This is a genomic window from Clostridium sp. UBA7503, assembly GCF_002477055.1.
GTDB lineage: Bacteria > Bacillota > Clostridia > Clostridiales > Clostridiaceae > Clostridium_J > Clostridium_J sulfidigenes.
In genome coordinates, this window is record NZ_DLNT01000041.1 from 133 (window position 1) to 57,803 (window position 57,671).

At 30.7% G+C, this 57,671-nt stretch carries 47 protein-coding genes and 1 other RNA gene (1 of these 48 running past the window's edge); 9 read left to right on the forward strand and 39 right to left on the reverse strand.

Features of this window, described 5'->3' with window-relative positions; genetic code table 11:
- Positions 1 to 575: 575 nt before the first annotated feature.
- Both B3630_RS10705 and B3630_RS10710 read right to left on the reverse strand, forming a co-directional pair.
- A complete protein-coding gene (locus B3630_RS10705; protein ID WP_346897998.1) occupies positions 576 to 1,208 on the reverse strand; it encodes a hypothetical protein in 633 nt (210 codons plus the stop codon).
- Positions 1,209 to 1,722: 514 nt separating this feature from the next.
- The gene (locus B3630_RS10710) at positions 1,723 to 9,534 is read right to left on the reverse strand and encodes an RHS repeat-associated core domain-containing protein (protein WP_346898000.1); all 7,812 of its coding nucleotides are present in this window, start codon (positions 9,532 to 9,534) and stop codon (positions 1,723 to 1,725) included.
- Positions 9,535 to 9,843: 309 nt separating this feature from the next.
- Here B3630_RS10710 and B3630_RS10715 point away from each other — a divergent pair, with 309 nt between their 5' ends.
- Positions 9,844 to 10,110, forward strand: coding sequence for a DUF1294 domain-containing protein (locus B3630_RS10715; RefSeq protein ID WP_346870997.1), 267 nt, complete (start codon positions 9,844 to 9,846; stop codon positions 10,108 to 10,110).
- A gap of 212 nt (positions 10,111 to 10,322) precedes the next feature.
- Here B3630_RS10715 and B3630_RS10720 read toward each other — a convergent pair whose 3' ends face one another.
- The 9 genes from B3630_RS10720 to B3630_RS10760 all read right to left on the reverse strand — a co-directional run bounded on the left by B3630_RS10720 (position 10,323) and on the right by B3630_RS10760 (position 20,812).
- Complete coding sequence (locus B3630_RS10720) at positions 10,323 to 10,832, reverse strand: flavin reductase family protein (RefSeq protein WP_346898002.1); 510 nt, start codon at positions 10,830 to 10,832, stop codon at positions 10,323 to 10,325.
- 169 nt (positions 10,833 to 11,001) lie between these two features.
- Positions 11,002 to 12,156 carry an ornithine racemase Orr gene (gene orr / locus B3630_RS10725; RefSeq protein ID WP_346898004.1) on the reverse strand — a complete coding sequence of 385 codons (1,155 nt, stop codon included), beginning with the start codon at positions 12,154 to 12,156 and terminating at the stop codon, positions 11,002 to 11,004.
- 45 nt (positions 12,157 to 12,201) lie between these two features.
- Positions 12,202 to 13,530, reverse strand: coding sequence for a GlmL-related ornithine degradation protein (locus B3630_RS10730; protein ID WP_346898006.1), 1,329 nt, complete (start codon positions 13,528 to 13,530; stop codon positions 12,202 to 12,204).
- A gap of 167 nt (positions 13,531 to 13,697) precedes the next feature.
- A complete protein-coding gene (oraE, locus tag B3630_RS10735) occupies positions 13,698 to 15,878 on the reverse strand; it encodes a D-ornithine 4,5-aminomutase subunit OraE (protein ID WP_346898008.1) in 2,181 nt (726 codons plus the stop codon).
- Complete coding sequence (locus B3630_RS10740; protein ID WP_343824376.1) at positions 15,878 to 16,240, reverse strand: ornithine aminomutase subunit alpha; 363 nt, start codon at positions 16,238 to 16,240, stop codon at positions 15,878 to 15,880. Before B3630_RS10740 ends, oraE begins: the two co-directional genes overlap by 1 nt.
- A gap of 71 nt (positions 16,241 to 16,311) precedes the next feature.
- On the reverse strand, positions 16,312 to 17,724 hold the full coding sequence (gene ortB, locus B3630_RS10745) for a 2-amino-4-oxopentanoate thiolase subunit OrtB (RefSeq protein WP_346898010.1): 1,413 nt from the start codon (positions 17,722 to 17,724) through the stop codon (positions 16,312 to 16,314).
- Between the two features lie 24 nt (positions 17,725 to 17,748).
- Positions 17,749 to 18,045 carry a 2-amino-4-oxopentanoate thiolase subunit OrtA gene (ortA, locus tag B3630_RS10750; RefSeq protein ID WP_414633010.1) on the reverse strand — a complete coding sequence of 99 codons (297 nt, stop codon included), beginning with the start codon at positions 18,043 to 18,045 and terminating at the stop codon, positions 17,749 to 17,751.
- 38 nt (positions 18,046 to 18,083) lie between these two features.
- A complete protein-coding gene (gene ord, locus B3630_RS10755; RefSeq protein WP_346898014.1) occupies positions 18,084 to 19,130 on the reverse strand; it encodes a 2,4-diaminopentanoate dehydrogenase in 1,047 nt (348 codons plus the stop codon).
- Positions 19,131 to 19,453: 323 nt separating this feature from the next.
- A complete protein-coding gene (locus tag B3630_RS10760; RefSeq protein WP_346898016.1) occupies positions 19,454 to 20,812 on the reverse strand; it encodes a sigma-54 interaction domain-containing protein in 1,359 nt (452 codons plus the stop codon).
- Positions 20,813 to 21,223: 411 nt separating this feature from the next.
- Between B3630_RS10760 and B3630_RS10765 the strand changes: the two genes are divergently transcribed.
- Together B3630_RS10765 and B3630_RS10770 are read left to right on the forward strand one after the other, a co-directional pair.
- Positions 21,224 to 21,991, forward strand: a complete 768-nt coding sequence (locus B3630_RS10765) for a threonine/serine exporter family protein (RefSeq protein WP_346898018.1) — start codon at positions 21,224 to 21,226, stop codon at positions 21,989 to 21,991.
- A 1-nt stretch (position 21,992) separates the two neighbouring features.
- Positions 21,993 to 22,454, forward strand: a complete 462-nt coding sequence (locus tag B3630_RS10770; protein ID WP_346898020.1) for a threonine/serine exporter family protein — start codon at positions 21,993 to 21,995, stop codon at positions 22,452 to 22,454.
- Between the two features lie 152 nt (positions 22,455 to 22,606).
- Here B3630_RS10770 and ssrS read toward each other — a convergent pair.
- The 19 genes from ssrS to B3630_RS10865 all read right to left on the reverse strand — a co-directional run bounded on the left by ssrS (position 22,607) and on the right by B3630_RS10865 (position 41,548).
- Positions 22,607 to 22,786: non-coding RNA, 6S RNA (gene ssrS / locus B3630_RS10775), on the reverse strand.
- Between the two features lie 140 nt (positions 22,787 to 22,926).
- Positions 22,927 to 24,711: an aspartate--tRNA ligase gene (gene aspS / locus B3630_RS10780; protein WP_346898022.1), complete on the reverse strand. Its 1,785-nt coding sequence runs from the start codon at positions 24,709 to 24,711 to the stop codon at positions 22,927 to 22,929.
- 93 nt (positions 24,712 to 24,804) lie between these two features.
- Positions 24,805 to 26,253 (reverse strand): coproporphyrinogen III oxidase, encoded by a 1,449-nt coding sequence (locus B3630_RS10785; RefSeq protein ID WP_346898024.1) that lies wholly within the window; start codon positions 26,251 to 26,253, stop codon positions 24,805 to 24,807.
- A 62-nt stretch (positions 26,254 to 26,315) separates the two neighbouring features.
- Entirely contained in the window at positions 26,316 to 26,918 is a 603-nt protein-coding gene (locus B3630_RS10790) for an MBL fold metallo-hydrolase (RefSeq protein WP_346898026.1), read from the reverse strand.
- A gap of 36 nt (positions 26,919 to 26,954) precedes the next feature.
- Positions 26,955 to 27,404: a D-aminoacyl-tRNA deacylase gene (dtd, locus tag B3630_RS10795; protein WP_346898028.1), complete on the reverse strand. Its 450-nt coding sequence runs from the start codon at positions 27,402 to 27,404 to the stop codon at positions 26,955 to 26,957.
- Between the two features lie 15 nt (positions 27,405 to 27,419).
- A complete protein-coding gene (locus B3630_RS10800; RefSeq protein ID WP_346898030.1) occupies positions 27,420 to 29,591 on the reverse strand; it encodes a bifunctional (p)ppGpp synthetase/guanosine-3',5'-bis(diphosphate) 3'-pyrophosphohydrolase in 2,172 nt (723 codons plus the stop codon).
- 106 nt (positions 29,592 to 29,697) lie between these two features.
- Positions 29,698 to 30,216, reverse strand: a complete 519-nt coding sequence (locus tag B3630_RS10805; RefSeq protein ID WP_346898032.1) for an adenine phosphoribosyltransferase — start codon at positions 30,214 to 30,216, stop codon at positions 29,698 to 29,700.
- Between the two features lie 125 nt (positions 30,217 to 30,341).
- Entirely contained in the window at positions 30,342 to 31,187 is an 846-nt protein-coding gene (locus B3630_RS10810) for a DHH family phosphoesterase (RefSeq protein ID WP_346898034.1), read from the reverse strand.
- A 251-nt stretch (positions 31,188 to 31,438) separates the two neighbouring features.
- On the reverse strand, positions 31,439 to 33,583 hold the full coding sequence (gene secD, locus B3630_RS10815; RefSeq protein ID WP_346898036.1) for a protein translocase subunit SecD: 2,145 nt from the start codon (positions 33,581 to 33,583) through the stop codon (positions 31,439 to 31,441).
- A 169-nt stretch (positions 33,584 to 33,752) separates the two neighbouring features.
- On the reverse strand, positions 33,753 to 35,117 hold the full coding sequence (gene scfB, locus B3630_RS10820; RefSeq protein WP_346898038.1) for a thioether cross-link-forming SCIFF peptide maturase: 1,365 nt from the start codon (positions 35,115 to 35,117) through the stop codon (positions 33,753 to 33,755).
- 58 nt (positions 35,118 to 35,175) lie between these two features.
- The gene (scfA, locus tag B3630_RS10825) at positions 35,176 to 35,313 is read right to left on the reverse strand and encodes a six-cysteine ranthipeptide SCIFF (RefSeq protein WP_035134469.1); all 138 of its coding nucleotides are present in this window, start codon (positions 35,311 to 35,313) and stop codon (positions 35,176 to 35,178) included.
- Positions 35,314 to 35,340: 27 nt separating this feature from the next.
- Positions 35,341 to 35,709, reverse strand: a complete 369-nt coding sequence (locus B3630_RS10830; RefSeq protein WP_346871017.1) for a TIGR04086 family membrane protein — start codon at positions 35,707 to 35,709, stop codon at positions 35,341 to 35,343.
- 54 nt (positions 35,710 to 35,763) lie between these two features.
- Entirely contained in the window at positions 35,764 to 36,054 is a 291-nt protein-coding gene (yajC, locus tag B3630_RS10835; protein WP_035134465.1) for a preprotein translocase subunit YajC, read from the reverse strand.
- 51 nt (positions 36,055 to 36,105) lie between these two features.
- Positions 36,106 to 37,233 (reverse strand): tRNA guanosine(34) transglycosylase Tgt, encoded by a 1,128-nt coding sequence (tgt, locus tag B3630_RS10840; RefSeq protein WP_346898040.1) that lies wholly within the window; start codon positions 37,231 to 37,233, stop codon positions 36,106 to 36,108.
- 16 nt (positions 37,234 to 37,249) lie between these two features.
- The gene (gene queA, locus B3630_RS10845; RefSeq protein ID WP_346898042.1) at positions 37,250 to 38,278 is read right to left on the reverse strand and encodes a tRNA preQ1(34) S-adenosylmethionine ribosyltransferase-isomerase QueA; all 1,029 of its coding nucleotides are present in this window, start codon (positions 38,276 to 38,278) and stop codon (positions 37,250 to 37,252) included.
- A 38-nt stretch (positions 38,279 to 38,316) separates the two neighbouring features.
- A complete protein-coding gene (gene ruvB, locus B3630_RS10850; RefSeq protein ID WP_346871019.1) occupies positions 38,317 to 39,324 on the reverse strand; it encodes a Holliday junction branch migration DNA helicase RuvB in 1,008 nt (335 codons plus the stop codon).
- 38 nt (positions 39,325 to 39,362) lie between these two features.
- On the reverse strand, positions 39,363 to 39,956 hold the full coding sequence (gene ruvA, locus B3630_RS10855) for a Holliday junction branch migration protein RuvA (protein WP_346898044.1): 594 nt from the start codon (positions 39,954 to 39,956) through the stop codon (positions 39,363 to 39,365).
- 292 nt (positions 39,957 to 40,248) lie between these two features.
- On the reverse strand, positions 40,249 to 40,908 hold the full coding sequence (locus tag B3630_RS10860; protein WP_346898046.1) for a hypothetical protein: 660 nt from the start codon (positions 40,906 to 40,908) through the stop codon (positions 40,249 to 40,251).
- A gap of 226 nt (positions 40,909 to 41,134) precedes the next feature.
- Positions 41,135 to 41,548: a DUF3785 family protein gene (locus B3630_RS10865; protein WP_346898048.1), complete on the reverse strand. Its 414-nt coding sequence runs from the start codon at positions 41,546 to 41,548 to the stop codon at positions 41,135 to 41,137.
- A gap of 232 nt (positions 41,549 to 41,780) precedes the next feature.
- Between B3630_RS10865 and B3630_RS10870 the strand changes: the two genes are divergently transcribed.
- The 4 genes from B3630_RS10870 (at position 41,781) to B3630_RS10885 (ending at position 46,888) form a co-directional block, all read left to right on the forward strand.
- Positions 41,781 to 43,172, forward strand: coding sequence for a hypothetical protein (locus B3630_RS10870; protein ID WP_346898050.1), 1,392 nt, complete (start codon positions 41,781 to 41,783; stop codon positions 43,170 to 43,172).
- A 195-nt stretch (positions 43,173 to 43,367) separates the two neighbouring features.
- Positions 43,368 to 43,661: a metalloregulator ArsR/SmtB family transcription factor gene (locus tag B3630_RS10875; protein WP_150843918.1), complete on the forward strand. Its 294-nt coding sequence runs from the start codon at positions 43,368 to 43,370 to the stop codon at positions 43,659 to 43,661.
- A gap of 158 nt (positions 43,662 to 43,819) precedes the next feature.
- Complete coding sequence (locus tag B3630_RS10880) at positions 43,820 to 46,312, forward strand: CoA-disulfide reductase (RefSeq protein ID WP_346898052.1); 2,493 nt, start codon at positions 43,820 to 43,822, stop codon at positions 46,310 to 46,312.
- A gap of 408 nt (positions 46,313 to 46,720) precedes the next feature.
- Positions 46,721 to 46,888: a hypothetical protein gene (locus B3630_RS10885; protein ID WP_167402853.1), complete on the forward strand. Its 168-nt coding sequence runs from the start codon at positions 46,721 to 46,723 to the stop codon at positions 46,886 to 46,888.
- A 237-nt stretch (positions 46,889 to 47,125) separates the two neighbouring features.
- Here B3630_RS10885 and B3630_RS10890 read toward each other — a convergent pair whose 3' ends face one another.
- The 7 genes from B3630_RS10890 to hflX form a co-directional block, all read right to left on the reverse strand.
- Positions 47,126 to 47,374 (reverse strand): BhlA/UviB family holin-like peptide, encoded by a 249-nt coding sequence (locus B3630_RS10890; RefSeq protein ID WP_346898223.1) that lies wholly within the window; start codon positions 47,372 to 47,374, stop codon positions 47,126 to 47,128.
- A 284-nt stretch (positions 47,375 to 47,658) separates the two neighbouring features.
- Positions 47,659 to 47,808, reverse strand: coding sequence for a hypothetical protein (locus B3630_RS10895; RefSeq protein ID WP_346898054.1), 150 nt, complete (start codon positions 47,806 to 47,808; stop codon positions 47,659 to 47,661).
- Positions 47,809 to 48,190: 382 nt separating this feature from the next.
- Positions 48,191 to 48,931 carry a YebC/PmpR family DNA-binding transcriptional regulator gene (locus tag B3630_RS10900; RefSeq protein ID WP_346898056.1) on the reverse strand — a complete coding sequence of 247 codons (741 nt, stop codon included), beginning with the start codon at positions 48,929 to 48,931 and terminating at the stop codon, positions 48,191 to 48,193.
- Positions 48,932 to 49,026: 95 nt separating this feature from the next.
- Positions 49,027 to 49,680, reverse strand: a complete 654-nt coding sequence (locus tag B3630_RS10905; protein WP_346898058.1) for a YigZ family protein — start codon at positions 49,678 to 49,680, stop codon at positions 49,027 to 49,029.
- Between the two features lie 73 nt (positions 49,681 to 49,753).
- Entirely contained in the window at positions 49,754 to 50,662 is a 909-nt protein-coding gene (locus tag B3630_RS10910) for an EamA family transporter (protein ID WP_346898060.1), read from the reverse strand.
- Entirely contained in the window at positions 50,655 to 51,359 is a 705-nt protein-coding gene (locus tag B3630_RS10915; RefSeq protein WP_346898062.1) for a HEAT repeat domain-containing protein, read from the reverse strand. Before B3630_RS10915 ends, B3630_RS10910 begins: the two co-directional genes overlap by 8 nt.
- Positions 51,360 to 51,430: 71 nt before the next feature.
- Positions 51,431 to 53,218, reverse strand: a complete 1,788-nt coding sequence (gene hflX / locus B3630_RS10920) for a GTPase HflX (protein ID WP_346898064.1) — start codon at positions 53,216 to 53,218, stop codon at positions 51,431 to 51,433.
- A gap of 151 nt (positions 53,219 to 53,369) precedes the next feature.
- On the opposite strand from hflX, the gene hpt reads away from it, so the two are divergent.
- Positions 53,370 to 53,897 (forward strand): hypoxanthine phosphoribosyltransferase, encoded by a 528-nt coding sequence (gene hpt, locus B3630_RS10925; protein ID WP_346898066.1) that lies wholly within the window; start codon positions 53,370 to 53,372, stop codon positions 53,895 to 53,897.
- Between the two features lie 141 nt (positions 53,898 to 54,038).
- Here the strand turns inward: hpt and B3630_RS10930 are convergent, their stop codons facing one another.
- Both B3630_RS10930 and yunB read right to left on the reverse strand, forming a co-directional pair.
- Entirely contained in the window at positions 54,039 to 54,770 is a 732-nt protein-coding gene (locus B3630_RS10930; protein WP_346898068.1) for a class I SAM-dependent methyltransferase, read from the reverse strand.
- Positions 54,771 to 54,914: 144 nt separating this feature from the next.
- Positions 54,915 to 55,547, reverse strand: a complete 633-nt coding sequence (gene yunB / locus B3630_RS10935; protein ID WP_346898070.1) for a sporulation protein YunB — start codon at positions 55,545 to 55,547, stop codon at positions 54,915 to 54,917.
- 184 nt (positions 55,548 to 55,731) lie between these two features.
- Here yunB and B3630_RS10940 point away from each other — a divergent pair, with 184 nt between their 5' ends.
- Positions 55,732 to 57,671 carry the 5' portion of a transglycosylase domain-containing protein gene (locus B3630_RS10940; RefSeq protein WP_346898072.1) on the forward strand. Its footprint extends 649 nt past the window's final position, so 1,940 of the gene's 2,589 nt are visible here — the first part of the coding sequence; the start codon lies at positions 55,732 to 55,734; the stop codon falls past the right edge of the window.

The following is a 57,671-nucleotide window of genomic DNA, read 5'->3' on the forward strand; positions in this document are numbered from 1 at the left end:
CCTTTATCTCCATAGTTATATAAAATCCTATCTACTTTACTTCCATTAGTTATTTCTTCATATACTACGTTACTTCCTTCTAGTGTGTACTTATAGTTTACTCCATTTACTGTTTTTTCTGTTCTTATTCCATCACTATTATACTTATCCGATGTCTAGCGACTCTAACACTCCACCCTTATACAATGTGGCGATAAGAGCCGACACGACCCTGGATAAGTTCTTCTAACATTCAGAGGTAGTAAGGATATTCTACTACCTCTGAAGCTAAGAATCACTTAATAACTAATGTTTTTACTATTTCCTGTTATAGATGATAATGTTCTTCCACCTTCCCATTTAAGGGTATAACCATCATAAGTTAATGGATTTCCTATGGCATCATAGGTATAGACTAAGATTTACAAAAACAATTTTCCATTATATTTACATATAAAAATATCCTACAGAGTAGTTTTGTAGTAAATTACTCTATAGGGTATTTAAAATCTTATATACATTTCCATATAATAAATAACACAGCAATTATTAATTCTTCTTAAAAAGCAATTTTACATAATTATATCACTAACTATCTATTCTTCTTTAGGTGTCCAGTTTTTATTCAAATTTTTCCCCTGTAAATTCCAACGTTTCTCATGATAGTTAGTCTTTATTCCATTATAAAAATTTATATCATTTCTTCTACATCCATAGTTCCATGTTAAATCTACTATAATTGAAAATATAGTAACTATTTCGCTTGGAATATTTTTATTAAGTAAGATTATATAATCATATGCATTGTTAATGGATGAATTTATTCTTTCTATTAAGCCTACTTGTTCATTTTCTTTAAATATATGAACATATTTTTCAGTTTGCTCAATAATTTCATAATCAATGCCATTTATATCTGCAATAATATTGCATCCACCATTAGATTTTTCATGTATACTTCCCACACGAATATCATCCTTGTATACCTCAAATGGACAGACGCTAAATTTAAAAAAACTCATAAAAGGTATTAATCTTAAAATAATCTTATTAAAATTTTTCTGAGCTACATTATATAATTCGATACCATACTTATCGTATACTATTATCTTGCATAAACTTGCAAAAGTTCCTTTAGTTGCTTCTACTCTATAAATTAGCTGTGTTTCTGTATATATACTATACTTGTAATTCGGTCTATCACATGTATTTTGTGTAATTAACTTCATAATATCCCCTTATTTGTCATACTTAATCTTTTCTATATAATCCTTTTGGCACTTTATAAGGTAAATACTAAAAATTGTACTCACAGTATAAATATAGAACAACCCGAATATGCTATCCAATATATAATCATATCCCAGTGAAGACATGATTATTGACCATAAGATAACAAATACTAATGTAAATATAAAAGTTGATATAATTGTTTTATTTACTTTTTTCATATCACCAATTAAATAATAATTAAGGGAAATTGCAAAAGAAACAAAAAAATATGTTAGTGGTAATAAAATATATATATATTTAAATTTTATAATTTTATTCATATTTCCTCTCCTCACTATATTTTATGTTCTGTTAAGTTATATGAACATTGAACTTCTCAACCCTTGGAAATATAATATGTTTACCTAGAACTAATTATCCCCCCAAAAAGGAGAGAAGAACAATGAACAAAACAAATATAAAATGTCCTCGCTATCATTTCGATGAATTAAATAAGTTTATACTATAGATTTATTTAATTCCTAAAAAAAGATCATATCCATACCCTAAATGTGCTCCAATTTTAAATTTATTATCATATATTCCAACTCCTCCCCCAATAGAGAACATATCGACAGCTCCTCCTATTTCAAGTTTTCTTTTAGTAAATGGAATGGGAATATAAACTGAAGCTCCACCTTCAATTAACGCTAATTTTCCATATGCAGAAACTATAAAATTATCCCAAGAAATATCTAATCCAATTGCACTATCAATATGTGGCGTGTCTAGATACCAACCAAAGTATTTATATTCCTTATACACTTTTGCTAATCCCGCTTCTCCTCCTATTAGAAGAACTTTAAGAAATGATTCAGGTTTATTTATAGAAAACTTTAATACCTCAATATCTGAATAAAATGTTTTATAATCTATATTCGGTGGTCTATACCAATTGTTTAACTTATAATTATGCTTATTTATATACATTTTCTTAACTGCTTGGTAAGACGCTTCTCTCATTTTCTCAGTTTCTTCACCTTGAGTATATATAGGTCTAAAGCCATTAGGATCAGCGGTATTTACAGGATTATTTAAACAATAAGCAAACATATTATACCCAATGAATCCTTGTCCTGTAGATACTACTCCATCTGCATTCAAAAATCTTCCCCACTCAGGATTATAATATCTTGATTGCAAGTAATAATATCCAGTCTCTGTATCGTATCTATAGCCTCTATATCTATAAGGATTCTTTTCTCCTAATGCCTTATCTCCTGTTATAGATATTAATTTGCCCCAGGTGTCATAAATATAAGAAACAACTTGAGTTCCATTAGAATCTAGTATTCCTATGATATCACTCTGGGCATTTCTAATGTAGAAATACTCTTTACCATTTAGAGTAAAGCCTACTAAACCATTATCACCATAATTATATACTATCTTATCTACAGCACTCCCATTAGTTATTTCTTCATAAACTACGTTACTTCCCTCTAATGTATACTTATAGTTCACTCCATTTACTGTTTTTTCTGTTCTTATTCCATCACTATTATACTTATAACTAATGTCTTTACTATTTCCTGTAATCGAGGATAATGTTCTTCCACCTTCCCATTTAAAGGTGTAGCCATCATAAGTTAATGGATTTCCTATGGCATCATAGGTTATGGCTTTTCCATTATAAGAGGTTAACTTATCCTTCCAATTATTATCACCATAGCTATAATCTACAGCTTTAGTTGCTGCTCCTAGTGTTGCGTTACTTATTAGTGCATATTCTAAAACCTTTAGAATGTTCCCACTTTGATCATAGGTATAGGCTAGAGTTTTATTAAGTTCTCCATTATCTTCTCTTACAACCTGTCCTAAACTATCATAATAATACTTTATTACTTTACCATTATTTACAGTTTCAATTCTTCCTAAAGCATCATAGGTATATTTTATTTCACTATTGCCATTTTTTATTGATGATACCATTGAAGTTGTTGAACCTGCATAACCAGCTTTGTATTCATACTCTGTATTAAATGTTTTGCTATTATCTAGGTTTAATATTTTAGATTTAGTTCGTCCTATAGTATCATAGCTATAAGCTAAACTTTTTCCTGATGGTAGTGCTACTTTAGTAGTTTTTCCGTCTTTATCAAAATTAAAGCTTGTGGAATATGATTTTCCTGCTATATAGTTTTCTTTTTTACTAGTTTTATCAGTCTTATCATAATCATATTTAAACCAGTTTCCATTTGAATCCTCTGTTTTTACTAGTCTGTCTGCTAAGTCATAGGTGTATTTATTAGTAATTCCGCTTTTTAAATCCTGGGATATAGCTAAATTTCCAGAATTATCATAGGTATATTTTGAAGCTGTCTTACCATCTAAGGTTTTACTAGTTACCCTATTTAAATTATCATAACCGTAGGCTACTGTATTGCCATTTCCATAGGTAGCATTTTTTAATACACCTGATACATTATCATAGTTATTGGTTATTAAAGTGCTACTCCCCACTGCTACAGATTTCTGATTTCCATTTCCATCATAGGTAAAGTTGTAGCTTGTACTATTGCTAGAAACCTTTGATAATCTATCATTATTATAAGTATAGTTGTTCTGTCCTACCCTAGCAGTTACTTTTCCTCTGCCTTTAGTATACATTGATTTTACAGTATTGTCATCATAGCATTTGCTTGAAAGTATGAGTTCATCTAGATTTCCTTCTATTGAACTACCAGATAATTTTTGACCTATACATATATTAGCTCCTGAAAAATCTTTATAGGTACCTGAAGCTGATTTCTCTTTATTTCCATTAATATACATATTGGTTGTAAGAGTTGTTCCGCTTTTATTCCAAGATATTGTTAACATATTCCATTGTCCTGTGGTTACAGCTGTATTTGATGTTATTATGTCTACAATATTTCCACTACTATTCTTAACAGATAACTTTACTTTATTATCCGAAGCTAAATATGCCTCTATCACACCAATATTTTCTCTAGTTGTTCCAGAAAATATATATCTTGTACTAGTACTTACACTAGGTTTAAGCCAAAGATTCATTGTTCCTGAGTTGTCCCTTATTCCACTACTATAGTTAGCATATCTGCCTCCTGTAGCTTGCATAGTTAACTCATTAGATGAATCATACTTGCTCTTATCTGTAAGTGCTCTAAGTCCATTAATACTTGAAGAATTTCCTCTTAAAGGAACATATTCATCCCAATTTTTGTAGTATCCATAGTTACCACTCTTCAATTTATTATAATGCTGCTTTAGTTCTGTTAAATTGTCCACACCTGTAGAACAGTATAATTCTTCCACCTCTCCATTTAATGCCGCTTCCCTTATATAGTTAGCACCAATCATTACTTTACCACCTGTAAAGTCTCTTAAGCTTGAAACTGTAGTGCTTTTTACTTCATCGTCTACTATTAAAGAAGCTTTTAACCCTGAAGATGTATTTTCCCATTGAACTATTGTAGAATACCAAGTATTAGCATTGACAGCTTTATCTGATATAATTGCTTCTTTCCAATTACCACTACTATCTTTAAAGGCTAAACATACTTTATTACTAGGTGTTATATATAATCCAAATAACCCGCTATTAGGAGATGTACTATGAAGTAAATATCTAAGATTACCGCTACTATAGGTCTTAAATTTCATGGCCATTGTACCTTTATTTTTACTTAATCCTAAATTATATAGTATTCCTCCACCATCTTGAATTTTAAAAGTATAGTGCCCTTTGCTATCTTTAACTGGAGCAGCGCCCATATGAAGTGCCCTACTGCCTAAATCTCCACTACTGTTACCATTGATAAGAAAAGTTTCAGCCTTCCTTATATCCCCATAATTTTTATATCCAGTTGTGTTTACTAACTTATCTGTCTCATCGTATCCATAATAAGTAGCAACTCCCTCTGAATTAATTGTTACATCTAACGTATCCTTAGATTCACTATATACATTAAGTATTTGATTTCCACTAGTATCTATAGTTCTCTTTGTATATCCCGCAGTATCACTTGAAATATTACTGCTTTCCATAAATAATCCACTGCCAGATATCTTTGATGATACAGAATTACCGTAATTATCATAGATAAAAGAACTTACAACATTTTCAGCTGTAGTAGTTTGAATTAAATTTCTATTACTATCGTATGAATACTTAGTAGTATTTCCTTTAGGATCTTTAACCGAAGTTAATTTATCTTCCCCATCATACTTATAATCAGTTTGCTGTTTCACTAAATCTTCTGTAGATATAATGTTACCTTTATCATCATATTGGAAACTTTCACCAAACTCTTCTTTGCATAGCTGAAAACCATCAAAGTAAGCATTATTATCATTTTTATAATAAAGACCATATATATTTATGCTTGTATAATCACTATCTGCTTTAACCCTTCCAGATACATATTGCCAAGTATATGAATCTTCATTAAATGGTATAACTGCCCACTGATATGATCCATCAGTTCTTCTTATTCCAACATCTAAAGCAAAATATCTCCCACTAACATCTACTGGAAGAGATCCTCCCTTTGCCCAACCAGATGCTACAAAAACATCATCTTTTTTACCTGATACATTTATAGTTTGATACACATTTTTATTTTTACTAGGATTACCTGATATCTTATAAACAGAGTTTATCTTATCTAAACTTGTTGGATAAGTTGAATCTTTAGTTGTAAATAGTCCATTACTACTTTCCCATTCACCAGCAGTCCAAAAAGTAGTACTACCAACTCCATTTTCTACAAAATTTGCATTTTCTACCATGTTGTATTTATTTGCAATCTTTCCATCCTCCACTTGTAGATTGTCAAAATATGCAGTTCCTGTTTCTTCAATTACTCCACATCTAATATATACAATGTTAGATTTTGAATCTGCTGGTAGTGTAAATGTAACTGACTCTCTATTCCATCCGGTAGTTCCACTTATATGTTTAGATTCTATTGTTGCATATGATCCGGTACTATTCTGATAATTTACAAATAAAGCTGCACCCTTTTTATTTGTACTACTTACTCCATTAGTAGATACATACCCTGAAAAAGTATAAGTCTTACCCTTTTCTAAGGTAACAGCTTGACTATAAAATTTTCTACTAGTTTTATTTGTCATATTTACCTTTAATGAATATCTTCCCATGTTAGCTTTTGTAGTAGTAAATTCATTAGTACCTGCAGAACCTGTCCAATAGTCACTTGCCCAATATTTATCCTTTAACTCGCAATTATGGTTCATTAAATAATTATTGCTTGTCTTTTGAACTTTAGATTCCAGCTCTAATCTATTTTTTGCTTTTTCATTAGTATTATACTTATAATATTGTGCACTTCCATTGGAATCTTTAATAGATATTGTATTTCCTCCATTGTTAAATTGATAAGTATTAGTTCTACCTTTAGCATCCTTTATTTCAGTTTCATTATACCTATATTTAAAGGCTAGACTTTGCCCCTGTGCCCCAGCTGTATCTATATAAGTAGCAGTTTTAACTCTTGAAGTAGAACCTTCATAATAGGTATAGAGCAATTTAGCACCATCTAAACTTTTAACAGAAGATAAATTGTTATTACCTTCATAAGTATAATAAGATGCCTTACCATCTGGATAAGTTATTCTGCTTAATTGTATACCATTATAAGCATAGCTAATTTTTCTTCCAGCTGGATCAGTGATACCAATTAACGTTCCACCTGATGTATATTGTAAAAGTGTAGTTCTACCTGTGCTATCCTGAACTCCACTTATTCTAGTTCCATCATAAAGTATAGTGTTAGTATTATTAGTAGTATCTGTAATAGTTTTAAGATACCCACCAGGAACAAAATATAATTTATTTCTATCTTTATCCGTAATCATATAGCTTCCATCACTATTTTTAGAGAATTTAATACCTTCAAGACTTTCACATTTATAAGTTTTAGATGCTGAATCATAATAAAAATAATGATTAGTTCCATCACTATCAAAGTATTTATAATAGGTTTTACCACTTATTACTTCTTCTGTTATCCTTTGTTGAATGTTGAGTTTCCACCCTTTTCCGTACCCTATATCAATGCTTTTATCATTACTATTATAAACATGTTCAATTTTCAATGCTAACCTACTATCTGAGGCTGTATAATCATTATGGGTAAAAACAACATTACCATTATAATCATTAATATATCCTATTCCACTTCTTCCCATATCCTGTGAATGATATGTCCAGTAGTTCTCCAATCCTGTATTATTAACATATCGAATTGATACTAATGGCCATCCAGAACTATAAGCACTATGACAATCTGAAGATAAAAAAGCAGTATTTCCGGATGTAGGTTTATCTCTTTTTAAAGCTATACCATAATTATTTCCTTTTGTGTACCAGTTTTTTACAGCTTTAGTTACATTCCAGGAGTACCAACCATTTTTAACAGTTTGTATATCTAGTATTCTACTTTCAACTCCAGGTTTAGTTTTCCATATTATGCCCTTACTTGATGTTGCCTCCCATGGGCTAGAAACTTCATATGCATTTATTTGTCCATCAGTTCCACTTTTTTCATTTATCTTAAATAATGCTAATTCTGCATCGACTACCATATCCCCAGCATTTAATTTAGGTAATTTAGTAAATTTAACATATGTCTCTGTAGTTCCTACGGTTTGAACATTTCCAACTCTAAGAAATAAGTTGTTCCATTTATTTTCAGTATCCGTTGATGCTACAAAAGTATCTTCTATATAATTAGTGTTAGTATCTGTTCTAACTATTGGGTCTACTGTAATTGGAAATTCTCTTTTGTCATCATTAATCCATTCATTATTTGGAACTATCTCTAATGTATATCCTCCTTCTTCTGCTTCTTTGAATATTAGCTCAATATCCTCAGATATTTCTCCCTTTGCATCATACATAAAAGGCTTATCTAGTTGGAATACTTCAGCTCCAGTCTCTAGGTCTTCAAATATAATTATATTTCCTTCAACTCTAGGTTTTAGATTTTCTATATTCAAATTAAACAAAATTGAGGGATTATCTATTTTTTCATTTAATATTATATTTTCCTTTACTGTTTTTCCTATTAATTTATACTCTAAGTCAATATTTTCGTAAATAGACTTAAATTCTACACTTGATTTAACATTAGGTAAAAACTTCTTATCAATTTCCTTTTTAATCTTATCTCTTAAACTCTTATTATTACTAATTGATCTTTTTGCCCTTCTATTACCTCCAAGTTGTTGTTTCACCATTTCATCAATAACTTTATTTATATCTGTATTTTCTACTGATGCTTTACTTAGTTTGCTTATATTTTTTATTATCCTATTTCTATTTAATTTATCATCATCTTTATTCTTATTTTTATCACTACTATTAGATCTTTTTACATCTCCATTAATATCATCTTTATTATTTTCTTTAGTTTCTTTACTTACTTTCTCATCTTTATTTGAATCTTTTTTTTCTTCTTTCTCTTTATTCTCTTTAACTTTTTCTTCTTCTTTATTTAAAGTTTTATCTATTGTAGTATTTTTTGATACTTTTCCTATTAAATTAGTTTTCTTTTTTAATTTAGTAGTTTCACTATCAATAGGTGAATCATCTATTCTATCCTTTATTTCTTCATTTGTAGTTGGTTTTTCTGTTTCTCCACCTTTTTTGTCTTCAGTAGATGGTGATTCTGTTTCACCCTCTGTTTTGCCATCTAAAGGTGGATTATCTATTTCCCCTTCTTGTTTATCATCATCTGATGGTTTTTCACTTTCCTCACTTGGTTTATCCTCTGTTGATGGCTTTTCTGTTTCTTCGTTTTTCTTATTATCTATAGTTGGTTTTTCTTCTTCAACACCTTTATCATCTGATGCTGGTACTTCTTCTAATTTTTCTCCGATACCAACACCTATGTTCCACCATATTTTATACTTATCCTTTGATACAGAAATAAGCTCTTTATCACTAGCATTTTTACCTATCCTAACAGTGAATTCATTTTCTTTATTTTCATAATAATTCCCTTTATCATGCAATGAATTATTGATATCTACCCATTTGCCATTTTTTAAATAGTGTATAGGTTCTTCATATAATATTGCTTCATAAGTTCCATCGTCTTTTAAAAAGTACTTTGTATTCTCCTCTCTCTTCTCTTCAAGTTCTCTAACTATTTCTGCCTCCTGATTTTGATTAGTAGTCATTTCTTCTGTGTCATCCGTAGCACTTACTATAATTGCATTTATCGGTGTCATTGTTACCAATAATGTAATTATAAGTAATTTACATACGTTTTTATAAAATTTCGTCAAAATTATCCCCCCAAATATTTATTACAAACTATAATTCTACAAATTTCATCTTTTTCCTTTTTATTTCCATGAACTTTCATGTGTGAAATTGATACTTTCATGCACATTTTGTATATTTGAATAACTATTTAACTATAAAATACATTTTATCCTAAATAATTAGTTGTATTTTATTACTAAATTGAACAATGGATGAGAGTTATTTACGTTGTAATTTTAACTAATACAACTCATTAAAATAAATATATCTTTATTGCTTTTTATTTTTATATAATATAAATTAAATATATAAATACTTTAGGAGGTCTTATGTTTAATAATTTTATTTTATATTTAATAGTAATAAACCTAATTGGATTTTTTATAATGTTAATAGATAAAAGAAAGGCAATAAAAAGGCAATGGAGAGTTAGCGAAAAAGCTCTTATCTGTATATCTATAATAGGAGGTTCCATTGGTATGTTAGCTGGTATGAGCACTTTTAGACATAAAACTAAGCATAAAAAATTCACTATTGGTATTCCTCTTATCCTTGTTATACAAATAGCTATATTAACTTATTTTAGCAGTTTATAATTATAGAAATGGCTTCATAATCCTTGAACTTTCATTGTGTTTTCACTGGTATTATATGATAAAACCCTGGAACCCGCATGAATAGAACAAATAGTTAACTAGTTATATAGTTTAATAGCTTCATAGTTAACTATTTTTATAGTTCCATATAAAAATAGCTTCCTATACAAATATTTATATAGGAAGCCATTAATTCGATTTAAAATGCAATTCTATAGTTTATAGCAAGCTTCTACTTCACCTACATATAACACATGATAGTCCTCTGCTGGATAACTTGAGCTCTTTATTGCATCAGATAAAAACTCTGGATTCATTTCTTGTTTATAAACTATTTTACATTCATAAGTCAATACATTAGATTTTTCTATTATTGGAGTATCTACAGTTTTAGCTGGAATTAGTTTTAAATTACATTCCTTAAATTTATCATAATCTCTTCCTGATTTAGTACCGCAGAATTTAATTTCCTCCTTTAAGCCATCATCAAGAGGAATTGTTACAGTAAAGTTATCAGTTTTTTCTATAATAGAAAAGGTATGTCTATGCTTTCTTACTAGCACTGTAAATATAGGTTTTCCCCATTGGAATCCAACATTTCCCCACCCTATTGTCATAGTATTAACTTCATCTCCAGCCTTTACAGTTAAAAAGGCACCTTTTTCATGTAGATTCCTTACTGCTACATTTAAGTCTTCAGTAAAAATTTTAAAATCAACCATTGGAATCCTCTCCTCATTTTTATATTTTTTTCACTATTACTATTCTTTCTTATATTATACACCTATTAAATTATAAATATAAGAATTTAGAGATATTTTTCATTTTCACAATGATAATATAATAAAAGAATATCTCAAAATCATTTATATTTGAGATATTCCATTATACTTACAGAATAAATTTATTTATATAGGATGAGGTCATTGAAGATAATAGTGCTCCATAATCTACATCAAAAGAAATTATATCACCAACTCTGTAGTCAGCTTCACTTTCCGTTACATCTAATAAAAGATGATCACTACTGCCACCTAATATTATTATTTTTTCATCTCTAGGAATTATTCCATCAATTTTTACATCTTGTCTTCCCATTGAAATTATAGCTCTTTTTATTGTTCCTCTATCCTTAAAGGTTGGAACCTCTCCAAAGGCATCCATACCAATATTTCCTATTGGTACCGATGGCTTATCCTTAATTTCTATAATTTCACCTCTTAAAGTAAACACATCTTTAAACATTCCTGGAATATCTCTTCCATAAGCGGTTTCTCTTCCTAAAGCCACTGATTCCCCAAGTCTTAAATTATTAATTCCTTCTGGAATAGTTTCATTCATTACCATATATAAACTACTAGAATTTCCTCCTGATACTATAGGCATCTTAATATTTAATTCTTCTTCTATGGTGTTTTTTATTTTAAGTAAACTTCCTAAATTTACTTCATCAGGTATTACTCCTCCATAGCAAGTTAAATTTGTTCCTATCCCCATAAGCTTTATATTGGGCAACTTAATAATTTCCCTGGACATTTCTAGTGCATCTTTCTCTAAAACACCTTCCCTTAAATCGCCTAAATCCACCATTAAAATTATTTTATGAGTTTTCTTAGCTCTTATAGCTTCCTTTGATAATGCCTTAATTGTATCTATCTCTGAATTAAGGGAAATATCACTATACATGATTACTTCTCTTACTTCACTAAGAGCTGGAATTCTAAGAAGTAGCTTTTCACAATTTAAATTTGCTATCTTTTTTAAATTAGCTACTCTTGAATCTCCTATGGTTTTTACCCCCGCATCTAAAACACCTTTAACTATATCAGGGTGTGAGCAAAATACCTTAGTTACTACAGCCATATCTATCATCTTTCCATTGCACATATTTAATAAAAATTTAGTATTGTAAGTTAATTTTTTTAAATCAATATCAATCCTAGGATATCTATCCTTTTCTTCTTCTTTCCATAACTCTTGTTCAAGGGCAGTATTATAAGTTAAATTTTCTTGATTTAATTCTACTTCTGAATAACATTTTTCCATTCTCTAACTCTCCTCCTTTACAGAAACTAAAAATTTAATTTGTTATTATAAATTTAAACTAGCTTTAAGCAATTCTATTGCAGCTTCTTTATTTTCTCTACTTAAAACTCCAGCACAGGCCATGATATACATATTATCTAGGAGTACCTTTGCCTCTTTTGTTGGACGCATGGTAATGTCTCCCTTAACATCCTTTATACTCTCTAGCATTTCCTTGCCTTTACCTAACCTAGTTAGAGCACCCCCTGTACCTATGATATATTTAACCATTGATAAATCCTTTCCATAGGCACTAAACTTTCTTCCTGAATTGTATACTCTTTTAATTTGCCCTACATGTCTATCTATGGCAGTGTTTACAGCTTTTTGAGTAAGTATCCTACTCCAATATTTCTCTTCTTCTGTAGTTGGAATAGGCTTAATGAAATTCCTTATACTATCTTTAATTCTTCCTTCTAATTCGTATGCTTGTAAAAGCTCTAATACATTTTCTCTATTTACATATACCCCTAAATCACCTTCTACGGTACGCTTTGCTTTTGGTTCTGGAGTCACTAATATATCTAAAATTTCCACACTACCTTCTGTTACCGAGTGAACATCTGTAGTAGCTCCTCCAACATCCACCACTATTACATCACCGATTATTTCATAGAGTAACTTTGTAGCTTCCATTACAGCTCCAGGGGTTGGCATTATAGCTCCATCCACCATTTCCTTAATTTTATCCATACCACCTGCTTTAACAATATTTACTTCAAAAGCATCTTGAATTATTCCTCTAGCAGGCTCCACATTTAATTCATCTACCCTAGGATATACATTATCTATTACATAAAGCTCTCTACCTTCAAATATCTCTTTTATTTCCTCTTGGTTAGCTATATTACCACAATAAACCACAGGGATATTCAGCTCAGCATCTCTTATAATCTCAGCATTGTCTAAGGCAGTTTCCCTCTCTCCATAGTCTGTACCACCTGCAATCATTATAAGATTAGGATTTATTTCTTTTATTTTTTTAATATCCGTTCTTCTAAGCCTACCTGCTGTTACCATTTTTATAATTCCGCCTGCGCCTAAGGCTGCTTCCTTTGCAGCTTTAACTGTCATATCTTGTACTAATCCATGAACAGTTATTTTTAAGCCTCCTGCAGCGCTACTAGTACCTATCATCCTGTCATATTCAATGGATTCTCCTAGCTGTTCCTCCATTTCATTAATTGCATTTCTAAGTCCAATGGTTACATCACCTTGTAAAACAGAAGTAAAGGCCTTACCTTGTCCTACAACCTCAACTCCTTTTTTAAAATTAAAGGCTGTTACTACAGTGGTTGTACTTCCGATTTCCGCTATTAAATATTCAACTCTCATAGCTTCCCTCCTAGTTTAAAGGGGATACCTCAAAATTTTACTAAGCATTAATCTATCCTTAAGGTAAACTTAGTTTAATTATTTGAGACACCCCCAGTACTTTATATAAATATCATATATTTTATTATTATTTAATATAGTTTATCTAATAATAAATCTTCAAATTATTATTGTTCTTTTTTTATTAAGGTTTCAATGATAAAGGAAGCAACATTATTTCCATGAGTTCCTCTACCAAAGCCTGCATCCATACCATGAGCTACAGCAATTTCATTAGTTACTTGAGTTCCTCCACAAGCTATTATGAATTTGTCTCTCACACCTTTTTCTATGCATAGATTATGAATCTTTTGCATGTTCTTTGTGTGTACATCATTGTGAGTGATAATAGTACTCATTATTATAGCTTGAGCCTTTGTCTCAATAGCTGCATCTATTAACTTTTCTACTGGACAAGAAGTTCCAAGATATACTACATCTATACCATATCTTTCAATACCACCATGCTTAATATCTATAATTTCTCTTAGACCAACAGAGTGTTCATCTTCTCCAACAGTAGCAGCTACCACTCTAATAGGATTATTCTTAACGTAATCTCTCATTACATCATCTGGTAAAAGCTCTTGCTTTTCTGGAATCTTAAGTTCATCTTTTTTAATTGCAAAGCTTACTCTACCTTTGATTTCTACTAAAGTACCTTCTGCATCTTGCATAACCTGTTTATGAATAACCTCTACATCAGTTAAATTCATTCTTCTTCCTATTTCAAGGGCTGCAGCCTCTGCTATATTTTCCTCTTCAGTAAGGAATAATGTTGTAGATACATAGCCATCATTCTTCCACTCTACTTCTGGAATTATAGTTCCTTCCTCTTTACTATTTTTAGCCATTCTTACATTAACATTGTCTTCTTCATCAAGTTCATCTATATAAACTATTTTGCTATGATTACATAATGTACATTCATCTATTGCATCACATGGTTTGTTATATTCTTCTGGAACATTATTATATCCAAAGTGAGCACATACTGGAGCAAAGTATTCTTTATCTCTTGGAACTACTGTATCAACAGCAATACCTCCATCTATCTTTCTTACAATACCATCACTATTTCTTTCTGGATATTCTCCTGAATCTACAAAGAATCCATCTTCTACTGCTTTGAAGTATCCACCATTTTCAATCATTTCCTCTAGGAATAATACTGCTCTTTCCTTAAGTTCTCTAACCTTCTCTGGAAGATATCCATCCTTTTTAAGCTCTATCATATCCATTAAGCCATCCATACCAATTAAAGCTTGCTTAGCTGTATTTACAGCATGGATATTATTATAATGCCAAGGTACATTTCTTCCTTCATCAGGAGTGATTGTACTTTGAATATCTGCTGAAGTAAGTTCAGATATTAACAAGTTTAATGAATGGGTTACTGTAGCTTCTCTAGTACAAGATGCCATATATTTTGTGTTCATCTGCGCTCTCATTTTATAGTTCTTAAATAAGTCTCTAAGTGCTACAGCATAAGGTAAATCATATCTTAAACATGGAGCTGGTGGTGCTGTTGGTGGTACTGTAGATAGTGATATATTGCTTTGTTTCATACCAACCTTCTCAGAGAATTTTGAATTTATAGCATGTTGAACCATAAGTTCAGGCATTACCTTATAACCCTTCATTGCAGTTGCGTTTGCATTATGTGCTCCATCTATTTGTAAAATATCAGCCCATGCCATTATATGTTTTGCTACTGCTGCATCAACGAAGGATCTAACCATATTTATGTTTCTGTAAAGTACATTATATTGAGGATCCTGGTGAGCTCCATTTATTCCTTCTTCTGCAAACATTACAGCAATATCTGGACCTGCAACCCCTGATACATAGGAGTGGAAATTTATTGGTCTTCCTACTTCTTCCTCTATCATATCAAGAGCTTTTCTTGTAGCTCTAACTTCTTTCCTAGTTATTGGAACTCCACCAGTTCCTTCTGGACTTCCTTCAATTAAACTATCATAGTGACTTTGTCCTGATGTTCTTATAACCATTATATGATCTGCACCGTGCCAAGCTGCCATTCTCATTCTTCTAATATCATCTTCAAATCTTCCTGAAGCTATTTCTGAAGTTATTACAGCTTTTGGTTGAGGGTCTATATTAGCAAAGCTGGTTGCTGATGGAAGTGCTTTACTATTTTTTAGGGGTTTTGATATTTCCTTATATTTAAACTCTCCCATTGGCTCTTTATATTCTTCTCTCCAATGCCAACCTCTTCTTTTAGGTTCATACCTATCTAAGTCCTTAAGTATTTCTGCTACATCTATTTTCTTATTTATATCTAGCATTATTTATCCCCCCCAAACAAATTAGTTACTTCATTCCAGCCTTTTCCTTCTCCAAGTTCTCTACCAGCTTCTAAATATGGCACACTCTTTAATTTTGCATATTTTAAAACTACGTTTCCCATACCTTTTCCAAGAAGTCCTGATTTTAAGCCTTCTTGAACTATAGCTTGAGATTCTATGCTTGAAAAACCCATTCTAAGAAGTACTGACCTTTCTATAGAGGATGATGTATTTCCATATGCTAAATCCACCATTGGATTTACTATTTCTTCTGTCAATTTCCAAAACCTTTCATATAATTCTTCATCACTTAAACTTTCTAAATGTTTTCTTCTTACTTCAAAATCGTCTTCTCTTTTCACTACTTCTCTCCCCCTAATGGTTTCTTATTATTTCACACATTATTTATCTTTACCCTATTTACTTATTAACTCTATTTCACATTAACCCCAAATTCTTTAAGAATATCTATTACTGTTTCTTTTCTAAGTTTTGTTTCCTCACATAAGAAATCTAAATCTACCTGTCCAATTTCCTTTTCCTTTAAAAGCTTTACTGTGTTTTTAATTAATGATTTTCTATAATCGTCTAGCTCTTTATTAACTATTTGCAAATAAGATGGATCCTCTGGAAGTATAATATTTTCTCCTGGAACTTCATCCATTGGATTACCTCTAAGCACTTTAATTCCATTTTCCTTTGCAAAGGTTAATTGTGGAACTATATGCTTTCCGGCACCAGTATACTCAGTCTCCTGAACTACTAAAATTGCATCATCCTCCATCTCTTGAGCTATTACAAAGGCTGCTGCTAAAGAAGTATTTCCAGCTGGTCCTCTTTCAAGTCCTTCAAGCTGTGCTAAAAGCTCAGTCATGTAGAACACTTCCCCTTGTGGCAAGGTTACATATCTATCTAAATATCTAAGAGGTCTTGCAGCACTTCTTGGAACGTCACTTCTATCTGGCCATACCATGAATGGAATACCAAATCCAGTGTGTCCAGTAGTGAAGGATTTTCTATTAAATGCTTTATCACTTGCCATATGAAGACCTTGTAAATTTACAGAAGCTCCAATAACTTTTGTATTATTTGCTCCTGCCTTTATAAGTCCTCTTGCAGTACCAGTAACATTTCCACCACCTGCATGGGTAATTACTACAGCTTCTGGATCCTTTCCAAATCTCTCTCTACATTCTGTAGCTATCTCATAACCTAAAGTTTCAACTCCAGCTATTCCATAAGCAGAATATAATGATGCATTATAAAAACCCGTTTCTTCTAAAGTCTCTAGATAGGTGTAGAATAATTCTGGTCCTACTGTTAATTGTAAAACTTCAGCCCCTAGCCATTCACACTTTCTACCCTTCTCTATAATCTCCGGTTGTCCTACTTTTTTAGAATCATAACATTCTTGAACTATGGTACATTTTAACCCCTTCATAGCTGCTTGAGATGCTACTGCTGCTCCATAATTTCCAGAAGTAGCTGATGCTACACCCTTATAGCCTCTTTCCTTAGCATCATACACAGATACAGATGCTCTTCTATCTTTAAAACTTCCAGATGGATTGCAGCTTTCATCCTTAACAAATATCCTAGCTGCTTTTCCAGTCTTTGATACCTTTCTTGCCAAGGCAGTAATATTTCTTAATTCTAAGAGAGGTGTATTTCCAACGCCTACCTCTCGTTGAATTTTCATAATATCACTTAGGGAGTATCCTATATCTCTCATCATTGCTTCATAATCAAAAGCTATACTTCCCTTTTCATATTTGTCAAAATCCATTCCTACAGACTTAATCATAATTTGATTTTTTCTGCTCATAACCTCTTCGTACTTATTCATATCAATCACCTACTTTCTGTATAACTATTTATTGAAAATCATTTCCTTAGCTTGCTTTCCAATATAGGCTATTTCACTTACATATCTACCAAAATTATGAGAATATGAAGGTTCTACCACCTTAGCTATACCTCTCATAGTTCTTCCAATAGTTGTAGTGATTTCAACTTCATCACCCAGTTCACAATCTGAATTTACAAAACCCCTAACCCACATTTTAAGTGGAGTTTTCTTTGTATCTTCTGGAATTGCTGGCGATCTATCCTCACATTGTAATACCACTGTTTCTATTTCAATAAATGTGTTCTTCTTAATCAACACCTTCACCTCCGAAGTAAATATCTATAATTAAATAAAGTTTATCTATCTATGAAATTTCTAAAGTCTCCCATTATAGCCCTTGGTACTGGTAAATCTATCATAGTTTTTAATCCTGGATTTGCATTAATTACATGTGGAATCATATTAACGCACATAGCAATTGTTCCAAGTCCACCATCAACCTCTGGCTTAATTGACATATTAACTTCTGGTGTACCTTTTATTGTGATGTAATCTCCAGTAAATGTACCTTCCATTTCAGGTTCTATTTGTTGTGGATGAATCATATCTATTTTTACTTCTCCATCAACATATCCTTGACCTGTCATATTAACACCTGCAACATCTCCAGCAGCTGCAAAGCCATAAGGTGACTTTCTATCTACAGTAGTTACTATTGGAGCCATTTGTTGTTCAAACTTATCCACTTTCCAACCCATAGAATCAGCTATCATATTTACAGATTCTATAAATCCAACATGCCCTGCTAAACTTCCATCCTTAACTCCTGCATTAAAATTTTCAACCTTCATCCCAACTCCTTGTTCTTCCATAACCGCTGGTCCAAATGGTGATAAACTATTTACTCTCTTTGCTTCAACATGAGTTACTTCAGTCATACAACCTGTTAAACATACAACAAGTAAATCCATGATTAATCCTGGATTTATACCTGTTCCAAGAATTGTAACTCCATTTTCCTTTGCAATTCTATTTAACTCTGCAGCTAGTTCAGGATTTTTAGCTTGAGGATAAGACATTTCTTCTGCTGTAGAAATAACATTTATTTTCTTCTCAAGTACAGATTTCAACTTTGGAAAAGCATTTTTTGTGAAAGAATCTGTTGCACATAAACAAATATCACAGCATTTTTCTGTTAATACTTCATCTATGTTAGCTTTTATTATTACATCTTCCCTATCTCCTTTTTCTTCTCCCAAAACTTGAAAAATACTTTTCCCAGCTCTATCAGGGTGCATATCACAAACCCCTATTATGTCTACACCTTTTTTAGTTAATAGCATTTTTGCCATTCCACTTCCCATAGCTCCAAAGCCCCAAATTGCTACCTTGACATTTTCCATTGTAAAATCCCCCTCGTGATTAAATTATTTTTATAAATTCTATATTTTACTAGAGCAATTCCCATGCCAAAGAAAATACATTATTTAGAGACTTTCATAACTTTAAATAGGTTAAATGTATATAATTTCATCACTTTTTAAAATTTACCGCAAAAAATTTTTCTATATTTACTTAGGTTCTATCCACTTAAAAAGCGTATGAAAAATTATTTGCATACGCTTTGCCGAATTTTAGGCATACATATTTCTAAATCTTTTTAATATTTAATTTATTATTTTTATTAACATATTGTTTATATTATATCCCCAGAAAAAATAGTTAACTATAGTAATTTATATTTTTTAAGTTTATATTGAAGATTTTGCCTTGATATTTTTAATTCCTCTGAAGTTTTTGTTATGTTTTTATTGTTCTTTTTATAGCTTTTTTCTATTATATTTTTTTCAAGACTATCTATATATTCATTTAAAGGGATATCTCCTTTAAATCCCTCTTTTGCAGTTGCTTCTACTACAGAATTAATCTTATTACCAAAGCACTCCTTTGTTAATATTTCTCCATCTTCAACCATATTCATAGCACTTTCTATATTATTCTTAAGTTCTCTTACATTTCCAGGCCAACTATAATTTAAAAATCCCTCCATAATATCTTCACTAATTCCTTTTACATTTCTATATAAAATACCATTATAATAGTTTATAAAAAAATTACATAACTGGCTTATATCTTCTTTACGTTCTCTAAGTGGTGGTATCATTACTTTAATTACACTCAATCTATAATAAAAATCTTTTCTAAGCTTTCCCTCTCTTATAAGTTTGTCTGCTTCCTCATTTATTGTTGCTATAATCCTCACATCTACATCAATAATCTTATTACTTCCTAGTGGTCTTATATATCCATCTTGAAGTACTCTTAATAATTTTGATTGTAAATATGGATCCATAGAATTTATTTCATCAAGTAGAATAGTTCCTCTATGAGCTTCTTCAAAAAGACCTTTTTTATTTTCTGCTCCTGTAAAACTACCTTTAACTGTTCCAAATAGCATTCCCTCTAACAGTGCACTTGGTATAGCAGCACAGTTAATAGCTATAAATGGCTTGTCTCTTCTTATTCCTTCATAATGTATACCTTGTGCAAATAGTTCCTTACCACATCCAGTTTCTCCATATATAAGTACTGAAGAATTAGATATACTAGCTCTTTTACTTTTTAATATCTCTTCATTTAGTACCTTACTACTTCCTATAATATCATTAAAGGTATAATAATTTTTCTTTGATTTACTTTTATTTTCTAATTGACATATAGTTTCATTTAATTTCTTTATTTGTGTCATATCTCTAGCTATCTCAATTACTGCTTCAACTTTTCCATCTACCATTACTGGAATAGTAGAGTTTACACTTGTTATTATCTTTCCTGCTCCATTACTATAGTTTTGTATAGTATCCCTATAGGTGTGTCCACTTTTTAAACTTCCTAATATAGTTGAATGTTCTATATCCCTAAGATACTCTTGAATTTCCTTTCCCATAACCTCTTCACTTTTCATACCTTCTATGTTTTCCATGGCATGATTATAATAGATGGTCTTCCCCTTACTATCGACTATGTGAATTCCTTCTTTTAAGTTACTAATTAGACTTTCTAATAATATATTTACATTATCCATAAAATCCCCCTTAGCTATCTCTATAATTGACCCTAAACTTGAAAACAATATCATATTGAAAGTTTTCCTTGATTATTGTAACCTTATAATATTTGCCTATATAATAAATTTAACACAATATTGTAATATAATAAATTTATTATTCTAACAATTATACATTATCTTGTTTTTTGTTCTATAATATCTTTGATGAATGTTAATAATAAGATATTGTATATGTTTTAGTTAAGGCATCTTCAAAAAATAAATAAGCCAGAACCCTCGTCTATTTTGTGTTATCCTTTGTCAACAGAATCCTTAGATAGTGCTACTATCTGCGGAACCTGTTTCCTTGTCTAACTCAAAATATACTTCTCATCTTCGACTTATTATTTATTTTCAGATACCTAATATAACAAAAGGAGTACCATTATGATTACTGATAATATAGTAAATTTGGCTGCAGAGGCCGGAAAAATAATGCTTGAAAATGGTGGTGAAACCTACAGAGTTGAGCAAACAATAAATATGATATGTAAGTCTTATGGCATAGATAATGCAGAAAGCTTTGTATCTCCTACAGCAATAATCACTTCAACTATGGATGAAAACGGTAGGAATAGTACCATAATTAAGAGAATTACTTCTAGAGCAACAGATTTAGAAAAGGTAGCCTTAATTAATAATTTATCTCGACAAATACAAAGTCATCCTTTAACTTTAGATGAACTTAGAAAAGAATTGAAATATATACGTAGCTTTCCAAAGTATTCTAACAGTATAAAAACCTTTTTTGCTGGAGTAACTACTGGTACATTTACCCTGCTTTTTGGTGGCAGCCTTAGTGACTTCATTATAGCTTTTGGCGCAGGAGTTTTGATTAATTTATTGTCTTCCATGTTATCTCGTTTAAGTGTTAATGAATTTTTCATTAATGTGGCAGGTGGTGCTTTAGCAGCTATAATTGGTCTTTTCTTTTCTTACATAAATCCTATATTTCATAAAGATGAGATAATTATTGGTTCAATTATGTTACTTGTTCCAGGCTTAGTTATTACTAACGCTATTCGTGATACTATATCTGGAGATTTACTTTCAGGTCTTTCAAGAACTCTGGAAGCTATTATGATAGCTGGAGCCATTGCTATTGGAGCTGCCTTTAGTTTTAAAATATGGATGTCTATTCTAGGAGGGATGTAAAATGTTTTTTCAAGTTATATATGCATTTATTGTTTCCTTAGGCTTTGGAGTTCTCTTTAATGTAAGGGATAAAAACTTGTTCTTTGCAGCCCTTGGTGGTGCCGTTGGATGGTTTTTTTACAGCCTTACTCTGAACTTATCTAACTCTAACATCTTAGCTATGCTTATAGCATCTATAAGCATCAGTATATATGCTGAAATTTTCTCTAGAGTTTTAAAAAATCCTGTAACATTATTTTTAGTTTGTTCTCTTATTCCCTTAGTTCCTGGAAGTGGAATGTATTATACAGTTTTTGAAGCAGTTGAAGGGAATGTATTTGGTTCCTTAAATAATGGAATCGAAACTCTTTCTTTAGCAGGAGTTATAGCTGTTGGAATTATTTTAGTATCTACTTTGAGTAGATTGATGCAAAAATTAAAAATCAGAAGAAATCAACGTAAACTAGGAAATGTTGAGGAATAATATTCCATAATAGTGCATCTTATAAATTTATTATAAAATGCACTATATTTTATCCCATGGCTAACTTTAATAGACGCTAAGAACTCTATGTATATAAAGTCTATCTAAAAAGGAGTAAATACAAAGTATTTACTCCTTAATATTAAAACTATTGATACCCACCATGCCGTATTAATGATGTATTTGAACCCTGTCTACCAGGGGTGGAATCGCCTCATTACTTCTGGTACCAACTATAAAATAGTCAGTCAACACTCCATAACGAGAACATCAGCCACAACGTTTAAATGTTGGCTCAATATAAACCATTTCCACGCACACAGCAGAATATTCTTTAGTATTATTATATAGCAATTGTAATTAAATTGCAATTGTAAAATAAATATTAATCACTAAGTATCAATAGTTTTATAAAGTTATTATGTCCATATAACTTATTATTATTCTCTATAATAATAAATCTTCTATTAAATTATTTTTCTACTTTACTTACTTCTATTCCTAAATCAATCAATTGCTTTTTATCAACTACATTAGGTGCCTCACTCATTGGGCAATAAGCATTTTGATTTTTAGGGAAGGTAATAACATCTTTTATGTTATCAGTTCCTGCAAGGAACATAACCATTCTATCTAAACCATATGCAAGTCCGCCATGTGGTGGTGGTCCATATTTGAATGCCTCTAGTAAGAATCCAAATCTTTCCCACGCACTTTCATCAGTAAAGCCTAGAAGATTAAATATTCTTTGTTGAAGGTTTGTATCATGGATTCTTATACTTCCTCCACCAAGTTCTTCTCCATTTAATACTATATCATAAGCCTTGGCACGAGCTCTTCCTGGATCTGTTTCTAGAAGTTCTAAATCTTCATCCATAGGTGCTGTGAATGGATGGTGAAGAGCTACGAATCTCTTCTCTTCTTCGTCATATTCAAACATTGGGAATTCAGTAATCCATACAAAGTTAAATTCTTTGTTTTCTTCTAAGATTCCAAGTTCCTTAGCGAGTTCTAATCTTAAAGCTCCAAGAGATTGAAGTACTACACTATCAACATCTGCAACTATTAAAACTAAATCTCCTACTTCTGCTCCAGCAGCACTTAGTAATTTAGCCATATCTTCTTCTGAGAAGAATTTAGCTATTGGAGATTTTATTTCTCCTTCTTTATAAGCTATCCAAGCAAGACCTTTTGCCTTGTAGGTTTTAACAAACTCACCTAGTTTGTCAATTTTCTTTCTACCCATGTCTGAACAGTTTTTAGCTACAATAGCTCTTACTGAACCACCATTTTCAATGGCTCCTTTAAATACAGCAAAATCTGTACCTCTTACTGCTTCAGTAATATTTTGTATCTCCATACCAAATCTTAAATCTGGCTTATCACTACCATATTTATTCATAGCTTCTGCATAAGGCATTCTCTTTATTGGAAGTTGTACATCTACATCTATAACTTCTTTAAATACTCTTTTTAGAAGACCTTCATTTAAGGCTATAATATCATCCATTTCAACAAAGCTCATCTCTAAGTCTATTTGTGTAAATTCTGGTTGTCTATTAGCTCTTAAATCTTCATCTCTAAAACATTTAACTATTTGAAAATATTTATCATATCCAGAAACCATTAATAATTGCTTAAATATTTGTGGAGATTGAGGTAATGCATAAAACATTCCTGGATAATTTCTACTAGGAACTAAGTAATCTCTAGCTCCTTCTGGAGTACTCTTAGTAAGCATTGGTGTTTCCATTTCTAAGAATCCATTTTCATCTAGATAATCTCTTACTACTTTTCCAGCTTTATGTCTAATCATTAATATTTTTTGCATATCTGGTCTTCTAAGATCTAAATATCTATATTTTAATCTTATATTTTCACTAGCATCTAAGTTTTCTTTAATATATATAGGTGGAGTCTCTGATTCTGAAAGTATTTTAATATTTTCTCCTTTAAGCTCTACCATTCCTGTTGGTAAATTTTTATTAGGAGATTCTCTTTTTATAACCTCTCCAGTAACAGCTATACAGTACTCAGATTTAACTAAATCAGCTTTTTCAAAGGCTTCTTTATTTATTTCTTCACCAAATACAACTTGTAACAATCCAGTTCTGTCTCTTAAATCAACAAAAACTAAACTTCCTAAATTTCTCTTTCTTTGGACCCAACCCATAACAGTGATTTTTTCAGAGATATTTGATTCTCTTACTTCACCACACATAATGGTTCTTTTAAGTCCATTAAGTGATTCTCCCATTTAAATTCCTCCTATTTACTTATTAAGTCTAAAATATATTATAATATCATTACCCAAATGAATTTTTCTTTAAAACCTATGTACATAATTGTTTTAATATAGTGTATTGAGTAATTCTATCTTTCTAGCTATCATCTCTTCTATTCTACTATTATACTCTTTTACATCCTTAACATTTGCAAATCTCTCTATTCGATTTTCATCTAGGAAAACAACTTTTGAAACTCCATCTGCTCCAAGAGCTATAATAGTTTGTTTTTCCTCTATCATCTGAATATTATATATACATATTTTTTCATCTCTACAGTAGCCTACATTCTCCATGTTACCTACCATATTTTTTTGTCTATACATATAATAAGGTTTCATATTTAAGTCTAAAGAAAGATTTTTTGTAGCTTCATACATAGCATTTAACTCATGTTGATTAGGAATAGTAAACTGTCCCTTATTAACTAGATTTTCATATAGTCTAGAGCCTCTTTTAATAGACATACCATGTATAGTTATGCTATCTGGATTTAGTTTAAGTATTTCTTCACAACTTCTATTTATATGACTTAGCTCTTCTCCTGGTAGACCAACTATCATATCCATATTTATATTATCAAAGCCTAGACTTCGTGCTAGATTAAAGCAGTTTTCTACATCCTTACTACTATGATTCCTACCAATGTTTTTTAAAGTATCATCATTCATACTTTGAGGATTTATACTAATCCTATGAACCTTATATTTTTTCATAGATTGAAGTTTTCTTTCTGTTATACTATCTACCCTTCCACATTCTACAGTAAATTCTTTAACACCCTTACCTTCAACAAAGCACTTATATATCTTATTCATTATATATTCAAACTCTTCATCATTTACAGAAGTAGGAGTGCCTCCTCCAAAATAGACACTTTCAATAGTTAAATTCTTTTCTGAAACATATTTACTTATATCTTTTATTTCCTTGGTAATAGCATTAAGATAGTCTTTAACTAAAGTTGACTTTCCACCTATAGGATTTGAGGTAAAAGAACAATAAACACATCTAGTTGGACAAAAAGGCATACCAACATATATACTTATAGTATCTTTATCTTTGTTAACTACGCTTTTTTCGTACTTAGCTACATCAATACAAAGCTTTGTCTTCTCCTTGCTAGTTTCATGTCTATCCTTAAATTCTTTTATTACCTCTTCTTCACTATATCCTTTTTCTAAAAGATCTAGTGCTTTTTTAGAAGGCCTTATACCAACTAAAGTTCCCCATGGAAGAACCTTGCCAGTGATATTTCTAAGATATATGAATAAGGACTTTTTAACTTCCTCTGAAAGCTTATAATTTCTATTGATTTCATAATTAAAGAGTTCTTCGGTTCCTTCAATTATAATACTTCCTGCTTCTTCATCTATATCTATAGATAAATCAAATTCCTCATTTACAAATTCTATATTAATAAAACTATAAAATAGATTTATCATAAGAAATATATCATATCTAAAATTCATATTACTTAGCTTTACTTTTATAGACTTTATATCCTTTGTCATATTTATCAAATCCTTATTTCAAATTACCTTCTTATAACCCAATATACAGTTTAAATTTTTACCTATAGAAATGGGTTTTCCATTCTTTCTTGGCCTATGGTACTACTTGGTCCATGACCTGGGTGAACTGCCACATTATCACTAAGAGGCATTAAATTATTTTTAATACTTGTTATAAGCTCATTATGATCTCCACCAGCTAAATCACTTCTGCCAACAGACCCCTTGAATAGAGTATCTCCAGTAAACACATTTCCATCTACTAAAAGACTTATTCCTCCTGGTGTATGTCCTGGCGTTGCTAAAACTTCCATTTTATAATTACCAAACTTTAATATATCACCATGTTTTAATAAAAGTTCTGCTCCTCCTTCAATAAGTGGTCCATAATACATTATATTATTTAAAATCATATCATTATCTTCTTTAGCCATAGCTACAGTTGCTCCTGTTTCAGCCTTTAATCCATCTACCCCTGTAGTATGATCAAAGTGACCATGAGTTAATATGATATATTTAACCTTAGCCTCTAATTGATTAAGAGCTTTACATACATCATCGATGTCTCCACCCGGGTCTAAAACTACAGCTTCCTTTGTTTCTTTATCAAATAATATATAACAGTTAGCAGCATAAACTCCTGCCATCATTCTTTTTATAATCATAATATCACCTCAAAATGCCATATATTTCTTAAAATTTTAAAAATCTTTCTTACTCTCTAATAAAAGTGTTACTGGTCCATCATTTATAATTTCAACCTTCATATCAGCTCCGAATTCCCCAGTCTTTAGATTAGGGATTTCTTTTTTAAAGGCTTCTACTAGTTCATTATATAATTCTCTAGCAGCATCTCCACCTTGTGCCTTCATAAAATCAGGTCTCTTTCCCTTTCTACAATCACCATATAGAGTAAATTGAGATATTATTAATAGCTCCCCCTCTATATCTTGAAGTGAAAAGTTCATTCTCTCATCTTCATCTTCAAAAATTCTCATTCCAAGAACTTTTCTTACTATATAATCTATATCTTCTTTAGTATCTTCCTTACTTATTCCCACAAGTAAATTAATTCCTTTTTCTATTTCACTAATAACTTTATTATCTACTTCAACCTTTGAAGATTTAACTCTTTGTACAACAGCTCTCATATTAAGCACTCCTTTTTATTGTTTCTTTCTATAGACATCCTTAACATCCTTGATTTTCTTAAGTTTAGTTTGAATATCCTTTAAATGCTCTATACTAGAAATATTTATTTTTAAGCTTACAACTGCTGTATTTTTTTTATTTGTTACAGCACTTATTGATAAAATATTAGCTTTAACAAGCCCTAGTATCTCTATAATATCTGTAAGAAGACCTAATCTATCCTCAGCTATTACTTCTATGTCAGCAATATATTTATCTTTATTTTCTTTTCCCCAAGCTACTTCAACTATTTTGTGACTTTCTTTGTCCTGTAAGTTAATTACATTCTTACAGTCACTTCTATGAATAGATACACCCTTGCCTCTTGTAATATATCCAATAATATCATCTCCATATACAGGACTACAACATTTTGCAAATCTTACTTGAATATTAGACATATCTTTAACTGTAACTCCAGAATAAGTATTATTCTTTTGTTTTTTACTTTTTTCCTCATGAATTAACCTTAATTCATCAAGTTTTAACTGCTTAGAGCTCTCTTTATCATAAGCATCCTTTAGCTTACTTATCATATTATTAGGGTTTATGTCTCCAATGCCTACCCCATGGTATAAATCATCCATGTTCTTTAGGTTATATCTTCTAATAATTTTCTCAATAATATCTTCATTAATTACTTGAGAAAATATACAATTTTGTTTCTTACACTCTTTATCTACTAATTCTTTCCCCTTTGCTATGGTCTCTTCTCTATTTGCCTTTTTAAACCAAAGTTTAATTTTACTCCTTGCTTGATTACTCTTAACTATATTAAGCCAATCTATGCTAGGTCCTTTTGAATTAGTAGCTGTAATTACCTCTACAATTTCTCCTGTTCTGAGCTTATAATCTAGAGGTACTATCTTCCCATTTACCTTACCTCCAACACACTTATGACCTACTGCAGTATGGATAGCATAGGCAAAGTCTATAGGTGTAGAGTCATTTGGCAAATTTATAACATCGCCCTTTGGAGTAAACACAAATACCTCATCTGAAAATAAATCTATCTTAAATCCTTCCATAAATTCTTCCGCGTCAGAAGTCTCTCCTTGCCATTCTAACATTTCTCTAAGCCAATATAACTTTGAATCTAGAGATTTATCCTCATCTTGAACGCTTTCCTTATATTTCCAGTGAGCTGCAATACCATATTCAGCAGTTCTGTGCATTTCAAAGGTTCTAATTTGTATTTCAAAGGGTTTTCCGAAAGGCCCTATTACTGTTGAATGAAGTGACTGATACATATTAGGTTTAGGCATAGCAATATAGTCCTTAAATCTACCCGGTATAGGCTTATACATAGTATGTACTATTCCCAATGCAGCATAACAATTTCCAATATCGTCTACTAATATCCTCACTGCTGTAAGGTCAAATATTTGATCTATGGTTTTACTACTTTTTATCATTTTTCTATAAATACTATAGAAGTGCTTTGGTCTACCTTCTATTTCTGCTGTAATTCCACCCATATTAAGATTTAATTTAAGTTGTGATATGATATGACTTATTTGCTCTTCTCTTTCATTTCTCTTATCTGAAATCAGCTTTACTAAGTCATAATATTCTGTAGGATTTAAGTATCTTAATGCTAAATCCTCTAGCTCCCACTTTATTTTTGATATACCTAACCTATGAGCTAAAGGAGCATATATATCTAGAGTTTCCTTAGCCTTTTCCTTTTGCTTATTCTCCGGCATGTATTTTAACGTTCTCAAGTTATGTAATCTATCAGCCAATTTTATAAGTATTACTCTTATATCTTTAGCCATAGCAAGAAGCATTTTTCTAACATTATCTGCTTGTTGTTCCTCTTTTGACTTATATTTTATTTTACCTAGCTTAGATACCCCTTCTACTAAATCTGCCACTTCTATAGAAAAGATGTTACAAACATCTTCATATGTATATTCTGTATCTTCAATTACATCATGTAAAAGACCTGCCACTATGGTAGAGGTATCAAGTCCTAGTTCAGCCAAAATACAAGCTACTTCTAAAGGATGAATAATATAAGGCTCTCCTGACTCTCTTTTTTGTTCTTTATGGGCATTTACAGAAAATTCATAGGCCTTATTTACAAAATTGATATCTACATTGTGACAATTACTATTAATTTTTTCTATCAATTTATCAATCATTGTAATACACTCCTAAAATTAAAGGCTGGTTAATGAACCAGCCACCTATTTAAACTCAGTAATAATTATATACTATAACCCAAATTATTGCAATTTATGTTCAATTCTAAAATGGATAGTCTATAACAGACATAATATCATATTGCGCTATTTTTTCTCTACCTTTAAGTTCTGTTAGTTCTATTAAAAAGTCTATGGCTACAACTTCTCCACCTGATTCCTCAACAAGCTTTGCAACAGCAGCTACAGTTCCTCCTGTAGCAAGTAAATCATCAACAATCGCTACTCTCTGACCTTTTTTAATAGCATCTTTATGAATTTCTAACGCATCACTTCCATATTCTAAATCGTAGGAAGTTTTAATAGTTTCATAGGGTAATTTACCAGGTTTTCTAACTGGCACAAATCCAGCTGCTAAAGCATAAGCTACTGGCACTCCAAATAAAAAACCTCTAGCCTCTGGTCCTATTACTATATCAATTTTTTTATCCTTCAAATGATTGGCAATAATATCTATTGACTCTCTTAATGCCTCTCTGTCTTGAAGTAAAGTAGTTACATCTTTAAAACTTATACCTTTTTTCGGAAAATCTTCTATTATTCTAACTTTATCCTTTAAATTCATTTTCTACTCCTCCTAAAGCCTTTACCCAAACACATCTTTACCATAATTAAATTATATATTAACCTTGATATTTAATGCAATACTTTAAAAAATATGTATATTTAAATGCTTATATATATATTATTCTATTCTAAACTCATCATAACCTCTTTATATAAGTATTTTGATATTTGCTTTGCTCTATAACTATCATTAGTAGTAAAAAGTTCAACAATTATTCTTGCATTATCTAGCTTATTCTTGGAAATCATCTTTGGTAAGAGCTTTATAATACCTTCATCATAAAACTTCATTATACCACCATAATTCCGCTCATGTTCTCTTATCAACGCCCTAACCCCATAGTTATTAGTTTGTTTTAATTTTTTCCAACCTTCTTCTACAAAGTATTTATTCTCTTCTTCTATTTCTATCTCTGTTGTAATTATACCCATCATTACTAAATCTAAATACTTTTGTGTGCAACTTATCTTATAATAAGAAGCTATAACTTCTATGAATTTATATATAAGGGAACAAGCTGTAAAATCCTTAAAAGGATAATTACAATTTGTTTGATAGGTATTTATTGTTATACAATTATTATCCTCTACTATGTGATTATGATAATCCGTTACAATTATATCTATATTGTTTTCCTTACAAAGTTGTATTTCTGCTTTAGATTTAACTCCACAACCAACTGTTATAATTAAATTTGCTCCAAGACATAATAAATTATTCTCTATATCTTCTTTACTTAAATTTCTATCATTTCTATATACACTGGGTATATAATACTCTACATCACTATTTACATATCGTAATACTAACATAAGAAGAGATATGGCACATACGCTATCAAAGTCATGATAGCCATATATAACTATCTTTTCTCTCTCATTGATAGCTTTCACAATTCTGTTTAATGCAATTTTCATATTTCCTAATAGAAACGGATCATTATCTTTCCTATTCATACTATACTCCATATGCGCTCCTCCAAATTAGTTCCATGAGTAGTTTTTTGATCCCTTATATTTTCTTGATATACTTCAGTGATCACATTCTCTTTGAACAAAAACTTCTAACTCCATATTACTTGTACATATTATGGAGTTTAAGAAATCTATTTATAGAAAACAAATATATTATAATTTAAAACTGACAATTTTACAAACAAATTATTATAAAAATGGCGAAAAACATGATAAAATGTTTTTCGCCATGAACTTTGTTTATATTATGCTACTACCTTAGCTTTCTTCTTTTGCTTTGCATTTTTAATTATTACCCATAGTGGTGAAGCTATAAATATTGAAGAATACGCTCCACAGGCAATTCCCACTATAAGCGGAAGTGAAAACTCTCTTATGGATGGGACTAGAATATAAACTGCCACTATAGTTATAAGTGTTGTTAAGGATGTATTTATACTTCTAGTCATAGTTTCTTTTATACTCATATTAGCAACTTCTAATTGATCCATCCTCCTGTTCCTCTTAACATTTTCTCTTATTCTATCAAAGATAACAATAGTATCATTAATAGAATATCCTACTATAGTCAAAATAGCTGCTATAAATGGTGAATTGGCTTGAATTCCAAATATAGCATAGAAAGAAAGTGTAATTAATACATCATGAAGTAAAGCTATAATAGATGCTGCTGCATAGCTAAATTCAAATCTAGCAGTGATATATATAAGCATAGCTATAGACGCAACTCCTAAAGCTAAAAGCGCCTTCTTCTTTAATTCATTTCCAACAGTAGCTCCTATACTTTCCTTGCCAATAAGTGCACTATCTTCTAATGAATACTTTTCTTTTATTTCACCAATAAGAGCATTAGTCTTTTCTTCATTTAATACCCCTTCTTGAACAATAATTTGTATCTCTTTTCCTTCATTAGCTAATTTTGTAGAGTATTTATCTTTAGCATACTTATCAATAATAGCATTTACATCACCCTTATTGAATTCTTTATTCATATCTAAAGTAATTAATGTACCACCTTTGAAATCTATACCATAATTTAAACCTTTAGTTGCTATAAATCCAACTCCAATAGCAATTATAATTATTGATATCGCAAACCATATTTTAGTCTTCTCTATTATTTTTAAGCTACTAAACTCATGCTTTTTACCTTCTCTCACACCAAAATATGAAGGCTTATTTATCCACCCAGCATTTACAGCACTGTTAAGTAAGAACTTAGTAACAAAGAGAGCGGTAAAAATACTTATAAGTATACCTACAAGTAGTGTTACTGCAAACCCTTTTACAGAACCTGAACCTAGAAAATATAACACTAACGCTGCTATAATTGTAGTTATGTTAGAGTCTAAAATTGATGATAATGCTCTATTATATCCTGCTTCTACAGAAGTCTTAATAGATTTTCCTAACCGTAACTCTTCCTTAGTTCTTTCAAATATGAGAACATTAGCATCTACAGCCATACCAATGGTAAGTATCAATCCAGCTATACCAGCTAGGGTTAATACTACTCCAAATTGTGAAAATACAATAAGTACTAAGCTTACATATAAAACAATAGCCACAGAAGCAATTAATCCTGGAACCCTGTAGTATGCGACCATAAATAGTATTATGCAAGCTATACCAATCATGGCTGCCTTTTTACTAAGAGATAATGCTTCAGCTCCAATAGTTGGTCCTACGGTTTTACCCGAAATAGCTTCTATTTTTACTGGAAGAGCTCCTGAAGTTATGATACTAGCAATGGAATTTGCCTCTTCTAGAGAGCTCATACCTTCAATAATTGCCTTTCCATCACTAATAACAGCATTAACTGTTGGATTAGTTAAAATTTCACCATCCATTTTTATAGCTATACTTTTATTTAAGAAAGTCTTAGTTGCTTCCGCAAATTTTGCAGTTCCATCTTCATTTAATTCAAGATTAACAATATACTTATTATCTTGAGATATATATGCTCCTGCTTCTTTAACCTCTTTACCAGTTAAAATCACTTTTCCATCTGGATCTTCAAAGGTTAGTTCACCGGTTTTACCAATGGTGTCTAAAACCTTCTCTGTATCAAACTCTCCGGGTATTTCTATTCTAATTCTATTTTCGCCTTCTTGAGTTATAGGAATTTCGCTTACTCCATCTTTATTTATTCTCATAGAAATAAGCTCTATAGTTCTATCTATAACAGCTTGATCTACCTTCTCCTCCTTTATCTCCATTAAAAGAGAGGTTCCTCCTACTAAATCAAGTCCTTTATCAATACTACTTCCAAAGGTCTTGATTCTATAATTACCTAAATTCACACCATAAAGACCAGCGTATGCAAAAAGACCTATTAATATTATTGCTATGATAACTACAATTCCACTTTTTCTATTTTTCCTCCTCATGGTTATCCCCTTCCTGTTATTTAATTGTATTTTTCTAATTGTCTATTTATTATTTATTTTACAGGTATTGTATGGATAAAATCAAGTATATATAATTTAATTTTCTGTATATTCCTCATTTTTTATCAAAACAAGGATAGAATTTTAAATTCTACCCTTTAAAACACAATTATTTATTCATTGTTTTCGCTTTTAAAGCAATAGCACACTCTATTCTCTTCTTTTGCATTTTACAACCTAATTCATATGGCACATGAACATCACCATTAAAGTTAAAGTTGTTAGCTTGACATCCTCCACTACAGTAGAATCTTGCCCAGCAATTTTTACATATAGGTTTATTATATATATGAGCATCCTTAAGATTTTGAACTATAGAAAAGTCCTTAACTCCTTCATATATATCTCCCATAAGAAAGTCTTTATTGCCTACAAATTGATGACAAGGATATATTTCTCCATCAGGAGTAACTGCTACATACTCATGTCCAGCTCCACATCCTGAAATTCTCTTATAGATGCATGGACCTCCTTGTAAATCTATATTGAAGTGATAGAATTTAAAAGATTTCCCTAATTTATATTTTTCAACCATATATTCATATAATTTATCATATTGTTCAAAAATTGTAGGAAGGTCCTCTTCTCTTAATGAAAGTTCATGGTCATCAGGAAGTACTACTGGTTCAATAGATACTTCATCAAAGCCTAGCTCCACCATATGCTTTACATCTTCAAAGAAATCTGTATTTTCTCTTGTAAAAGTACCCCTTACATAATAAGTCTTAGACTTATCTCTTATATCTACCATTTTCTTTATTTTAGGTAATATGGATTCATAGGTACCAGTTCCATCAAATCGTATTCTTACTTTATCATTGACTTCTTTTCTTCCATCTATACTTAAGATTATATTTCCCATGTTTTTATCAAGGTAGTCCATTATTTCATCATTTAAAAGAGTGGAGTTCGTAGTCATAGTAAATCTAATATTTTTATTGTGAAGTTTTTCTTGTTCTCTACCATAATCTACTATTTCCTTTATGATATCAAAGGCCATAAGTGGCTCTCCACCAAATAAGTCAATTTCTATATTTTTTCTTTTCCCTGAGTTTTTTATAACAAAATCTATAGCGTCTTTACCTGTTTGTGCGCTCATGGTTTTTCTACAACCCTTATATTCTCCTTCATCGGCAAAACAATATTTGCACTTCAAATTACAATCATGAATTATATTAAGACAAAGGGCTTTAATAGCTACCTCTGCTTGTCCACTCATCATTGCTATATTTTCATATAAATCTTTAGAATAAAGCATTTCTTCATGAACTAAAGATTGTAATTCCTCATATACGTCATCAATTTCTTCACTGGAGTATCTATCCTTATATATTTCTTTTAACTCGTCTTTATTCTTAAGTTTATCTGAGTCTAACATGTCATATACAAGCTCATCTACTTCATGAACTGCACCTGAATTTACATCTATAATATAAAAATCATTGCCTTGTCTAAATTTATGAATTAATTCCATTATTTTTCCTCCTAACTAAACACAAAGCAGTAACTTTTTGTTACTGCCTTTAAAATGATTAGTTTTCACACTCTAAATTAGCTACTGTACAAGAAGTTTTGCAAGCTGATTGACATGAGTTAGCACACTCTTTACAACCTGGTTTTTTTAAACTTTCTTTAATGTTAGATTTGTTAATAGTTTTTATATGTTTCATTTTTATTCCTCCTAAAATTGATAATATCTATAGATTCACTCCTAGCATTCCTGATAATGATCCTGCTGCTAATGCTAAGATTAATCTAACTACGTCTTTTCCTCCTAATGCTAAGTCATTTCCAAAGCATAAGGATACTATATAAAGTATTAACATATAAAATACTGCTACTAGCAACCCCACAAGCCATCCTTTACTTCCCATTTTTAATGTAGCATATATAGCTCCATATACAACACTAGCCAATGTAGCTATAACTAAAAATACCGATGTGACTGTGTCACTAAATGGGAAATATGAAGTAACTAATGAATATACTAAAACGCAAATTACTGTTAAAATTGATGCTCTGAGCACCCCTACTCCTATAGCGGAATAATTAAGCTTTTTATACATACCCAAAACCCCCTTATATTAATTAATATGTTTATATAAGGGGCTTTATGATGATTATGCCTTTATTTCTTCTGGTTCATTAGCTGATTTTGAAACTGAAGCAATACCTAGTTTGCTCATTTTTATTCTAGCTCTATCTGGACCACTCTCTAAAATAATATATTCTTCTTGAATATTTATTATTCTTCCCATGATTCCACCTTTAGTCATAATCTCATCATTTATAGCTAAAGAATTCAACATATCATTGTATTGTTTCTTTCTTTTCTTTTCTGGCATGAAAATCATGAAGTAAAACAACACAAGTACAAGTACCATTGGAAGAAACGCCATTAAGTTTTGCATAATATCTCTCCTTTCACTAGTTATGTATATATTTAAAAAATAGATACCTAATTATTTTTTTCCCCACTCTGAAAGTCTTTGATTTTTAAATTCTTCAAAGTAATCCCCATCAATTGCATTTCTTATATCTTCCATTAATTTATTATAGAAATACAAGTTATGAAGCACACAAAGTCTCATTGCCAACATTTCCTTGGCTTTAAATAAGTGCCTTATGTATCCTCTTGTATAATGCCTACAAGTCGGACAGTCGCATCCTTCATCTATAGGATTTTTATCTAACTCAAACTTAGCATTCATGATGTTTATTTTACCATACTTAGTAAACACATGTCCATGCCTTCCATTTCTAGCTGGTAATACACAATCAAAGAAGTCTACACCTCTTGAAACCGCCTCTAATATATTTTCTGGAGTACCTACTCCCATAAGATAAATTGGTTTATCCTCTGAAAGATATGGAACTACCGCATCAATAATTCTATACATGTCCTCATGACTTTCACCAACAGCTAATCCTCCAATTGCATATCCATCTAGGTCTAGTTTTCTAATGGTCTTAGCATGTTCTATTCTAATATCCTCGTAAACTCCACCTTGATTTATACCAAATAGCATTTGCTTTTTATTTATAGTATTAGGATCTGCATTTAATCTATCCATCTCTACTTTACATCTTTCAAGCCATCTAGTAGTTCTTGCTACAGATTTTTCTACATATTCTCTTGAAGATGGATTTGGAATACACTCATCAAAGGCCATAGCAATAGTTGAAGCTAGATTACTTTGAATTTGCATACTTTCTTCAGGTCCCATAAATATTTTTCTACCATCTATATGAGAGCTAAAGTATACACCCTCTTCTTTAATTTTTCTCATACTTGCTAATGAGAACACTTGGAATCCACCTGAATCTGTAAGAATGGGTCTATCCCAATTCATGAATTCATGAAGTCCTCCCATTTTTTTAACTACTTCATCTCCAGGTCTTAAATGAAGATGATATGTATTTGACAATTCTACCTGACACCCAATTTCCTTTAAATCCATGGATGATACTGCTCCTTTTATTGCAGCCAACGTTCCAACATTCATGAACACAGGGGTCTGTATTGTACCATGAGGAGTAACAAATTCCCCACGTCTAACTTTTCCACTTTTTTTAAGTAATTTATACACCTATTCATCGTCCTTCCTATTCATGGATAAACATAGCATCACCAAAACTAAAGAATCTATATTTGTTTTCTACTGCAATTTTATAAGCATTCATCACTATTTCCCTAGTTGAAAAAGCACTTATAAGCATAATTAAAGTAGACTCTGGTAAATGAAAATTAGTTATTATGGCATCTACTATTTTAAATTTATACCCTGGATATATGAATATACTAGTATATCCTGATTGTTCTTTAACTTGACCTTCTTCATTAGCTATACTTTCAAGGGTTCTATTTGATGTAGTTCCCACAGCTATAACTCTTTTCCCACTTTTTTTAGCATTATTTATTATTCCAGCGTTTTCCTTATCTAAAATATAATACTCAGAATGCATTTCATGATCTTGAACATCTTCCGCTTTTACTGGTCTAAAGGTTCCAAGTCCCACATGTAAAGTTACAAAAGCTATATCAATCCCCTTTTTCTTTATAGCTTGTAGTAGCTCATCTGTAAAGTGTAGTCCAGCGGTAGGTGCTGCTGCAGAACCTACTTCCTTTGAGTAAACAGTTTGATATCTTTCTCTATCTTCCAGTTTTTCTTCTATATATGGTGGCAACGGCATTTCACCAAGTCTATCTAATACTTCTTCAAATATACCATCATAGTAAAACTTTACTTTTCTATTTCCATTGTCTAGAACGTCTACTACCTCAGCCTTTAGTTCTCCATTTCCAAATACAAATTTAGCTCCAACTTTTCCTCTTTTGCCAGGCTTAACTAAGGTTTCCCATATATCATCTTCATGCCTATTTAAAAGCAAAAACTCCATTTTACCCCCGGAGCCTTCCTTAGCTCCATAAAGTCTAGCTGGCATAACTCTTGTATCATTTAATACAAGACAATCTCCTGGATTTAAATACTCTATAATATCTTTAAACACTTTATGTTCTACTTCACCATTTTTTTTATTTAGAACCATAAGCCTTGATTCATCTCTTTTTTCTAAAGGATGCTGAGCTATTAATTCCTTTGGTAAATCAAAATAAAAATCCTTTACTTTCAAAGTCTATACACTTCCCTATTCTATCTATATGTTTATTTCTATAATATATGGTCTGGAATAATCCTTCCTAAATGTTCATAGGCTTTCTTTGCGGCCATTCTACCTCTTGGAGTTCTTACGATAAACCCTTTTTGTATTAAGTATGGTTCATATACATCCTCAATGGTACTGACTTCTTCACCTATAAAATAAGCTAGAGTTTCAACTCCAACGGGTCCCCCATTAAAGTTATCTACTATGGCTTCTAATATCTTATTATCTAATCTATCAAAGCCTTCTCTATCCACTTCTAAAAGTTCAGCTGCTTGCTCCACCATGTTACTATCAATTACATTTATACCTTTAACCATAGAGTAATCTCTAACTCTTTTTAGTAACCTATTAGCTATCCTTGGTGTCCCTCTAGATCTCATTCCTAAACTAAAAGCACCTTCCCTATCAATTTCAACTCCTAATATTTCAGAAGACCTTAAAACAATTTCTTTAAGCTCGTCATCATTATAATATTCCATTGAACATAGTACTCCAAATCTATCTCTTAAAGGTGCGGTCAATAGGCCTACCCTTGTAGTTGCTCCTATGAGGGTAAATTTAGGTAAATCTAGTCTTATAGACTTTGCTGATGCCCCTTTACCAATAACAATATCTAAAGCAAAATCTTCCATTGCTGGATATAAAATTTCTTCTACAGACCTATTCAATCTATGAATTTCATCTATGAATAGTACATCGTTAGTATTTAGATTCGTTAACAATGCTGCTAAATCTCCTGCTCTTTCTATAGCAGGTCCAGATGTAATTTTCAAATTTCCACCCATTTCCTTTGCTACTATGTTAGCTAATGTAGTTTTACCAAGGCCTGGTGGTCCATATAATAATAAATGGTCTAAGGGTTCTTTTCTCATCTTTGCAGCTTTTAAAAATATATCTAGCTTATTTTTAACTTTTTCTTGTCCTATATATTCCTTAAGGCGCTGAGGTCTTAAGGAATATTCTACTTCTATATCTTCTTCAATAATATTAGATGTAATAACTCTATCTTCCATAATCCCCCTCCTTAACTATAAAACCCTTAATAAGGTTTTTATCCCATTAAAATCTTCAAACATTCCTTTATAATATCTTCAACACTCTTACTTCTATTAGCTTTTTCTATTGCTTTTTCTGCCTCTTTATCCGAGTATCCAAGGGCTATAAGTGCCCCCACTGCTTCTGATAGTTTTTTATTATCTATGTCAATATCACTAATAGTAGTTCCCTTAGGCATGGCATCCCCTACGGTTACCTTATCCTTAAGCTCTAATATTATCCTTTGAGCAGTTTTCTTACCAATGCCTGGTGCCTTAGTTATTAATTTATCATCATCGGTAATTATAGCATACTTTAATGTAGAAACATTGGCAATAGACATGAGTGATAGTGCTGCCTTAGGTCCTACACCACTAATGGAAATAAGAAGATTAAACATGGATATTTCATCTTTAGTTAAAAAACCATAAAGTCCAATAAAATCTTCTCTTACAATTTGATGAGTATAAATCTTTATTTGTTGATCTATAGCTGGCATATTAGAAATTGTACTACCTGATGTAAAAATTTTATATCCAATATTACCACATTCTATAACTATATATTCCTTTTTTATAGACTTAAAAATTCCTTTTATATATTCATACATGCTTTGTCACCTATCTTTTTATTTAACCATTTGTTAATTCTTTATTATTTTGTAGTCATCATCTGCAAATTTAAACCTATATCTATTATATACCTATATGTATTGATATTAAACTTCATTAATTAATTATATTACCTTACAATTGTAACTATATTATACTTTACCATCTACAATATAACAATTCAATAAAAACTATTTTAAACTTATTTTAAACTGAATTTATATTATTCCTACAATTTCTCATAGAAAAGGAGTGCTTCAAAATTCCTTTCGAAACACTCCTTTTCTGATACTATGTGCTACAAAGAGCCTGAGCATATTCCATAGCCTCTTGTATATTGGAAAACTGATAATCTTTATGTCCTTCGTAGAATGTCCTCAAAAGATTACCCCTGTTCTCTATGTCGTTAATTTTTAAATACGACTGTCCACTATCATCTTTAGGATTCAATATCTTCTCTTCTACTACTTTTATTGTTCTATCAGAATCCTTATTATAAATAACAATATTTTCATCCTTTATTCCTATAAAATAAGAACCTTCTTTATAGGAATATCCTTCTATGTCCTTTACAAATATGATATCTTCTTTTGTGAATTTTTCTACCTTGTATCCAAAACTAGAAAATATCTTTTCAGCCTGCTCCTGATTAAGACCAATCAAATTATCTTTTTCTACATTTATAGTTTTATCTAATTTATCATTAATCTTGACCTTACCTAAAGAGTTTTTATAGTTTAACATGAACTCTATATTACTTTTATCTGAAATTAATACATCATTCATATTTAAAAAGCTTGCTTGAGTTGCTTCACTTAAAATTCCAGCTCCTCCATCTTTTGAACTTCTTAAGAAGGCTATACTTACAGTATAGCTAAGTAAAAAAACTATTATACCTACAGAGGCTATAAAAATATATAATCCTTTATTTTTTTTATATCTTTCAATCATACAATCCCTCCTACTAGGAATTGTATCCAGCTTTGATATGTTTATACACTATTGCTTACAAAAATTTATAAACTATATATCTCCACTCTTCTTCCATTAAAGAGTATATGGAATTAACCTAAAAATATACACAGATATTTAAATTCATGTCACAGATATTTAAATTCATGTCACAGATATTTAAATTCATGTCACAATTATTTAATTATATATCACATTTGTTTACTTACATATCACACTGTTCAACTTCTATGGCAAAATTTTTACAACTTTCACAGATAATAATGGATACAATATAACTTTCATCAATTTTTTTCATTCTCTCTAATTGGGAATAAGTAGTAGTTCCAAATTCATTACTTATATTACTAATTATATATTTTCCTTCTTTAGTAAAAATATAAAAATGATACTCTAAAAATCTATAATATTTTTTATCTATAGCTTCACTGTTTCCACATTCTTCACAGTTATCAGCATAATATTCATAGTCAAATTCTACTTTTTCTTTACCTTCTTCTAAAATTTCTAATACTTTTTCTATGGTGAAATCTTGTATTTCCTCCGCTTCAATATAAGAAAGGTTATCTTTTGATAAAATAAATTCTTCATCCTTATGTTTAAATTTAAAATTATTCATATTATTTCTCCTCAATTCTTCAATTTATTCCAAAATATCATACTGTTATTATATATTATTTGAAACTATTTAAACAGTTTTATTCATAATATAAAACCTGTTATATTTTAGTCCATAGAACTCATTAATGAAAATCTGATTTTTTTAAATTTGCATCTTTCTTTTTTAACACTAATTTATCCTATCAGCATATTCTATTATTAAATTAGGATAAGTTACTAGGAGGCTACAAATGATTGAATTAACCCCAATACACTATGTATATTTAATTTTTATTATATTAATTTTAGTAGCAATGATAAAAAAGTTAGACTGTTCCCTTATTTGCATTGTTGGAGTAGTATTAATTGCATTAATTAGCACTAAATCTATTCCTGCATCTCTAATTAGCATTTTTAATAGTTTTATCTACTCAATTACGGAATTACTGCCAACAATACTTATAATATCTATAATTGCTGGATTAAGTAAAGGATTATCCTATACTGGCATAAGTAAAGTTATGATAGAACCCTTTAGTAAGTTTATGAAAAATGATTTTATAGCCTTTTGGGGTATAGGTATAATAATGATGATTATTTCTTATTTCTTTTGGCCATCTCCAGCCGTTGCATTAGTTGGAGCTGTATTAGTTCCTGTGGCTATCAAATCTGGCCTCCCTGCCATAGGTGCTGCCATGGCTATGAATCTTTTCGGTCATGGTATTGCATTGTCTACAGACTTTGTAATTCAAGCTGCTCCAAAGTTAACTGCTGATGCTGCTGGTATTCCTGTATCTGCAGTAGTTAAAGCTAGTATTCCTCTTATAATTATTATGGGAATTGTCACTACTGTTACAGCCTTTATCATGTTAAAGAAAGATATGAAAAATGGAACCCTTGAAAATCTCACCTACACTGAATATTCAGAAGAGTTCGAGTCTACAGATGAATCTCTTTTAAGCAAAGGATGGAAATCCTTTTTTGCAATATTAATTCCTCTTCTCTTTGCTACTGATGTATTTTTAATGGTTTCTTTAAACTTAAAAGGTGGAGATGCTACAGCACTAATCGGTGGTACAACCTTAATTATACTCATATTGGTATCTGTAAAAGCTTATAAAAAAGCTTCTCTTGATAAAATCACTAGACATCTGGTAGAAGGCCTACAATTTGGCTTTAAAGTTTTTGGAATAGTAGTTCCAATTGCTGCCTTTTTCTATGTAGGTGGTGATGGATTTACAGCTATTATAGGTAACTATTTACCTATGGGCTCATTAGGTATAGTAAATGACTTGGGATATGCCCTTTCTAATGCAGTTCCACTAAACAATTTTTTAAGTGCTTTTGGTGTAACTACTGTAGGTGCAATCACTGGACTAGATGGTTCTGGATTTTCCGGTATAGCTCTAGCTGGTTCCACTGCAAATCTATTTGGAACAGCCACTGGTGGAAATGTGGCTATTTTAACCGCTCTTGGACAATTAGGTGCTATTTGGGTAGGTGGAGGCACATTAATACCTTGGGCCATTATCCCCGTTTCTGCTATATGCAAGGTATCACCTTTTGAACTTGCAAAGCGCAACTTTAAACCAGTAGTTTTAGGTTTAATTATTACTACCATAGCAGCTCTATTCTTCTTATAATATTTAATTCAACTAAACTTCATAGAGAGGTTTATTCTCACCGAAGTTTAGTTGAGTTTAACTTTTTATATTACAACACAATATCTAAAATTAAAATGAATTATTCTTTTAAAATATATAATTTTTTAATTTTCATTGACACATTTGGAACTATATCGTATTATATGAATATAGTGATATGGAGGTATATAAAACATGACTGAGAATGACACATTTTTAACTAACCCAAAACTTTTTGAAGAAAAAGCAAATATTTTAAAGGCATTAGCCCACCCCGTAAGGCTATGCATTGTTAAAGGTCTCATTGAAACTGGTGGAAGCAATGTTACCAATATGCAAAATTGCTTAGATATGCCTCAATCAACTATATCGCAACACATTGGAAAGCTAAAAGCTTTTGGCATTATAGACTGGCAACGTAACGGTCTTGAAATTATATATAGTGTTAGTGACGAAAATATAAAAAAGTTAATAGAAGTATTATTTTAACTATTAAGAAGTCAAAATTCTTTAGACTTCTTTTTTATAAATATTTTATATCGTATTATTATGATATATAAATATTAAGATTTAACTATTTCTGAGTATTGTAAAGGTTATATTGTTTATACTATTTGTATTGTTTAATATTGAAAGGAGATTTTATTATGAGTAAAAAAGTTATTATCGTTGGTGGAGTTGCTGGTGGCGCTTCTACTGCTGCACGTTTAAAAAGACTAGATGAATCTTTAGAAATAATTATGTTTGAAAAAGGGGAATATATATCTTTTGCCAATTGCGGACTTCCTTATTATATAGGTGAAACTATAAAGGAAAGAGATAATCTTCTAGTGCAAACAGTAGAAGGTATGAGTTCTAGATTTAACATTGACATAAGAAACTTTAGTGAAGTTACTAAAATTGATAAGGATGCTAAAAAAGTTACTGTAAAAAATCATAGTTCTTCTCAAGTTTATGAAGAAAATTATGATGTATTAGTTTTATCACCGGGTGCTAGTCCAATAACTCCACCTATTCCTGGACTTAAAGAAGCAACCAATTTATTTACTCTTAGAAATATACCAGATACAGATAAGATTAAAGCCTTTGTTGATAGTAACTCTCCAAAGGAAGCTGTAATTGTTGGCGGTGGCTTTATAGGTCTTGAAATGGCTGAAAACCTTAATGAAAGAGGAATTTCTGTAACTCTTGTAGAGATGGCAGATCAAGTAATGGCTCCTCTAGATTACGAAATGGCAGCAATAGTTCACGAACATCTACTTCAAAATGGAGTTAATTTAATTCTTAAAGATGGAGTTAAATCCTTTGAAAACCGTGGTAAAAAAGTAGTTTTAAATAGCGGTAAAGAAATTGTAACAGACATGATTGTTTTATCAATAGGAGTTTCTCCTGAAAGTAAAATCGCCATAGATGCTGGTCTGGAAGTTAACAATAGAAAAGCAATTGTTGTAAATAAAGAAATGAAAACTTCTGATGAAAACATCTACGCTCTTGGTGATGCTGTAGAAGTAATTGATTATATAAATGGTAATCCAACTACCATTCCACTTGCATGGCCAGCTAATAGACAAGGGCATGTTGTAGCTGATAATATCTGTGGTAAAAAAGCTGAATATAATGGTACTTTAGGTTCTTCTGTAGCAAAGGTATTTTCACTAACTGTTGCAACTACAGGTAATAGTGAAAAAACTTTAAAAAGACTTAACTTAGAGTATAAATCAATCCATTTACATCCAAATTCCCATGCTGGTTACTATCCCGGTGCCTTCCCTATCTCTCTTAAGGTTTTATTTAATCCAAAGGACGGAAAAATATTAGGAGCACAGGGTGTAGGTTTAGATGGAGTAGAAAAGCGTATTGATGTTATAGCTACTGCTATAAAAGGAAATTTAAAAATAATGGACTTACCAGAACTTGAATTATGCTATGCTCCACCATATTCTTCTGCAAAAGACCCTGTTAATATGGCTGGATATATAGGAACTAATATAATGGATAATTTGGTTTCTATAGTTCAATGGGATGAAGTTGATAATTTAATAGCTAATAATGAATTTATTCTAGATGTAAGAGAAGAGATGGAGTTTGAAGTTGGTCATATAAAAACCGCTTTAAATATTCCTCTAAATACCCTTAGAAATAACTTAAATAAGATACCAAAAGATAAAACAATCTATGTTTATTGTCAAGTAGGTCTTCGTGGATATATCGGCTGTAGAATACTTTCTCAATATGGATTTAATTGTGTGAACTTAGATGGTGGTTATAAAACTTATGCTACCGTTAAATCTTCTTTAAATGCTAAAGATACTCAATCTAACTTAAATAATAATACTGAAGACTGTACTTGTAAAACTGATGATTCTTCCAATATAGAAGATTCTAGTAAAGTTACTGTACGTCTTGATGCTTGTGGACTTCAATGTCCAGGTCCTATTAGAAGAGTTTTTGAGGAAATAGGCAAAATGAAGTATGGAGATATCTTAGAAGTTAAAGCCTCTGATCCAGGTTTCCAAAAGGACATCAATAGTTGGTGTAGTAAAACAGGAAATACTCTTGTAAAAGGTGAATTTAATAAAAAAGAAAAAGCCTTTGTAGCATTAATTAAAAAAGGTACCTCTCAAGATTTAACAAGTAGCTCATCACCTGTTAGTTGTGATATTTCTAAGAAGGATGGTGCAACCCTTGTAGTCTTCAGTGGTGACCTTGATAAAGCCATAGCTTCCTTTATCATAGCTACTGGTGCAGCGTCCATGGGAAAACCAGTTACCATGTTCTTTACCTTCTGGGGACTTAATATCTTAAAAAGAAAGGATAAGCCTTCTGTTAAAAAGGATACTATGGAAAAAATGTTTGATATGATGCTTCCTAGTAGCACTGGAAAGCTTCCATTATCTAAAATGAATATGGCTGGTATGGGGCCTGCTATGATTAAAAACATTATGGCTAAAAATAATGTAGATGACCTAGATACTTTAATTGATAACGCTCTTAAAATGGGAGTTAAAATTATTGCTTGTGCTATGTCCATGGATTTAATGGGTATTAAACATGAAGAATTAATTCCTGAAGTTGAGGTTGGTGGAGTTGCAACGTATTTAGCTTCCACAGAAGATGCTGGACTTAACTTATTTATATAGTTCTATAGTTAAATTTTTATATTCCTATTTAAATAAAGGATTATCTCAACAAAGAGATAGTCCTTTACTTATTTGAATCACTCTATGGCATAAACAAACATATTAAACTATTCTTTTTCCTTAGGAGATTTAATTCCTGCCTTCGAAGATATATGATCTTTTACATTTCCAGTCTTTGGATTACTTGGAGTATGTTCATGTTTTTTATTATTTTTATCCATTTTTAATGCCTCCTATATAATTTTATTGTCAATATTATTATATGTCCAAACATTCAATCTATACCATTAATAAAATGGTAATGTTTCTTTCTAAGGAAGCTAATCCTTTACTTTCCTTAATAATTTCTTACTTTATGGACAAAATAATTGTGTAGTAATCCTTTATATAATTTAAGGAGGTATTTTTATGGTTGATAATAATAAAAGTCGTCTGAAGGATAGAAAAAGAAGTCAGGCTGAACTTAGAAAAATGTATCCAAAGGATGGAGCTGATGTAGGAATAATAGATGGAGTTAAAATAGGCTCCTATGCTAATAGCAAAGACCATTCTGAGAAGGACGAGATAACTTATTAATAAAGATTAGCAAAGAAGTCCCTGTAGAAATTGCTAATTTACTAGATGCATTATTAAAAAATTTCCCTATATAAATAGTTATATAGGGAAATTTAAAAATATATAAATATATGCCTATTTTGCTAGTTAAATAGTTATTCTGTCCATGCGAGTTTCAGAGATTTTCATATGGGAGTATTATGATTTTATATAAATTAAATTTGAAAGAATTAATGTTCTAATTATATTTTTGATCTACTAATTTTTTCTCATATAATTTTTTAGATCCCCTACCTCTTTCTTTAGATCTTCTACATCTTTTTTTACTTCATCTACTATCCTCAATTTATCGGTAAGGTGTGATATTACATCTTGATAATTTTTCTCTCTTTGTTCTTGCTTCACATCTCTTTTTTCTTGAGCTTTTAGTATATAGAATAATAAAAATATACTTAGTACAGCCCAAATACCCTGCGATAAAGCCACCTTTAGAATTTCATTCTCCATCATTTATTTCACACTCCTTACTTGATATATTTTTTTATTAGTAAGACTGTAATGACGTTTTACTAAGAGAACACATTTCTTGTTTATCATTTATATGTCTAAAGCTTACAAATTAATATAAGAGTATTCTATTTTAACAATCAAATTATCTGACAATTCTGAAAATTCATTATGCATTTCAACTTCATTAAATATAAATTCTACTTAATTATTTACTATAATAATCTTACATAAAGATTTATTGATGTAATTTACTAATGTCCTCTCCGATAAGTTAAAGATACTCACCAGTATAATAATTTATTTTTAGCACAGTCATATCTTAGCTTCCTTGATAAAATATTAGTAATAGAGTCAAATTTAATTAACAATGATTCCATACTACTCCTATCATAAGGTTTTACTTTTATCAGTAGATTCACTATTAATCCCATTCTATACATCCTCCTTAATATTACTCAATTAAATAAGAAGTTAATTTTATGTAAAAGACAACTAGCTCAATTATCATTTATTATAGTTTGTTATAGTTTATGCTAGAATCAATAAGAATACAACTAGTAGAGCCTAAAAAGGATGAAACGCAACATGAAATTCAATAAGAGTATCATTAAGAGTATATTGTTATTAATAATGCAACATTAAAGTTAAATTATATAGTTGCAAGTCACTTACTATCCTATTTATAGAAAGCAACTTGCAATTTTAAACACATATCCTTATACATAAAAATAATCATTGTATGTCATAATCATATTATCCATTAGTAATTAATGAATAACTTTCAAAGTTAGTAATATCAACGGTTATTCACTACTAATCTTCCCATCCCTCTGGGAATTCAGCATTATGGTATACATTTTGTACATCATCATCATCTTCTAAAACATCTAACATTTTTTGGAATTTAATCGCAACTTCTTCATTAATTTCAGTGTATGTGTCTGGAATCATTTTAACATCTGCTTCTAAGAATTCTATTCCATTAGACTCTAAAGCTTCTCTTACAGTACCAAAATCTTCCGGAGTTGTAGTTACTACAAATACTTCATCTTCAGCTACAAAGTCCTCAGCACCTGCATCTAAAGCCATCATCATTAACTCATCTTCATCTACTGAGTCAGTTTTTTCTATGATGATTTCCCCTTTACTTTGGAACATAAATCCTACACATCCAATGGTTCCCATATTTCCACCCTGTTTAGAGAATGCGTATCTTACATTTCCAGCAGTTCTATTTTTATTCTCAGTAAGGCACTCAACTATTACTGCAATTCCTTCTGGTCCGTATCCTTCATATGTTATAGTTTCATAGTTTACTGCACTTAACTCGCCTGCTGCTTTTTTAATTGCTCTAGTAATTGTATCGTTAGGCATATTAGCTGCTTTTGCTTTTGCTATAACGTCTCTAAGCTTCGCATTCGTCTCTGGATTAGAGCCACCATTTTTAGCTGCAACAACTATTTCCTTACCTATTTTAGTAAATATTTTACCTCTCTTAGCATCTGCTTTACCCTTTTTAGCTTGGATATTATGCCACTTTGAATGTCCTGACATATTAACTTCCTCCTGTACTATATATATAATTATTAACTTTAAAATCAATGTACCTATTATAACATAATATGTCTAATAATTTCAAATTTCAAGAGCTATCCTTCAATAGCTCTATAATATCTGTATCCTTCTTTAAATAAATACTCTTCGTCCTCTTCACATATAGTTACTTTTCCACTAGTAGCCTCTACAAAGGCTGCAATTATTGTTTCCTTATTTTTTACCTCTGTGAACAGTGATAATTCCACTTTATCTGTATATATGGTATCTTCAATGTGCCAATTATTTGTACCACATAGGTATTGTATTTTGCCTAGTAAATCATATTCTAAAGTAAATCTTAATTTTAAACCCTTTACTTTTTCTACAATACCTGCTTCTTCAATGGCTGAAGAGGCTCCTTTAGAGTAAGCTCTTATTAGTCCACCTCCCCCTAAAAGAATACCGCCAAAGTAACGAGTAACTACCACCACTACATCGGTTAAATCATTTTTCTTTATGACTTCTAAAACTGGAATACCTGCTGTTCCCTGGGGTTCACCGTCATCACTGTATCTTTGTATGCCTTTATTTTCTCCCACTATATAAGCATAAACATTGTGGGTTGCTTCTTTATGCATACTCTTTATTTCATTTACAAAGCTCTTTGCTTCTTCTTCAGTATTTACTCTCTTTATGTATCCTATAAATGTAGATTTCTTTTCTTGAAATTCTGAAGTAGCACTCCCTTTCACTGTAAAATAACTCATATTTAAACCCCCTCTATAATATTTGAAATAGATTTCTATACTCTAAAACATAATGAAGATTTATAAAAGACTATTAACTCATAAGTATTATAGCTATTATGGTGAGTACTATAGCAATAATCTCTTTCTTCCCTAACTTTTCTTTAAAGAATATAACTCCACAAAAGTTTGTGATTAAAATAGTTCCTGCACTTACCATAGGAAAGGCTATAACTGCTCTTACTTCTTCTAATCCCTTTATTAAAAAGCTTGGCATTAGTACATTAGGAATACCCACCATGACACCAAAACACATATCTATTAACTTTACTTTTCTATTTTTAATAATTAATATAATTAAGCTTATAGTAAATCCTGTTAGGAAAGTATAAAATAAATATAAATTTTTATATTGTACCATACCAAAGTTTTGAAATAGTTTTGTTACAAAATCTCCTCCACCAGCTAGTATAAAAAGAAGTATTAAATCTACTTTCACAGTATCTTTAACATTTTGTTCTTCTTTGTTATTTAGATTTATAACTATTATAGCTATGATAGACAAGATTATTCCTAATATAGGTAATAATTCTATGGTTTCTCCTAATAGTATAACAGATAAAATTGTAGGTATTAATACTCCTAGCTTCATAAAAGTTGCAGACACAGATACTCCATTCTTTCCTACAGATTTTTGATATAGAATAAAACTTAAAAAATATAAAATACCTGTAATTATACCTAGAATTATTGCTAAAGCTCCTGTTCCTTCTTTAGAGAAAAGTTGTCCACTTATTAGTACCTGATTGAATTCCTGCATAAACATAGAAAACCAATTTATGTGGAAAATATTTAAACTTCCCATCATTATTATACTTGCCATCATTCCTGATAGATAATTTATGCTAGTTACCATATATCTATTACTTTCTCTGCCCTCACTAAACTTAAATACAATGGCTATTAAAGAACTGCATAATATAGATAATAAAATATTAATCATTATTTTTATCTCCGTCACTTATACTTTGAAAATTTATTTCTTCATTATCTCTTTGTTTAATATAACTCTCACAAGCCTTTTTAATATACTCTTTATCAGTACTATTGAATAAATCTCTTATTTTATCATTGGCTTCTCCACTGCTTATCTTTTGCAAGGACTTAACTGCATAACTTATTACTTGAGGATTCTTATCCTCCAAAGCTCTAATAAGAGCTCTCTCAGCTCTTGAATCACCTATTTTTCCAAGAGCTGAAATTGCCATTCTTCTAATATTTACATGATTATTAACCGTTGCCTTTATAAGTATGTCTACGGTGACATTACTTCTAAGTTCACCCATTATCCATATGGCGGCTTCTTTATCCTTAAGTCCTAGCTCCATATAGTTTTTAACTAAAAAATGAATTAACTTTTCTTTATTAACTCTATCTAAACTATTTAAAACCAAAATTCTCTCTTCCTTAGATGCTAAAATTAGGGATTTAAAAAGATCTGATGACGATTCACTTTTAACTAAAAACCTGTATTTTATTTTGCAATTTATGAGATGTTTTTGAACTGTGGCTCTATCTAGATTTCTAATTTTACATATGGCTTCTATAGATTTTCCTTCTAAGCTTAGAAAATAGCTGATTTCTTCATTACTATAATTTTCAATGAAATTCCAATCATATTTAACTAATCCTGTACTCAAATTTTCTCCCTACTCTCCCCTTCGAATATTGCTCTAATTTCTATACTAACAATATAATGATACTCTAGTTACTACTCTATAATATATTTAGAACTTTTATTGTAGACCTCATCATCACCTTGAACTACAAGAATAGTACCTTCTTCACCATACTCTTCACTTTCTACCAAAGCATTTCTATGTAGATATGCAACTGATGAAGAATCGCTATATGGTATTAATACCTTAAAGGTTTTTAATTTATAAGGAAGTATTTCTGTACATCTATTTAGTAATTCCTCAAAATTGATTTTATGTTTAGCTGAGACTTCCAAAATAGAATAGTTACTAAATGTTTCCTTTAGAGAATTTAAAATATTATCATTAGAGTCATCAATTTTGTTCAGTACTAATAAAGTTGGCTTATCTCCTGCACCTAATTCCTTAAGTACTTCCTCTACTACTTTTATTTGTTTTTCTGCTGCATTACTAGATGTATCTACTACGTGAAGTAATAAGTCTGAATAAACTACCTCCTCTAAAGTTGACTTAAAAGCTTCTACTAAATCGTGAGGTAATTTTCTTATAAAGCCTACAGTGTCTGTTACTGTTGCAACTCTATTATCTGGAAGAGCCATAGCCCTTGTTGTAATATCTAAGGTTGCAAATAACATATCAGCCTCAAAAACTTTTTCTTTTACCGTAGCTGACTTAACTGGTGAATATTCGCAAAGAGCATTTCTAAGGGTAGATTTTCCTGCATTAGTATATCCCACTAATGATATCTTAGAAATATTATCCTTACTTCTTCTTTCTCTTTGGGTTGCTCTTATACTTTTTATCTTTTCTAACTCTTTATTTAAATCGTAGATAGTATCCCTAATCTTTCTTTTGTCTGTCTCTAGTTTTTTCTCTCCCGGTCCCTTTGTCCCTATACCTCCTCCTGTTCTTGAAAGCATAGTTCCTAATCCACTAAGCCTGCTTAATCTGTATTTTAACTGGGATAACTCTACCTGAATTTTAGATTCCTTACTTCTGGCTCTCCTTGCAAATATCTCTAAAATAAGAGTAGTTCTATCAATTACCTTTGTTCCTATGGCTTGCTCTAAATTTCTTACTTGAGATCCTGATAATTCCTCATCAAATATTACTACATTCGCTCTTAGTGACTGTCTTAAATATGCTATTTCTTCAACCTTACCACTACCTATGAAGTAAGCTGAATCAATCTTATTACGTTTTTGAAGTATTTCAAAAACTGGCTCTACATCACAGGCTTTAGTAAGTTCCTTTAACTCAGCTAGGCTTTCTTCATCTTCTATAGATACTAATATTGCTCTTTCTGAATTATCTTCCACTATATTATCTACTTTAAAAACATCTTCAATATATCTAACCTTATCTAAAAATTTGTAGCTTAAAACTTTATTGATGGTTAAATTTTCAACCTCTTCTTCTATGAGCATGTTATCCTTCACATCACAGAAACCCATATTATAAATTAGAGGTTTATCCTCTGATACACCAACGGCAACTATACAATCTAGTTTTAATTTTAGAAGCGCTGATAAATCTAATGCGGATAGTTTAGGATTTCCATTGGGATGGGTATGGATTACTCTCACTTGAGATAATCTTCCCTCTCTAGTGTCAATCATAGGAACTTCGACTGTTGAGCTATCTCCGATGGCAACACTAACAACACTACCCTTTCTATCTATAGCAACGCTAACCTCTCTTTCAATTTCAAGGGTAACCTCTCTTAGAAGTTCTGCTAACTCTTCAGTTAATATGTCTGATTTTTGAAATCTCATATCATATATAGCTTCTAACTTTTTCAAGATGAAGTTTTTAACTCCATCAGTATTTCCATTTATCATATAATCATCTCCCAATTTTATTTTTTCTTTATTAATAATTTTTCTACATTAAACAAACACTGCATTCTTATACATTTTATACTATTGACAATTTCACCTTAATTTTATACTATGAAAACATTAATGTAAATATAAATTGAGGTGTGATTACATGGAAGATAAACAAAGAAATATTCTCTTTTCTAGAGAAGAAATCAATGAGGCTGTAGTTAAAATTGGAGCAAAAATTTCTAAAGACTATGAGGAAAAATCTGTTTACGTATTATCTCTACTTAGAGGAAGCTTCATATTTGCCGCTGACTTAGTTAGAGAAATTACTGTACCTACAACTATAGGTTTTATGACTACATCAAGCTATGGTCATGGTGAAGAAACTAGTGGTACTTGTAAAATAGTTCAAGATATACCTGATAATATTGAAGGTATGGATGTACTTGTAGTAGATGACATTGTAGATAGTGGTATTACTATGAACTTTGTGGTTGAACACGTTAAAAAGTTGGGTGCTAAAAGTGTAAAATGCTGTACTCTTTTAGATAAACCTGAAAGAAGAACTGTAAAAATATCTCCAGACTATTGTTGTTTTGAGATTCCTGATTTATTTGTAGTTGGATATGGCTTAAATTATGGTGACTTATACAGAAATATTCCTTACATATTTAACTGGGAATCTAAATAATAATGTTACAAATATTTTAAATACTTAATATATATTAATAGAAGAATAAACATGAAAACATACTAGAAGTTAATATTAACCTATTAACTTCTAGTATGTTTTTTATTTATTTAATTTATATGTTTACATTAATATAATTCTCTACTTAATAGCCTCTACTATTAAAGGAAGAGCATTTCCTGTATAGATATTTCTATCAAAATCATCGTAGCTCCAAGATTTTTCAAATCCAACTTCCATTAACATTTCAAATAACTCTTCATTTTGTAACATAAATAGATCTACTGTATTTTCTAAAATCTCATTATTTTTTTTATCCGTTATTCTTCCTGTAAACTTTACAATATCACTATCTCGTTTAATACTATAAAACCTTTCAAATTTAACTTTAGGACCATCAATAAGAGGCAATTCTTTAATATGTTCTCTCTTCACCTTATCAAAATTAATAGTTTGAATACATAATGGTGAATCCTTTTTTAATACTTCATAGCATCCTTTTAAAAATTCTTTTATTTCACTTTTTCCTCCTAGGTGAGGAAGTACATTACCTATACATACAATGCCATTAAACTCTTCTCCAAAGGACTTAGCTATAGTTTTCATATTCATAACTTCAAACTTCAAAGTATCACTTTCCTTATACCTGTCCTTAGCTATTCTTATCATTTCTTGGTCTAAGTCTATGCCTAAAGCCCTGTATCCTTGCGAAGAAATATATTCTGTAGTTTCTCCAGTACTACATCCAATATCTAAAACAAATCCACCCTTTTCTATATTATTTAAAGCAAACTTCTTTTTACCTAATGGTGCTGGAAAAATATCATCATAATATTTAGCTAAAACATTATAAAATTTTATACATTGATCCATACTACTCATCTCCCGTTCTTTAATTATTTATTCCATAGGAAATTCCTACCTTTTAAATTAATTATATATTTTTATATACCTATATCTATTTACATAAATAGTACACTATAAAAAGAATTTATTCAGTGATTAGCATCACACTTTTTAATTACCGTTAAGATCCATTTGTATTGCAGTACTTGGTACCCTTCCAACTATAATGGTTTCAACTATAGGTATTTCATTAACTATTTCTAATTCACTAGAAGATACTGCCATAATCATCTTTACTCTAGTGGTGGTTTCTATATAAATTTTATGTCTAGTTTGATTTATTCCTGCATCTTCAAACTCGGATATATATCTAGTAGTAATATGCCCTATAGGCCGCATTCTTATTTTTACATCTGGACCAAATCTAGCTAAAATATTATTTTTAGTCACATATCCCATGGGTATCTTTATGTCTACTTTAGATTTTTCCTCTAACTCATCTTGTGCTTTTAATACAGTTAATGTAGCAATTTCGCTTAATTTTAAAGTATCTGCTGACATCATTATTATATTTCCATCATTATCCTTATCAAATTTTATTATATCATTATAATTAAAATTCTTAGAGTATTCCTGGAAAATTGTTTTATTAATTGTATTAGTGACCTCTGCTCTCATCTGTGCATCTGCCACTAGTTTAACCGTTGGCATTATAATTTTATCTAAAGCATATATAAAAGTTATTAAAAAGGTCATAATTAAAAAAATTATTATGGTAAATTTTAACTTTAGAGACGATTTCATAGTATTACTCCTTTATAAATGTGGTATAATGTTAATAAATGTATAATGTGTTACATAAAACTATTCTATATCTAATATATGTATATGTATAAGAACTTCATTGAAGAATACTATATTGTATTTATACTATCATATAAGTTATAATATAGTATCGAAGATATGTTCATCATAAAAGGAGGAGAATATGGGAGAAAATAAAAAAATTAAACCTAAGCAAAAAAAGCCCAAGAAGAAAAGTCGTAAAGTCTTTAAAGTAATATATATAGTTTTACTACTTTTAATAATAACTTGTGCAGCTGCTGGTTTTGGTATTATATCTGGCATGATTAAAACAGCTCCAGAGCTTGATCTTGATATATTTTTATCTAATGGAGAAACTACACTTCTATATGATAATAAAGGAAAAGAAATGGATGAGTACAAGACTCCTGAAAAGAGAATATCTGTAGATATATCTACAGTACCTAAATATCTACAGGACGCCTTTGTAAGTATTGAAGATCAAAGATTTTTAGAACATAAAGGTGTCGACATAAGAAGACTTGGAGGAGCTGTAATCCAAGATGCTAAAATAATTCTTGGTCTATCAAATGACGAAATCCAAGGTGCATCAACTATTACCCAACAATTGGTTAAATATAAGTTTTTCCTTGAAGATTCTATAAATAATAGAGCTAATATAGAAAGAAAAGTTCAAGAGATTTATTTAGCACGTAAGTTAGAAAAGCTTCTATCTAAGGAACAAATTCTTAACGAATACATGAATACTATCTTTTTAGGTGGTAATGCTCACGGAATTGAAGCTGCTTCAACCATGTATTTTGGAAAATCTGTAGCAGATGGTTTAACCCTTAAGCAATGTGCATTTTTAGCAAGTGCTGCTCAGAATCCAACTATATCTTATATGAATGCCTATGAAGCCTTTGAAAAGGAAGAAGCCTTTGACTCACCAAGAACTAAATTAGTTCTTGCTAAAATGCTAGAGCTTGGAAAAATAACTCAAGAAGAATACGATACTGCTTTAGCAGAGCCTCTTATACTAAATTTCTCAACTTTAGAGGGTGACAAAATGGTTTATGAATGGTTTTCAAGACCTGTAATAAAACAAGTGGCAAAAGATTTAATGAAAACCTACGGATATACTGAAGTTGAAGCCTATGAAAAAATCACCTTTGGTGGTTTAAGAATATATACAACCATGGATAGAAAACTTCAGGATTCAGTACAAAAAATTATGAACAATTATCTTAAAGAGACTCAAGGCTCTAATGCCGATGGAGTTCAAACCTCTGCTGTAATAACAGATTATCTTAAAGGTGAAGTTAAAGTTATAATTGGTGGTATTGGTGATCAACCAGCTATGTCTTATAATAGAGCTATCTCTGTTGGAAAGGATGGTCAAACCTTCCTACGTTCACCAGGTTCTAGTATAAAGCCACTTACTGTATATGCTCCAGCTATTGAAGGTAAAACTTTAACTGCAGGGTCAGTGTTTGTAGATGGTCCATTACCAACTTCTATTGGTTCCAAATATCCTGGTGATAACGGTCCATATGTTCCACAAAACTGGAATTACGTATTTGACGGATATATTACTATCCGTGATGCTCTTGCTCTTTCTAAAAATACTGTTGCTGTATCTGTAGTTGATAGAATAGGTCTAAAGACCTCTGCATCCTATGGAGAAAAATTTGGATTAAGTATAACTGATAGAGATAAAACTAGTATTTCTGCTTTATCTCTAGGTGAAATAGATGGAACTACGCCTTATGAAATGGCTCAAGCCTTTGGTACCTTTGGAAATCAAGGAAATATGACTACTTCAAGAATATATACTAAAGTTACTGATAAGGATGGTAAGGTTCTACTTGAGCCAAAACTTGAATCTAAGCAAGTAATTTCTCCACAAACAGCTTATATTGTTTATGATATGCTTGAAGGTTCTGTTAACAACACAGGTCCACAAGCGAAATTTGGGAATATGGAAGTTAGGGGTAAAACTGGTACCTCTGAATCTACCAAAAACCTTTATTTTAGTGGATTAACCCCTTACTACTCAGCTGCTGTATGGATGGGTTATGATAATAGTAAGGAATTACCTTTTACTAGTAGTAGCATACCAGC

Bases quoted from the DNA above. Each gene is read 5' to 3' on its own strand.
- B3630_RS10705 (WP_346897998.1), bottom strand. From the start codon at position 1,208: ATGAAGTTAATTACACAAAATACATGTGATAGACCGAATTACAAGTAT.
- B3630_RS10715 (WP_346870997.1), top strand. From the start codon at position 9,844: ATGTTTAATAATTTTATTTTATATTTAATAGTAATAAACCTAATTGGA.
- B3630_RS10720 (WP_346898002.1), bottom strand. From the start codon at position 10,832: ATGGTTGATTTTAAAATTTTTACTGAAGACTTAAATGTAGCAGTAAGG.
- orr (WP_346898004.1), bottom strand. From the start codon at position 12,156: ATGGAAAAATGTTATTCAGAAGTAGAATTAAATCAAGAAAATTTAACT.
- B3630_RS10730 (WP_346898006.1), bottom strand. From the start codon at position 13,530: ATGAGAGTTGAATATTTAATAGCGGAAATCGGAAGTACAACCACTGTA.
- oraE (WP_346898008.1), bottom strand. From the start codon at position 15,878: ATGCTAGATATAAATAAGAAAATAGATGTAGCAGAAATACTTAAGGAC.
- ortB (WP_346898010.1), bottom strand. From the start codon at position 17,724: ATGAATAAGTACGAAGAGGTTATGAGCAGAAAAAATCAAATTATGATT.
- ord (WP_346898014.1), bottom strand. From the start codon at position 19,130: ATGGAAAATGTCAAGGTAGCAATTTGGGGCTTTGGAGCTATGGGAAGT.
- B3630_RS10760 (WP_346898016.1), bottom strand. From the start codon at position 20,812: ATGGATAATGTAAATATATTATTAGAAAGTCTAATTAGTAACTTAAAA.
- B3630_RS10765 (WP_346898018.1), top strand. From the start codon at position 21,224: ATGATTACTGATAATATAGTAAATTTGGCTGCAGAGGCCGGAAAAATA.
- B3630_RS10770 (WP_346898020.1), top strand. From the start codon at position 21,993: ATGTTTTTTCAAGTTATATATGCATTTATTGTTTCCTTAGGCTTTGGA.
- aspS (WP_346898022.1), bottom strand. From the start codon at position 24,711: ATGGGAGAATCACTTAATGGACTTAAAAGAACCATTATGTGTGGTGAA.
- B3630_RS10785 (WP_346898024.1), bottom strand. From the start codon at position 26,253: ATGACAAAGGATATAAAGTCTATAAAAGTAAAGCTAAGTAATATGAAT.
- B3630_RS10790 (WP_346898026.1), bottom strand. From the start codon at position 26,918: ATGATTATAAAAAGAATGATGGCAGGAGTTTATGCTGCTAACTGTTAT.
- dtd (WP_346898028.1), bottom strand. From the start codon at position 27,404: ATGAGAGCTGTTGTACAAAGAGTTAAATCTTCAAAGGTTGAAGTAGAT.
- B3630_RS10800 (WP_346898030.1), bottom strand. From the start codon at position 29,591: ATGATTGATAAATTGATAGAAAAAATTAATAGTAATTGTCACAATGTA.
- B3630_RS10805 (WP_346898032.1), bottom strand. From the start codon at position 30,216: ATGAATTTAAAGGATAAAGTTAGAATAATAGAAGATTTTCCGAAAAAA.
- B3630_RS10810 (WP_346898034.1), bottom strand. From the start codon at position 31,187: ATGGAGTATAGTATGAATAGGAAAGATAATGATCCGTTTCTATTAGGA.
- secD (WP_346898036.1), bottom strand. From the start codon at position 33,583: ATGAGGAGGAAAAATAGAAAAAGTGGAATTGTAGTTATCATAGCAATA.
- scfB (WP_346898038.1), bottom strand. From the start codon at position 35,117: ATGGAATTAATTCATAAATTTAGACAAGGCAATGATTTTTATATTATA.
- scfA (WP_035134469.1), bottom strand. From the start codon at position 35,313: ATGAAACATATAAAAACTATTAACAAATCTAACATTAAAGAAAGTTTA.
- B3630_RS10830 (WP_346871017.1), bottom strand. From the start codon at position 35,709: ATGTATAAAAAGCTTAATTATTCCGCTATAGGAGTAGGGGTGCTCAGA.
- yajC (WP_035134465.1), bottom strand. From the start codon at position 36,054: ATGCAAAACTTAATGGCGTTTCTTCCAATGGTACTTGTACTTGTGTTG.
- ruvB (WP_346871019.1), bottom strand. From the start codon at position 39,324: ATGGAAGATAGAGTTATTACATCTAATATTATTGAAGAAGATATAGAA.
- ruvA (WP_346898044.1), bottom strand. From the start codon at position 39,956: ATGTATGAATATATAAAAGGAATTTTTAAGTCTATAAAAAAGGAATAT.
- B3630_RS10860 (WP_346898046.1), bottom strand. From the start codon at position 40,908: ATGATTGAAAGATATAAAAAAAATAAAGGATTATATATTTTTATAGCC.
- B3630_RS10865 (WP_346898048.1), bottom strand. From the start codon at position 41,548: ATGAATAATTTTAAATTTAAACATAAGGATGAAGAATTTATTTTATCA.
- B3630_RS10870 (WP_346898050.1), top strand. From the start codon at position 41,781: ATGATTGAATTAACCCCAATACACTATGTATATTTAATTTTTATTATA.
- B3630_RS10875 (WP_150843918.1), top strand. From the start codon at position 43,368: ATGACTGAGAATGACACATTTTTAACTAACCCAAAACTTTTTGAAGAA.
- B3630_RS10880 (WP_346898052.1), top strand. From the start codon at position 43,820: ATGAGTAAAAAAGTTATTATCGTTGGTGGAGTTGCTGGTGGCGCTTCT.
- B3630_RS10885 (WP_167402853.1), top strand. From the start codon at position 46,721: ATGGTTGATAATAATAAAAGTCGTCTGAAGGATAGAAAAAGAAGTCAG.
- B3630_RS10890 (WP_346898223.1), bottom strand. From the start codon at position 47,374: ATGGAGAATGAAATTCTAAAGGTGGCTTTATCGCAGGGTATTTGGGCT.
- B3630_RS10895 (WP_346898054.1), bottom strand. From the start codon at position 47,808: ATGGGATTAATAGTGAATCTACTGATAAAAGTAAAACCTTATGATAGG.
- B3630_RS10900 (WP_346898056.1), bottom strand. From the start codon at position 48,931: ATGTCAGGACATTCAAAGTGGCATAATATCCAAGCTAAAAAGGGTAAA.
- B3630_RS10905 (WP_346898058.1), bottom strand. From the start codon at position 49,680: ATGAGTTATTTTACAGTGAAAGGGAGTGCTACTTCAGAATTTCAAGAA.
- B3630_RS10910 (WP_346898060.1), bottom strand. From the start codon at position 50,662: ATGATTAATATTTTATTATCTATATTATGCAGTTCTTTAATAGCCATT.
- hflX (WP_346898064.1), bottom strand. From the start codon at position 53,218: ATGATAAATGGAAATACTGATGGAGTTAAAAACTTCATCTTGAAAAAG.
- hpt (WP_346898066.1), top strand. From the start codon at position 53,370: ATGGAAGATAAACAAAGAAATATTCTCTTTTCTAGAGAAGAAATCAAT.
- B3630_RS10930 (WP_346898068.1), bottom strand. From the start codon at position 54,770: ATGGATCAATGTATAAAATTTTATAATGTTTTAGCTAAATATTATGAT.
- yunB (WP_346898070.1), bottom strand. From the start codon at position 55,547: ATGAAATCGTCTCTAAAGTTAAAATTTACCATAATAATTTTTTTAATT.